The sequence below is a fragment of the Streptodolium elevatio genome (assembly GCF_040649515.1).
GTDB lineage: Bacteria > Actinomycetota > Actinomycetes > Streptomycetales > Streptomycetaceae > Yinghuangia > Yinghuangia elevatio.
Window position 1 is genome coordinate 1 of record NZ_JBEZFP010000040.1, and the last position, 55860, is coordinate 55860.

At 70.4% G+C, this 55860-nt stretch carries 52 protein-coding genes and 1 pseudogene (1 of these 53 only partly in view); 36 read left to right on the forward strand and 17 right to left on the reverse strand.

Annotation, left to right across the window (positions count from 1 at the left end; translation table 11 throughout):
* Window positions 1-86: 86 nt before the first annotated feature.
* Complete coding sequence (locus tag AB0C36_RS17325) at window positions 87-1166, reverse strand: inositol-3-phosphate synthase (RefSeq protein WP_358354864.1); 1080 nt, start codon at window positions 1164-1166, stop codon at window positions 87-89.
* A 48-nt stretch (window positions 1167-1214) separates the two neighbouring features.
* The gene (locus AB0C36_RS17330; RefSeq protein WP_358354867.1) at window positions 1215-1865 is read right to left on the reverse strand and encodes a PadR family transcriptional regulator; all 651 of its coding nucleotides are present in this window, start codon (window positions 1863-1865) and stop codon (window positions 1215-1217) included.
* A 768-nt stretch (window positions 1866-2633) separates the two neighbouring features.
* Here AB0C36_RS17330 and AB0C36_RS17335 point away from each other — a divergent pair.
* From AB0C36_RS17335 to AB0C36_RS17350, 4 genes are all read left to right on the forward strand, one after another.
* Window positions 2634-5063, forward strand: coding sequence for a transglycosylase domain-containing protein (locus AB0C36_RS17335; protein ID WP_358354870.1), 2430 nt, complete (start codon window positions 2634-2636; stop codon window positions 5061-5063).
* 114 nt (window positions 5064-5177) lie between these two features.
* Complete coding sequence (locus tag AB0C36_RS17340; protein WP_435839060.1) at window positions 5178-6722, forward strand: glycosyltransferase family 87 protein; 1545 nt, start codon at window positions 5178-5180, stop codon at window positions 6720-6722.
* Window positions 6723-6764: 42 nt separating this feature from the next.
* Complete coding sequence (locus AB0C36_RS17345; protein WP_358354873.1) at window positions 6765-7979, forward strand: glycosyltransferase family 39 protein; 1215 nt, start codon at window positions 6765-6767, stop codon at window positions 7977-7979.
* Window positions 7980-8050: 71 nt separating this feature from the next.
* On the forward strand, window positions 8051-8737 hold the full coding sequence (locus AB0C36_RS17350) for an LppU/SCO3897 family protein (RefSeq protein WP_358354876.1): 687 nt from the start codon (window positions 8051-8053) through the stop codon (window positions 8735-8737).
* Here AB0C36_RS17350 and AB0C36_RS17355 read toward each other — a convergent pair.
* From AB0C36_RS17355 to AB0C36_RS17365, 3 genes are all read right to left on the reverse strand, one after another.
* Window positions 8730-9248, reverse strand: coding sequence for a nitroreductase/quinone reductase family protein (locus AB0C36_RS17355; RefSeq protein ID WP_358354878.1), 519 nt, complete (start codon window positions 9246-9248; stop codon window positions 8730-8732). The genes AB0C36_RS17350 and AB0C36_RS17355 overlap by 8 nt on opposite strands.
* A gap of 37 nt (window positions 9249-9285) precedes the next feature.
* A complete protein-coding gene (locus tag AB0C36_RS17360) occupies window positions 9286-10317 on the reverse strand; it encodes an alanine racemase (RefSeq protein WP_358354881.1) in 1032 nt (343 codons plus the stop codon).
* 85 nt (window positions 10318-10402) lie between these two features.
* Window positions 10403-11521, reverse strand: a complete 1119-nt coding sequence (locus AB0C36_RS17365; RefSeq protein ID WP_358354883.1) for a lipid II:glycine glycyltransferase FemX — start codon at window positions 11519-11521, stop codon at window positions 10403-10405.
* 205 nt (window positions 11522-11726) lie between these two features.
* Between AB0C36_RS17365 and urtA the strand changes: the two genes are divergently transcribed.
* The 5 genes from urtA to urtE all read left to right on the forward strand — a co-directional run bounded on the left by urtA (window position 11727) and on the right by urtE (window position 16811).
* A complete protein-coding gene (urtA, locus tag AB0C36_RS17370) occupies window positions 11727-12971 on the forward strand; it encodes an urea ABC transporter substrate-binding protein (protein WP_358354886.1) in 1245 nt (414 codons plus the stop codon).
* A 135-nt stretch (window positions 12972-13106) separates the two neighbouring features.
* A complete protein-coding gene (gene urtB, locus AB0C36_RS17375) occupies window positions 13107-13985 on the forward strand; it encodes an urea ABC transporter permease subunit UrtB (protein ID WP_358354888.1) in 879 nt (292 codons plus the stop codon).
* The gene (urtC, locus tag AB0C36_RS17380) at window positions 13982-15295 is read left to right on the forward strand and encodes an urea ABC transporter permease subunit UrtC (protein WP_358354891.1); all 1314 of its coding nucleotides are present in this window, start codon (window positions 13982-13984) and stop codon (window positions 15293-15295) included. The genes urtB and urtC overlap by 4 nt, the downstream gene beginning before the upstream one ends.
* Window positions 15292-16116 (forward strand): urea ABC transporter ATP-binding protein UrtD, encoded by an 825-nt coding sequence (gene urtD, locus AB0C36_RS17385; protein WP_358354893.1) that lies wholly within the window; start codon window positions 15292-15294, stop codon window positions 16114-16116. The genes urtC and urtD overlap by 4 nt, the downstream gene beginning before the upstream one ends.
* Complete coding sequence (gene urtE, locus AB0C36_RS17390) at window positions 16116-16811, forward strand: urea ABC transporter ATP-binding subunit UrtE (RefSeq protein ID WP_358354896.1); 696 nt, start codon at window positions 16116-16118, stop codon at window positions 16809-16811. The genes urtD and urtE overlap by 1 nt, the downstream gene beginning before the upstream one ends.
* A gap of 86 nt (window positions 16812-16897) precedes the next feature.
* Here urtE and AB0C36_RS17395 read toward each other — a convergent pair whose 3' ends face one another.
* The gene (locus AB0C36_RS17395; protein WP_358354897.1) at window positions 16898-17215 is read right to left on the reverse strand and encodes a hypothetical protein; all 318 of its coding nucleotides are present in this window, start codon (window positions 17213-17215) and stop codon (window positions 16898-16900) included.
* Window positions 17216-17456: 241 nt separating this feature from the next.
* Between AB0C36_RS17395 and rpsF the strand changes: the two genes are divergently transcribed.
* The 6 genes from rpsF (at window position 17457) to AB0C36_RS17425 (ending at window position 22072) form a co-directional block, all read left to right on the forward strand.
* On the forward strand, window positions 17457-17747 hold the full coding sequence (rpsF, locus tag AB0C36_RS17400) for a 30S ribosomal protein S6 (RefSeq protein WP_235056889.1): 291 nt from the start codon (window positions 17457-17459) through the stop codon (window positions 17745-17747).
* 55 nt (window positions 17748-17802) lie between these two features.
* On the forward strand, window positions 17803-18381 hold the full coding sequence (locus tag AB0C36_RS17405) for a single-stranded DNA-binding protein (RefSeq protein ID WP_358354900.1): 579 nt from the start codon (window positions 17803-17805) through the stop codon (window positions 18379-18381).
* Between the two features lie 65 nt (window positions 18382-18446).
* A complete protein-coding gene (gene rpsR / locus AB0C36_RS17410) occupies window positions 18447-18683 on the forward strand; it encodes a 30S ribosomal protein S18 (protein ID WP_003978893.1) in 237 nt (78 codons plus the stop codon).
* A 17-nt stretch (window positions 18684-18700) separates the two neighbouring features.
* The gene (rplI, locus tag AB0C36_RS17415) at window positions 18701-19147 is read left to right on the forward strand and encodes a 50S ribosomal protein L9 (protein ID WP_358354906.1); all 447 of its coding nucleotides are present in this window, start codon (window positions 18701-18703) and stop codon (window positions 19145-19147) included.
* Between the two features lie 241 nt (window positions 19148-19388).
* Window positions 19389-19613, forward strand: coding sequence for a heavy-metal-associated domain-containing protein (locus AB0C36_RS17420; protein WP_358354909.1), 225 nt, complete (start codon window positions 19389-19391; stop codon window positions 19611-19613).
* 179 nt (window positions 19614-19792) lie between these two features.
* Window positions 19793-22072, forward strand: coding sequence for a heavy metal translocating P-type ATPase (locus tag AB0C36_RS17425; protein ID WP_358354988.1), 2280 nt, complete (start codon window positions 19793-19795; stop codon window positions 22070-22072).
* Between the two features lie 112 nt (window positions 22073-22184).
* Here the strand turns inward: AB0C36_RS17425 and AB0C36_RS17430 are convergent, their stop codons facing one another.
* A complete protein-coding gene (locus tag AB0C36_RS17430) occupies window positions 22185-23561 on the reverse strand; it encodes an MATE family efflux transporter (protein WP_435839061.1) in 1377 nt (458 codons plus the stop codon).
* Window positions 23562-23970: 409 nt separating this feature from the next.
* Here AB0C36_RS17430 and dnaB point away from each other — a divergent pair, with 409 nt between their 5' ends.
* The 3 genes from dnaB to AB0C36_RS17445 all read left to right on the forward strand — a co-directional run bounded on the left by dnaB (window position 23971) and on the right by AB0C36_RS17445 (window position 27307).
* Entirely contained in the window at window positions 23971-26601 is a 2631-nt protein-coding gene (gene dnaB / locus AB0C36_RS17435) for a replicative DNA helicase (RefSeq protein ID WP_435839062.1), read from the forward strand.
* A 62-nt stretch (window positions 26602-26663) separates the two neighbouring features.
* Entirely contained in the window at window positions 26664-26816 is a 153-nt protein-coding gene (locus tag AB0C36_RS17440; RefSeq protein ID WP_358354911.1) for a hypothetical protein, read from the forward strand.
* Window positions 26817-26881: 65 nt separating this feature from the next.
* Window positions 26882-27307 (forward strand): GNAT family N-acetyltransferase, encoded by a 426-nt coding sequence (locus AB0C36_RS17445; protein ID WP_435839063.1) that lies wholly within the window; start codon window positions 26882-26884, stop codon window positions 27305-27307.
* Between the two features lie 36 nt (window positions 27308-27343).
* Here AB0C36_RS17445 and trxA read toward each other — a convergent pair whose 3' ends face one another.
* From trxA to AB0C36_RS17460, 3 genes are all read right to left on the reverse strand, one after another.
* A complete protein-coding gene (gene trxA, locus AB0C36_RS17450) occupies window positions 27344-27664 on the reverse strand; it encodes a thioredoxin (RefSeq protein ID WP_358354914.1) in 321 nt (106 codons plus the stop codon).
* The gene (locus AB0C36_RS17455; protein WP_358354916.1) at window positions 27661-28107 is read right to left on the reverse strand and encodes a MerR family transcriptional regulator; all 447 of its coding nucleotides are present in this window, start codon (window positions 28105-28107) and stop codon (window positions 27661-27663) included. Before AB0C36_RS17455 ends, trxA begins: the two co-directional genes overlap by 4 nt.
* Window positions 28108-28245: 138 nt before the next feature.
* Window positions 28246-29007: an SDR family NAD(P)-dependent oxidoreductase gene (locus tag AB0C36_RS17460; RefSeq protein WP_358354918.1), complete on the reverse strand. Its 762-nt coding sequence runs from the start codon at window positions 29005-29007 to the stop codon at window positions 28246-28248.
* A gap of 405 nt (window positions 29008-29412) precedes the next feature.
* Between AB0C36_RS17460 and AB0C36_RS17465 the strand changes: the two genes are divergently transcribed.
* From AB0C36_RS17465 to AB0C36_RS17490, 6 genes are all read left to right on the forward strand, one after another.
* Window positions 29413-30702: a sensor histidine kinase gene (locus AB0C36_RS17465; protein WP_358354921.1), complete on the forward strand. Its 1290-nt coding sequence runs from the start codon at window positions 29413-29415 to the stop codon at window positions 30700-30702.
* Entirely contained in the window at window positions 30666-31310 is a 645-nt protein-coding gene (locus AB0C36_RS17470) for a response regulator transcription factor (RefSeq protein ID WP_358354924.1), read from the forward strand. Before AB0C36_RS17465 ends, AB0C36_RS17470 begins: the two co-directional genes overlap by 37 nt.
* Before the next feature lie 254 nt (window positions 31311-31564).
* Complete coding sequence (locus AB0C36_RS17475; protein WP_358354927.1) at window positions 31565-33781, forward strand: MMPL family transporter; 2217 nt, start codon at window positions 31565-31567, stop codon at window positions 33779-33781.
* A gap of 394 nt (window positions 33782-34175) precedes the next feature.
* On the forward strand, window positions 34176-35588 hold the full coding sequence (locus AB0C36_RS17480; RefSeq protein ID WP_358354930.1) for a sensor histidine kinase: 1413 nt from the start codon (window positions 34176-34178) through the stop codon (window positions 35586-35588).
* The gene (locus tag AB0C36_RS17485; RefSeq protein WP_358354932.1) at window positions 35573-36244 is read left to right on the forward strand and encodes a response regulator; all 672 of its coding nucleotides are present in this window, start codon (window positions 35573-35575) and stop codon (window positions 36242-36244) included. Before AB0C36_RS17480 ends, AB0C36_RS17485 begins: the two co-directional genes overlap by 16 nt.
* Before the next feature lie 296 nt (window positions 36245-36540).
* Entirely contained in the window at window positions 36541-37005 is a 465-nt protein-coding gene (locus tag AB0C36_RS17490; RefSeq protein ID WP_358354935.1) for an NUDIX domain-containing protein, read from the forward strand.
* A 61-nt stretch (window positions 37006-37066) separates the two neighbouring features.
* Here the strand turns inward: AB0C36_RS17490 and AB0C36_RS17495 are convergent, their stop codons facing one another.
* The 3 genes from AB0C36_RS17495 to AB0C36_RS17505 all read right to left on the reverse strand — a co-directional run bounded on the left by AB0C36_RS17495 (window position 37067) and on the right by AB0C36_RS17505 (window position 40307).
* A complete protein-coding gene (locus AB0C36_RS17495) occupies window positions 37067-37963 on the reverse strand; it encodes a LysR family transcriptional regulator (protein ID WP_358354938.1) in 897 nt (298 codons plus the stop codon).
* 765 nt (window positions 37964-38728) lie between these two features.
* Complete coding sequence (locus AB0C36_RS17500) at window positions 38729-39853, reverse strand: cystathionine gamma-lyase (protein ID WP_358354940.1); 1125 nt, start codon at window positions 39851-39853, stop codon at window positions 38729-38731.
* Window positions 39854-39932: 79 nt separating this feature from the next.
* The gene (locus AB0C36_RS17505; protein WP_358354943.1) at window positions 39933-40307 is read right to left on the reverse strand and encodes a phage holin family protein; all 375 of its coding nucleotides are present in this window, start codon (window positions 40305-40307) and stop codon (window positions 39933-39935) included.
* 123 nt (window positions 40308-40430) lie between these two features.
* Here AB0C36_RS17505 and AB0C36_RS17510 point away from each other — a divergent pair, with 123 nt between their 5' ends.
* The 4 genes from AB0C36_RS17510 (at window position 40431) to AB0C36_RS17525 (ending at window position 43656) form a co-directional block, all read left to right on the forward strand.
* Entirely contained in the window at window positions 40431-40748 is a 318-nt protein-coding gene (locus AB0C36_RS17510) for a cupin domain-containing protein (RefSeq protein ID WP_358354946.1), read from the forward strand.
* 232 nt (window positions 40749-40980) lie between these two features.
* The gene (gene tenA, locus AB0C36_RS17515) at window positions 40981-41643 is read left to right on the forward strand and encodes a thiaminase II (protein ID WP_358354949.1); all 663 of its coding nucleotides are present in this window, start codon (window positions 40981-40983) and stop codon (window positions 41641-41643) included.
* Between the two features lie 188 nt (window positions 41644-41831).
* On the forward strand, window positions 41832-42026 hold the full coding sequence (locus AB0C36_RS17520) for a hypothetical protein (protein WP_358354952.1): 195 nt from the start codon (window positions 41832-41834) through the stop codon (window positions 42024-42026).
* Between the two features lie 184 nt (window positions 42027-42210).
* Window positions 42211-43656 carry a chloride channel protein gene (locus AB0C36_RS17525; RefSeq protein ID WP_358354955.1) on the forward strand — a complete coding sequence of 482 codons (1446 nt, stop codon included), beginning with the start codon at window positions 42211-42213 and terminating at the stop codon, window positions 43654-43656.
* Between the two features lie 24 nt (window positions 43657-43680).
* Here the strand turns inward: AB0C36_RS17525 and AB0C36_RS17530 are convergent, their stop codons facing one another.
* Window positions 43681-45099, reverse strand: coding sequence for an SPFH domain-containing protein (locus AB0C36_RS17530; protein ID WP_358354995.1), 1419 nt, complete (start codon window positions 45097-45099; stop codon window positions 43681-43683).
* A gap of 286 nt (window positions 45100-45385) precedes the next feature.
* Between AB0C36_RS17530 and AB0C36_RS17535 the strand changes: the two genes are divergently transcribed.
* Together AB0C36_RS17535 and AB0C36_RS17540 are read left to right on the forward strand one after the other, a co-directional pair.
* Entirely contained in the window at window positions 45386-46297 is a 912-nt protein-coding gene (locus tag AB0C36_RS17535; protein ID WP_358354957.1) for an NAD-dependent epimerase/dehydratase family protein, read from the forward strand.
* Window positions 46298-46320: 23 nt separating this feature from the next.
* Window positions 46321-47178 carry an RNA polymerase sigma-70 factor gene (locus AB0C36_RS17540; RefSeq protein WP_358354959.1) on the forward strand — a complete coding sequence of 286 codons (858 nt, stop codon included), beginning with the start codon at window positions 46321-46323 and terminating at the stop codon, window positions 47176-47178.
* A gap of 68 nt (window positions 47179-47246) precedes the next feature.
* On the opposite strand, the gene AB0C36_RS17545 is transcribed toward AB0C36_RS17540, so the two are convergent.
* Window positions 47247-48488, reverse strand: a complete 1242-nt coding sequence (locus AB0C36_RS17545; RefSeq protein ID WP_358354961.1) for a serine/threonine-protein kinase — start codon at window positions 48486-48488, stop codon at window positions 47247-47249.
* A 45-nt stretch (window positions 48489-48533) separates the two neighbouring features.
* Here AB0C36_RS17545 and AB0C36_RS17550 point away from each other — a divergent pair, with 45 nt between their 5' ends.
* From AB0C36_RS17550 to AB0C36_RS17565, 4 genes are read left to right on the forward strand one after another with little or no spacing between them, the layout of a single operon-like run.
* The gene (locus AB0C36_RS17550) at window positions 48534-48827 is read left to right on the forward strand and encodes a Scr1 family TA system antitoxin-like transcriptional regulator (RefSeq protein WP_358354963.1); all 294 of its coding nucleotides are present in this window, start codon (window positions 48534-48536) and stop codon (window positions 48825-48827) included.
* Between the two features lie 50 nt (window positions 48828-48877).
* Window positions 48878-49024, forward strand: coding sequence for a DUF397 domain-containing protein (locus AB0C36_RS17555; RefSeq protein ID WP_358354997.1), 147 nt, complete (start codon window positions 48878-48880; stop codon window positions 49022-49024).
* Window positions 49003-49854: a 1-aminocyclopropane-1-carboxylate deaminase/D-cysteine desulfhydrase gene (locus AB0C36_RS17560; protein ID WP_358354965.1), complete on the forward strand. Its 852-nt coding sequence runs from the start codon at window positions 49003-49005 to the stop codon at window positions 49852-49854. The genes AB0C36_RS17555 and AB0C36_RS17560 overlap by 22 nt, the downstream gene beginning before the upstream one ends.
* Window positions 49855-49894: 40 nt before the next feature.
* Entirely contained in the window at window positions 49895-51103 is a 1209-nt protein-coding gene (locus AB0C36_RS17565; RefSeq protein ID WP_358354967.1) for a hypothetical protein, read from the forward strand.
* Window positions 51104-51122: 19 nt separating this feature from the next.
* Here the strand turns inward: AB0C36_RS17565 and AB0C36_RS17570 are convergent, their stop codons facing one another.
* Both AB0C36_RS17570 and AB0C36_RS17575 read right to left on the reverse strand, forming a co-directional pair.
* Window positions 51123-51932, reverse strand: coding sequence for a cyclase family protein (locus AB0C36_RS17570; protein ID WP_358354969.1), 810 nt, complete (start codon window positions 51930-51932; stop codon window positions 51123-51125).
* Window positions 51933-52016: 84 nt separating this feature from the next.
* Window positions 52017-53535: pseudogene (locus tag AB0C36_RS17575) on the reverse strand (class I adenylate-forming enzyme family protein).
* Window positions 53536-53683: 148 nt separating this feature from the next.
* Here AB0C36_RS17575 and AB0C36_RS17580 point away from each other — a divergent pair.
* Both AB0C36_RS17580 and AB0C36_RS17585 read left to right on the forward strand, forming a co-directional pair.
* Window positions 53684-54502, forward strand: coding sequence for a DUF1838 family protein (locus AB0C36_RS17580; RefSeq protein WP_358354970.1), 819 nt, complete (start codon window positions 53684-53686; stop codon window positions 54500-54502).
* Between the two features lie 52 nt (window positions 54503-54554).
* Window positions 54555-55860 carry the 5' portion of a DUF2079 domain-containing protein gene (locus AB0C36_RS17585; RefSeq protein ID WP_358354971.1) on the forward strand. 134 nt of this gene lie beyond the right edge of the window, so only the first 1306 of its 1440 coding nucleotides appear in the window; it begins with the start codon at window positions 54555-54557; its stop codon lies off the right edge, out of view.

Genomic DNA, 55860 nt, shown 5'->3' on the forward strand with positions numbered 1-55860 from the left:
GCCCCCCCAACAGGGGGTGCCCGGGCCTCTCCTTGGTCCGAACCGGGCCGCGTGGGTCGGCCCGGGAACCGGGGAAGGTCAGCGCGTCAGCGCTCGACCTCGCCCTTGATGAACTTCTCGACCGCGTCGCGGGCCTCGTCGTCGAAGTACTGCACGGGCGGCGACTTCATGAAGTAGCTGCTCGCGCTGAGGATGGGGCCGCCGATGCCGCGGTCCTTGGCGATCTTCGCGGCGCGCACGGCGTCGATGATGACGCCGGCCGAGTTCGGGGAGTCCCAGACCTCGAGCTTGTACTCCAGGTTCAGCGGGACGTCGCCGAACGCGCGGCCCTCGAGGCGCACGTACGCCCACTTGCGGTCGTCGAGCCACGCGACGTAGTCCGACGGGCCGATGTGCACGTTCTTCGCACCCAGGTCGCGGTCGACCTGCGAGGTGACGGCCTGCGTCTTCGACACCTTCTTGGACTCCAGGCGCTCGCGCTCGAGCATGTTCATGAAGTCCATGTTGCCGCCGACGTTCAGCTGCATGGTGCGCTCCAGGAGGACACCGCGGTCCTCGAAGAGCTTCGCCAGCACGCGGTGCGTGATGGTCGCGCCGACCTGCGACTTGATGTCGTCGCCGACGATCGGCACACCGGCCTCGGTGAACTTGTCCGCCCACTCCTTGGTGCCCGCGATGAACACCGGGAGCGCGTTGACGAAGGCCACGCCGGCGTCGATCGCGCACTGGGCGTAGAACTTCGCGGCCTCTTCCGACCCGACGGGCAGGTAGCAGACCAGCACGTCGGCCTCGGTGTCCTTGAGCGCCTTGACGATGTCGACCGCCGGCTCCGAGGACTCCTCGATCGTCTGCAGGTAGTACTTGCCCAGGCCGTCCAGGGTGTGACCGCGCTGCACGGTCACGCCGGTCGGAGGCACGTCGCAGATCTTGATGGTGTTGTTCTCGCTGGCGCCGATGGCGTCCGCCAGATCGAACCCGACCTTCTTCGCGTCCACGTCGAACGCGGCAACGAACTTGACGTCACGCACGTGGTAGTCGCCGAACTGCACGTGCATGAGGCCGGGTACGCGGCTGTTGGGGTCGGCGTCCTTGTAGTACTCGACGCCCTGCACCAGCGAAGCGGCGCAGTTGCCCACGCCGACGATGGCTACGCGAACCGAACCCATTCCGGTTGCTCCCTGTGTTCTCAATGAGGCTGGCCCGAAGGCCGGACCTCAACTGGTTGCTGCGGACGGGTCCGAGGCCGCGTCCTGCTTGGTCTGCCGGGTCTCCCCGGCCTCTGTGTCATCGGCGCCGTCGGTCTCCGGGGTCTCCCCGGCCACGCGTTCGGCGGTGATGAGCTCGTTCAGCCAGCGCACCTCACGCTCGACCGACTCCAGACCGTGTCGCTGGAGTTCGAGCGTGTATCCGTCGAGCCGCTCCCGCGTGCTCGACAGCGAGCTGCGCACCCGCTCGAGGCGCTCTTCGAGCTTGCTGCGACGGCCCTCGAGGATGCGCATCCGCACCTCGCGGTCCGTCCGGCCGAAGAAGGCGAAGTGCACCCCGAAGTTCTCGTCCTCCCAGGTCGTGGACCCGGATTCGGAGAGCAGCTCCTGGAAGTGCTCCTTGCCCTGCGCCGTGAGTTTGTACACGATGCGGGCCCGCTTGCCCCCGGCCAGTGCCGCGGCGACCTGCTCGGGCTCCTCCTCGGTGATCCATCCCCGTTCGAGCAGGGACTTCAGACACGGGTAGAGGGTGCCGTACGCGATGGCGCGGAAGGGGCCGAGCACGGTGTTGAGCCGCTTGCGCAGCTCGTACCCGTGCATGGGAGTGTCGTGCAAGAGGCCGAGAGTGGCGAACTCGAGGACGCCTCCGCGCCTGCTCATCCGCTTCCCTCCAACCTGAGCGGTTCCGGCTGTCGTATCGGCTCGATGTATCGAGTCGATACATCGGAACGATAGGTCCCTTGCTCCCGGCGTGCAAGGAGGGGCCCGGTGACAGAAGTCACAGGCGGGTCACGTGGCGGTCTCGCATCGGTTACCTGGCGGCCATTCGCCGGTCGTTCGGGGGACCCGGGCGGAGTACGGCCGGGACGCCGGTAGCTCCGGATGCGCGGCAACACGCCCGGGAATCGCCTTGTCCGGCCGTTCACTCGGGCGGGTATGCCCCGAGGAGTCCGTCTTTTGGGCGTTGCGTCCGCGCGTAGTCTGGTCCGCCGTGTGGTACCTCCGAGCGCTGCCGCTCCCGTGCAAGGCCGTTGATCCGGACACCGCCTCCACCGGCCGGTGCGATCACGCGCGCAACCTTCCGCGGCCGGGGCGCGTCCTGGGGAACGGACAGCCACGACCCGTACGGCCGACCCCCGTCGTGCGGCCGAGGAGCAGCGAATACGCATGAGCGAACACCGTCGCAGGTCGTCACAGCCGCGCCCCGAGGGGCGCGGCACTTCGCATGTTCGGGGGAGCATGCCGTCCACGGGTGCCGCGGACCCGGCCGGGCCGGGGCGTTCGGCACGTTCCTCGGCCGGCTCCTCTCCGGCCGGCCCTTCGCCGGCCCGGCCCTCACCGGGCTCTCCGGCCGACCCGAAGCCCGGCACGCCGACGGCTTCGCCCTCGGCCTCCGGAGGGTCGGCGTCGGAGGCCGGCGACCGGCCGATGACGCGGATGGAGGCCCGGCAGGCCGCCCGGTCCGGCGGCCGCGGCAAGGGCGGGCGCGGGGGCGGCGGCGGTCCGTCCGGCCCCGGGCGCGACGACGAGGGCGCGGGTACGTCGCCCGGCGGGCGCGGCAGGGGCAAGGGCCCGGTCGGCAAGGACGGCAAGAAGAAGCGCCGCTTCGTCGACTACCCGCGGTACGGCAAGAAGGGCGTGCGCCGCTGGCTGCCGTCCTTCAAGCAGATCCTCGCGATGTTCCTCTTCTTCATCGGCTCGCTGCTCGGCCTGGCCGGACTCGCCTACTCCCTGGTCGAGATCCCGGACGTCAACGCCGCGACCCAGATCCAGTCGAACATCTACTACTACTCGGACGGCGTCACCGAGATCGGGCAGTCCGGCAAGTACAACCGCCAGAACGTCAAGCTCGACCAGGTGCCCAAGGACGTGCAGCACGCCGTGCTCGCGGCGGAGAACCGCACCTTCTACTCCGACTCCGGCGTCTCGCCGAAGGGCCTCACGCGCGCCGCAGTCGCGATGGCCAAGGGCGGCCCGACGCAGGGCGGCTCGACGATCACCCAGCAGTACGTCAAGAACGCGTTCCTGTCGCAGGAGCAGTCCTTCGAACGCAAGTTCAAGGAGATGTTCATCGCGATAAAGGTCGACCGGCAGATGACCAAGGACGAGATCCTGGCCGGGTACCTGAACACCTCGTTCTACGGGCGCAACGCGTACGGCATCCAGGCGGCCGCGCAGGCCTACTACGGCAAGAACGTCAACGACCTCACGGTGGGCGAGGGCGCGTACATCTCGACGCTGCTCAACGCGCCGAGCATCAACGACGTGTGGGTGAACGGCGAGGTCAGCGAGAGCCGGCTGAACCGCGTGCAGGGCCGCTGGAAGTGGATCCTCAACGGCATGGTCGAGATGAAGTGGATCGACCAGGCCACCGCCGACGCCCAGCAGTTCCCGATGCCGATCAAGCCGCAGCCCGCGGCCGGCAAGAAGGGCCAGGCCGGCTACCTGATGCAGGTCGCCAACGACTACATGATCGACAACAACCTGGTCAGCGCGGAGGAACTGGCGCTGGGCGGCTACAAGATCGTCACGACGTTCGACAAGGCGAAGCAGGACGCCGCGGTCGCGGCCGTGGAGCAGCAGCTCACCGCGCGGCTCAAGCCCGACCAGCGCGAGGCGGACAAGTACCTGCGCACCGGCATCGCGTCGGTGGTGCCGGGGGACGGCGCGGTGGTCGCGCTGTACGGCGGGCCGGACTTCTTCAAGCAGGAGTTCAACGACGCCACGCGCGACGACATCCAGGTGGGCTCGACGTTCAAGCCCTTCGTGGTCGCCGCGGCGCTGAGAGACGGCAAGTACGACGGCAAGCCGATCACCATCGAGGACCTGTACAGCGCCGACAACAAGATCCCGGTGATCATGCCGGACGGCAAGAAGTGGTCCGACAAGCAAGGCGTCTACCTGGTGCCCAACGAGACGGGCAGGGACTACGGGAAGATGAGCATCCGGGAGTCCATGGAGAGATCCCTGAACCCGGTGTTCACGCAGCTCGCCGCCGACGTCGGCTTCGACAAGGTCAAGCAGGCGGCGATCGACGCGGGGCTGCCGGAGGACACTCCCGGCCTCGACAAGCTGACCCCGGCCATGGCCCTGGGCACGAGCGAGCCTTCGCCGCTCGACATGGCGAGCGCGTACGCGACGTTCGCGGCCCGCGGCAAGCACGCGAACCCGTACGTCATCCAGGAGCTCAAGAAGAACGACAAGAAGATCGACACCCCCAAGCCGGAGGTCAAGCAGGTCTTCGACGAGGAAGTCGCCGACACCATAAACGACATGCTGATCGGCGTGATCCAGGACAAGGACGGCACCGGCGACAAGGCAAAGGCGCTCGGACGCCCCGCGGCCGGCAAGACCGGCACCACGGACGGCAACTTCTCCGCGTGGTTCGTCGGCTACACGCCCAACCTGTCCACGTCGGTGGCCCTGTTCCGGGAGGACGAGTCCACCAAGCGCCGTGATCTGAAGGGCCTGCTGGGCAACGACGAGACACACGGTGGTGCCGTGCCCACGGAGATCTGGACGGCCTACATGAAGGCCGCGATGCAGGGGATGCCCGCGCCGGAGTTCATCAAGCCGGCCAACCCCGCGCCGAAGCAGTCGGCCACGCCGACCGCGACCGCGACGTCGGCACCGCCCTCGTCGTCCGCGCCGCCGTCCTCCTCGGCCCCGCCCGGGCCGCCTCCGCAGACCGGTCCGTCGTCCGAGCCGCCCACGACGACCTCGGCGCCGCCGACCTCGGACTCGCCGGACCCCGGGACCTCCAGCAGCAGGCCGCCCACCTCGTCGAAGCCGCCGCCCAGCACCGGATCGTCGTCGACCAGCACGAGAACGAGGCCGCCGATCTTCGGCGACGAGTGACCGCCGGGCGCGACGCCGCCCCGTACGATCGCTGTGCCCTGCCGCCCGCGCGGTGGGGCACACGCGTAAGCCGATGTGCCAGAGCACCCGTGCCCCTGCGAGAGGATTGGCGGCATGATGCCGAATCCGACCGAGCCCGTCCTGCCCTCGCACGACGACCCGGTCGTGCGTACCGGCAGTGAGGTCGTGGGCGGACCCGCCGGGAAGCGGATCCGGTTCGGACCGAACAGCAGCTGGTGGAACGCCACGCGGGTGCTGATCCTGCTCGCCGTGGTGACCTTCGCGCTGGGGCTCGTGCAGAAGAAGCCGTGCTACGACGGCGCGTGGTTCGGCGTCGGCTCGCAGTACTCGAAGGCCTGCTACAGCGACATGCCGCACCTCTACCAGGGCCGCGGCTTCGCGGACGGCACGGTGCCGTACTTCGAGAAGACGCCGGACGAGGGCATGGAGTACCTCGAGTACCCCGTCCTCACCGGCGGCGTCATGTACTTCGCCGGGGTGGTCGCGCGCGAGTTCGGCGGCGACCTGAACGACGAGAAGAAGCTGTTCGTCATGGTCAACGCGTTGATCATGATGGCCTGTGCGGTCGTGGTCGTGGTGGCGGTCGCCCGAACATCCGGGCGAAGGTTCTGGGATGCCGCGATTGTCGCGACCGCCCCGGTCCTGGCGCTCAACGGCATCATCAACTGGGACATGGTCGCGGTCGCCATCACGGCCGTCGCGATGATGGCGTGGGCACGCAGAAACGTCGTGCTGGCAGGCATTCTGATCGGACTGGCGACCGCCGCGAAGCTGTATCCGGTGCTGTTGCTGGGGCCGTTGTTCCTGTTGTGCCTGAGAGCGGGCAAACTCGTCGACTTCGCGAAGGTCACGGGCGCCGCGGTGGCCGCGTGGCTGGTCGTCAACCTGCCGATCATGCTGGAGCCGACCGACGGCGGCTTCAAGATCCGGGAGGGCTGGAAGCTCTTCTACACCTTCAGCCAGGAGCGCGGCGCCGACTTCGGGTCGCTGTGGCTGATCCTGCAGCAGCGCGGTGAGGCGATGCCCATCGACACGCTCAACGCGTGGGTGTCCGGCCTGCTGATCGCGATGGCGGTCGGCATCGGCGCGCTGGCGCTGTGCGCACCGCGCAGGCCGCGCTTCGCACAGCTCGCCTTCCTGATCGTCGCGGCGTTCCTGTTCACCAACAAGGTCTACTCGCCGCAGTACGTCCTGTGGCTGCTGCCGCTGGTGGTGCTGGCCCGGCCGCGCTGGCGCGACGTACTCATCTGGCAGGCGTGCGAGGTCATCTACTTCCTCGGCGTGTGGCTGTACATCGAGTCGTACGCGGGCGGCGACGGCTCGAAGGGCCTGTCGCAGAACGCCTACCACGTGGTGATCCTGATCCACCTGCTCGGCATCCTGTACATCTCGGCGCTCGTGGTCCGCGACATCCTGTGGCCGGACCGCGACCCGGTACGCCGCGACGGCAGCGACGACCCGTCGGGCGGCGTGCTCGACCGCGCGCCGGACGTCCTGGCGTTCGTCCCCGGTCGGCGCGCGGACTGGTACGGCCGCGGCTACGAGGACGACGAGGACAGCCTCGACAACGCGCGCCAGGCCGTTCCGGTGGGCCCGCGCGCCGCCACCGGCGACCTGCCCGGCAAGATCTCCACGTAGCCCACCGCAGGACAGCGAGCAACGACAGGGAGAACGGGCCGCGTGACCAGTACGGACGCCGAGCCGAGCACCGACACCGCGAAGCCGCCCGCGGCGCCCGGGGGCCGCCTCGGCGCGGCGCTGCTGCGGTGGCTCCGCATGCCGTCGCGTGACGACCGTGCCGCGCTCGCGGTGTGGCTGGTGACGCGGCCGGCGATGTTCCTGCTGGTCGGGGCGTCCGGTTGGATCTTCGCGGCCGAGGGCGCCAGTCAGCCCACCGGCTACCTCGACACCTGGGACCGCTGGGACTTCCGGCACTTCCGGACCATCGCGGAGTTCGGCTACGACGGGAACCCGAAGGCCGGACCGCCGGTCCCGCTGGAGGCGTTCTTCCCCGGATTCCCCTACCTCCTCAAGGCCGTGCACATGGTCGTGGGGAACTGGGTCGTCGCAGGACTGCTCATCTCGTTCGTGTGCGGCGGCGTCGCCATGGTGCTGCTGTCGCGCATCGCGGGACTGGAGAACCCGTCGGGGACCGGCGAACGCGCGGTGCTGCTCCTGCTGCTGTCGCCGTCCGCGGTCTTCCTGGCGGCGGGCTACACGGAAGCGCTGTTCCTCATGCTGGCGCTCGGCGCGTGGCTGTGCGCCAAGCGCGGCGTGTGGCACTGGGCGGGGATCCTGGCGGCGGCCTCGTTGTTCGTACGCGTCAGCGGGGCGTTCCTGCTCGCGGCGCTGGTGGTCGAGTTCCTGACCGCGAAGGACGGGCGCCGCCGGTGGAAGGACGCGCCTTGGCTGGTCGTCGGCGGGCTCCCGGTGCTCATCTACATGGGCTTCCTGTACCGGCGCACCGGCGACTGGACGGCCTGGAACAGCGCGCAAGCGACCGGCTGGGACCGGCATCTGGTCGGCCCGATCGACGCGTTCACCAACACCTGGGACCGGGCGTTCACCACGGGGCAGGGCACGATCCTCGGCTTCACGTGGATGTACCGCTGGGAGATGCTGGCGGTCGCGGTGGGTGTGGTGCTCACCGTGTACCTGCTGCGCAAGCGGCGGTGGGCGGAGGCGACGTACATCGGTCTGACGGTCGCGTCGCTGGGGATCTCGAGCGCCTACTTCTCGGTTCCGCGGGCGACGCTGCTGTGGTGGCCGCTGTGGATCGTGCTGGCGCAGGTGACGATGCGTCATAAGGCGGCATTCACCGCCTATTTGGCGCTCATTGCACCATTTGCTGTGGTTTTCGCGCTGCTGTTCGGTGCGGGACGTTGGGCCGGGTAGTTTTTCCGATCATCTAGTCTGGCCGCTCACACCGAAGTCCCACGGCGCATCCAGCACCCACGGAGCCACGCATGTCGAATCCCTTCGGCCCCGGTCAGTCCGGTCCCGGCGACCAGAACCCGTATGGGCAGCAGCCGCCGCCGCAGTATGGCGGCCAGCAGCCGCCGCAGTACGGAGGCCAGCAGCCCTATCCGCAGCAGCCGGGCGGGCCGCCTCCGCAGCAGCCGTACGGCGGTCAGCCGCCGTACCCGCAGCAGCCGGGCCAGCAGCCCTACCCGCCGCAGCAGCCGTACCCCCAGCAGTACCCGGGTGCGCCGATGGGCTACATGGAGCCGCGCCGCCGCAAGAAGTGGCCGTGGATCGTGGGCGGCATCGTGGGCCTTGTCGTGATCCTGGGCGTGATCGGGTACGTCGTCGGCAAGGACAGCGCGACCAACGCCAAGCCGGGCGACTGCATCACGGCGAAGGCCAAGGATCCCAAGATCACCGACTGCGGCGACGCCAATGCCGCGTTCCGCGTGATCGAGAACTTCGAGGACTCCAGCGACCGGAGCAAGTGCGACGCGCCGGAGATCACCGACAAGGGAGCGATTCTCTCGGTGCGTTGGAAGGGCGGCAACGACGGCGTCCTGTGCCTGACGATCACCAAGAACACCACCTCCGCCGACTTCAGCGCGTTCCAGGCGTCGATGCCCCAGGGCCAGTTGGACGACCTCCGCGAGGAGCTTGCCGCGGCCGGCATCGAAGGCGTCAAGTAGCCCGCGGGGCCGGTCCGTTCGCCGTCCCGTCGGCCGCCCCGTCTGCCGGTTCCAGCAGGAACAGCCGGATGGGGCGGCCCGCGCGGCGCGCGTAAGTGTCGTACGCGGGCCACACCCTCAGCATCGCGGCCCACAGGCGCTCCCGCTCGGGCCCGGCGTCGGGCACCAGCCGGGCCCGCACGGGTGTCTCCTGGCCGTCGACCGAGACGACCGCGGCCGGTTCGGCGAGCAGGTTCCCGGTCCACGCCGGGTGGTGCCGCTGTCCGAAGTTCGTTCCGGCGACCACGAATCCGCCGTCCGCCGCCGCGTAGATCAGCGGCGAGACGCGGGCCTGCCCGCTGCGCCGCCCCGTCGTGGTCAGCAGCAGTTGGGTGAAACCGCGGCCCATCACGGACATGCGTCCGCGGGTGCGCCGCTGCACCTTGCGATCCGCGGCGACCAGGCGCGGCCCCAAGGCCGCCAGCCACCGAGTGTGTCCCAGTCGCCTGAGGCCACGCGCGTACAAGCCCATCGGTCCGCCTCCCCGGGGACGTCCGCGAGCCCTGCCGCTATTGCAGGACGACGCGGTCGAAGTGCGTTGTGGTGTGGCGCAGTTCCGCGTCCAGTTCCTCGCCGGGACGCGGCGGTTGCACGTCGCCCGCCAGGAACAGCAGGCTCACCTGCATGTGCGGCGGCTCGGCGAACCACCGCTGCTTGCCCGCCCAACTGAACGGCGAGAGCGTGCGGTTCACGGTCGCCAGCCCGGCGCGGGCGACGCCCTTGGCGCGCGGCATCACACCGCGCACCGTCTTGGGCGCCTCCAGGCCGACGCCGTGCGCCGTACCGCCGCTGACCACCAGCAGGTGGCCGTCGGCGGGCGCCTTGCGCTGGCGGTAGCCGTAGCGTTCGCCGCGCGCGATTGGCACGACGTCCAGCACGGTGCCGCGGGCGACCAGCGCGTCGTGGTCGCCGAGCCACAGGTCGGTCCCGATGCGCGGTCGGAACACCGTGTCGGGGAACCGCTGTTGCAGCAACGCGAGGCCGGCCGCCGAGACGTGGCTGACGAACATCGTGTGCACCGGCAGCCGTGCCGCGCGCAGGCGCTCCACCCAGGCCACGACCTCGGTGGCCGGGTCGGTGCCGTCCGGGTGGTCGAGCGGCAGGTGGACCGAGAAGCCCTCCAGGCGCACTCCGTCCAGCGAACCGCGCAGCGCGACGAGGTCCTCCTCGGTGACCCCGTCGCGCTTCATGCTGGTCATGCAGCTGATGACGACGCGGCTGCCGACCAGGTCGCGGGTGCCCTGCACGGACGAGACCGTGCGGATCACCCGGTCCGGCAGCGGCACGGCGTCCTCGCCGCGCAGGTACGGCGTGAGCACCATGACGCGCCCGTCGAAGTGGTCCTTGAGGCGGGCCGCTTCGTACGTCGTGCCGACGGCGATGGTGTCCACCGCCATGCGCGACGCCTCGTCGGCGAGGCGGGCGTTGTCGAAGCCGTACCCGTTGCCCTTCATGACCGGGACTATGCCGGGGTGGGTGTCGCGCACTTGGTCGATGTGCTTGCGCCAGCGTGCGGAGTCGACGTACAGCGAAAGCGACATCGGCGGGCCTTTCTTGCTCGGACCGGTGCTCGTCCCGGTGCTTGTTCCCGTGCTCGTGCGGTGCCTTGCGGGGTGCCGGCCGCGGTCAGCGGCGCGACATGTAGAGGTCGAGCGCCTTGTGCAGCACCTTGTTGAGCGGGAAGTCCCACTCGCCGAGGTATTCGACCGCCTGGCCGCCGGTGCCCAGCTTGAACTGGATGAGGCCGAACAGGTGATCGTTCTCGTCGAGCGTGTCGCTGATGCCGCGCAGGTCGTAGACCGAGGCGCCGAGGGCGTACGCGTCCCGCAGCATGCGCCACTGGATCGCGTTCGACGGCCGCACCTCACGCTTGTGGTTGGCGGACGCACCGTACGAATACCAGACGTGGTCCCCCACCGTCACCATCGTGGTGGAGGCGAGCACCTCGCCCTCGTGCTTGGCGAGGTACAGGCGCATGCGCTCGGGGTCCTCGGCGTTGAGGACGTCCCACATGCGTTCGAAGTAGGGGAGCGGGCGCGGGGTGAAGTGGTCGCGCACCGCGGTGACCTTGTAGACCTCGTGGAAGGTCTTCAGGTCCTCGCGGCCGCCCTGGACCACCTCGACGCCGGCCTTGGCGGCCTTCTTGATGTTGCGGCGCCACAGCTGGTTGAAGCCGGAGTGCACGTCGTCGAGCGAGCGGCGCATCAGCGGCACCTGGAAGACGTAGCGCGGCTGGACGTCGCCGAAGCCGGCGCCCGCGGTCTGGTCCTGGAGCCAGCCGAGCCGCCGCAGCTGGCGGTTGACGTCGGCGGCCCGCTCGTCGGTCCAGTCCGGGGGGAGGTCGCGGAGGCGACGCGCGGACTTGGCCGCGATCGCCTTCTTGATGGTCTCCGACTCCCAGCGGTTGACGACGACCGGCGGGCCCATCTTCACCGAGAAGGCGCCCTGCGACTTCAGGTGCGCGAGCATCGGGTCGAGCCAGCGCCGCAGGTCCCCGTCGAACCAGTCGATCACCGGGCCCTCGGGCATGTACGCGAGGTACCGCTTGATCTTGGGCAGTTGGCGGTACAGCACCTCGGCGGCACCGACGACCGCACCGGTCTCGTCGATCCAGCCGATGCTCTCGCTCCGCCACTCGCTCTTCACATCACCCCACGAGGGGCATTGGAGGAAGCTCACGGAGGGCTTGCCCTTGATGAAGGTGAGGTGTTCATCCCGGGTGAGCGACCTCAGGCGCAGGGTCATCGACAGGCTCCTCGGATCGGTTCGGCCGAGTCAGAGGTTACTCGGCCGCGGGCCCTGCGGGTGCAGCGGCGAGCAGATCCGGGCAAACAGTCGGTAATCGGCCATGCGCGTTTGGCAATCAGCGATTAACAATCGCGAATCAGCAAAGAAACCGCGCGTCGCAACACTCATGGGCGTCATCCCCTGGAATAAGGAGCCCTGACGCGTGCGAAGAATATCCCTGGGCAGACGTGCCGCCAGACTCGCGGCCGTTTCCCTCGCCGTCGCTCTCGCGACCACGGCCTGTGCGTCCGATGAGAGTACGTCGAAGGGATCGGCCGGAGCGGACACCAGTGGCGACACCGTGAAGGTCGGCGTGCTGCATTCCCTCAGCGGCACGATGGCCATTTCCGAGGTCACCGTCAAGGACTCGGTCCTGCTGGCGATCGAGGAGATCAACGCCAAGGGCGGTGTCCTCGGCAAGAAGATCTCCGCGGTCACCGAGGACGGCGCCTCCGACTGGCCGACCTTCGCCGAGAAGGCGGAGAAGCTGATCTCGAAGGACAAGGTCGCCGTCACGTTCGGCGGATGGACCTCGGCGAGCCGCAAGGCGATGCTGCCGGTCTTCGAGAAGAACAAGCAGCTGCTGTTCTACCCGGTGCAGTACGAGGGCCTGGAATCCTCGCCCTACATCTTCTACACCGGCGCCACCACCAACCAGCAGATCGTGCCCGGCCTCGACTACCTGAAGGCCCAGGGCAAGAAGAAGATCTTCCTGGTGGGCAGCGACTACGTGTTCCCGCGTACCGCCAACAAGATCATCAAGGCGTACGCCGCGGCGAACGGCATGGAGGTCGTCGGCGAGGAGTACACGCCGCTCGGCCACACCGAGTACAGCACCGTCATCAACAAGGTCGCCCAGGCCAAGCCCGACGCCGTGTTCAACACCCTCAACGGCGACAGCAACGTGGCCTTCTTCAAGCAGCTCCGCAGCACGGGGATCGGCGCCGAGCAGATGCCGGTGCTCTCGGTCAGCGTCGCCGAGGAGGAGGTCCGCGGCATCGGCCCGGACTACCTCAAGGGCCAGCCGGTGGCCTGGAACTACTACCAGACCACCGAAGGCGCGCGGAACACCGAATTCGTCGCCGCCTACAAGGCGAAGTACGGCGCGGACAAGGTGACTTCCGACCCCATGGAAGCCGGCTACAACTCGGTCTACCTGTGGAAGGCCGCGGTCGAGAAGGCGGGGAGTTTCGACCCGGAAGCCGTCAAGAAAGCGTGCGACGGCGTGTCGATCGACGCACCCGAAGGCAAGGTCACGATCGACGGCGCGACCCAGCACGTCTACAAGACCGCGCGCATCGGAATCGTCCAGGACGACGGACTCATCAAGGAGGTGTGGAGTTCCGGGCAGCCCATCAAGCCGGACCCGTACCTCAAGGAATACCCGTGGGCCAAGGACCTGTCCTGACCGCCCGCTGATCCACCGCAGCGCCCGCCGGACTCCGCGGCCCGTTCCCGGGGCGGAGTCCGGCCGGGCGCCGGCGGATTCCACCGTCCCGGATCTCGGGGGATTCGGCGGGGTCCGGAGGAAAAGGGAGATCCGTTGAACGCCTTCATGAACCAATTGCCGATCGGACTCTCCATCGGCGCGGTGCTGCTCCTCATCGCCCTCGGCCTGACATTCACGTTCGGTCAGATGGGCGTCATCAACATGGCGCACGGCGAATTCATCATGGCCGGCGCGTACACCGCCTACATGCTCCAGGACTGGGCGGGCCGCCAGGCCGTCCTGGTCGCGCTGCCGGTCGCGTTCGCGGTCGCGGGGCTCATGGGCCTCGTCCTGGAACGTACGCTCATCCGGCGCTTCTACGGCCGTCCGCTCGACACGCTGCTGCTGACCTGGGGCGTGAGCCTGGTCCTCCAGCAGGTGGCGCGCGACCTCTTCGGCGCCCCGAACGTGCAGGTCAAGGCGCCCACTTGGCTCGTCGGCGGCGGCGAGTGGCTCGGCATCCGGCTGCCCTACGCCCGCGTCTTCATCTTCACCCTTGCCGTGGTGTGCGTCGTGGCCATCTGGTTCTACCTGGCCCGCACCAAGCAGGGCCGCCGCATGCAGGCCGTGATGCAGAACCGCCAGCTCGCCGCGTGCAGCGGCATCGCGACCTCGCGCGTCGACCAGCGCACGTTCTTCATCGGCTCCGGTCTCGCGGGTGTCGCCGGCGTGGCGCTCACCCTCATCGGCCCCGTCGGCCCGGCCCTGGGGACCTACTACATCGTCGACGCGTTCCTCGTGGTCGTCGCGGGCGGCCTCGGACGACTCCAGGGCGCGGTGATCGCCGCGTTCGTCCTCGGCCTCGTCAACAGCTACGTCGAGTTCTGGTCCGACGCTTCACTCGCCAAGGTGGTGGTCTTCGCCGTGATCATCGCGTTCCTCCAACTGCGACCGCAGGGTCTGTTCGTGCTGCGCTCCAGGAAGCTGACATGACGGGCGGCGCACGGTCCGCGAACGGCGGGCCCGAGAGCACCACGTCCACCACGTCCTCCGCGTCGACCACCTCGACCGCGTCGACCACCTCGACCGCGCCCAAGAACGGGTCGGGGAAGGGCGGTTCGGGGACGCGCGAGCCGCTCGTACGCCGGCTCAGGTCCGGCACCACGAAGTGGCACGGCCCGATCGGCTTCGTCGCCGTCGCCCTGCTGGTCTTCGCCGTCGCCCCCGCGACGCTGTCCCCGTTCCGGCTCGAACTCCTCGCGAAGTACCTGTGCTTCGCCATCGCCGCGCTCGGCATCGGCCTCGCGTGGGGCAAGGGCGGCATGCTCACCCTCGGCCAAGGGGTGTTCTTCGGCCTGGGCGGCTACGCGATGGCCATGCACCTCAAACTCGCCGAGGCGGGCCCGGGCGAACTGCCCGACTTCATGGTGTGGAGCGGCGTCGAGGAACTGCCCATGCTGTGGGAGCCGTTCCGTCAGCCGTGGTTCGCGATCCTCATGGTGGTGCTGCTGCCGGGGACGATCGCGGCGCTGCTGGGCCTGCTCGTGTTCGGGCGGCGGGTGCGCGGCGCGTACTTCGCCATCCTCACCCAGGCGCTCGCCGCGGCCTTCGTCATCTGGCTCGTCGGCGAGCAGGGCCTGACCGGCGGCACCAACGGACTGACCAACTTCAGCACGTTCTTCGGCCTGGACCTGGCCGACGACGCGGACAAGCGGGTGCTCTACTTCGCCGTCGCGACCGTGCTCGGGCTGCTCTACCTGGGATTCCGGCAGTTGGTCGCCAGCCGGTTCGGACGCCTGCTGATCGCGGTGCGCGACGGCGAGGACCGCGTGCGGTTCCTCGGCTACGACCCGGCGGTCTTCAAGACGGTCGCCTTCACGCTGTCCGCGATCTCGGCGGGCATCGCCGGCGCGCTGTTCGTCCCGGTGGTCGGCATCATCTCGCCGGCGCTGCTCGGCGTCGTACCGTCGCTCGAACTGGTCTTCGCGGTCGCGGTCGGCGGGCGCTACGCCCTGGCCGGGGCGGTCCTGGGCGCGGTGCTGCTCAACTACGCCAAGACCACGTTCTCGGAGAACTGGGCGGGAGGCTGGCTCTACCTCCAGGGCGCGCTGTTCATCGCGGTGATGGCGTACGCGCCCAAGGGCGTCATCGGAGTGGCGGGCCAGATACGCGACTTCGCCGCCGAGCAGGCCCGCCGCCTGGGCAACCGCCGGTCGGACGGCCCGCGGCAACCCGGCCCCGAACGCCGCGTCCCGCGGCCCGCACCGAGCGTGTCGGACGAGAAGACGGAGGTGGTCGCATGACCGGCACCGAGCCGCTGCTGAAGATCAGCGGGCTCTCCGTGGTCTTCGACGGTTTCCGCGCGATCGACGGCATCGACCTGACCGTCGCCGAGGGCGAACTGCGGTTCCTCATCGGCCCCAACGGCGCCGGGAAGACGACGCTGGTGGACGTCGTCACCGGCCTGACCCGGCCCACCGAGGGCAGCGTCGTGTTCGCCGGCAAGGAACTCGTCGGCAAGCGCGAGCACCAGGTGGTCCGGCTCGGCGTCGGCCGCACGTTCCAGACCGCCGTGGTGTTCGAGGAGTTGACCGTCGAGGAGAACGTCGACCTCGCGGCCAGCTTCCGCATGCGGCTTCCGGCGCTGCTGCGGCGGCGCAGGTCGCGCACCGACATCGTGGGCTCCGTCCTGGAGCGGGCCGGCCTGCTCGACCTCGCCGAACGCCCGGCCGCGGTGCTCTCCCACGGACAGCGCCAGTGGCTGGAGATCGCGATGCTGCTGGCCCAGGAGCCGCGTCTGCTGCTGCTCGACGAGCCGGTGGCCGGCATGTCGCGCGAGGAGCGCGAGCGGACCGGCGAACTGCTCGCCGAGATCGCGCGGGACCGCACGGTGGTGGTGATCGAACACGACATGGAGTTCGTGCGTACGTACGCCTCCGCGGTGACCGTGCTGCACGAAGGCCGCGTCCTCACCGAGGGCGACATGGCCCAGGTGCAGGCCGACCCCAAGGTGCAGGAGGTCTATCTGGGCCGCTCGCGCGACACCAGGGCGGCCGAGCCGGTGCTCGTGGGCGGCGAGGACGGCGCGGTGGACAGCGGCGCGGTACGGGAAGGGGTGGCCTGATGCTGAAGGTGACCGGCCTCGAAGTGGCGTACGGCCGCGCCCAGGTGCTGTTCGGCGTCGACCTCGCGGTGGCCGCCGGGTCGCTGACCTGCGTCATGGGCCGCAACGGCGTCGGCAAGACGACGCTGCTCAACGCCGTGATGGGCGTTCTGCCCACGCGCGGCGGCACGGTCGTGTTCGACGGCCACGACATCACCAAGCTGTCCACACACCAGCGGGTCCGCCTCGGGATGGGCTACGTGCCCCAGGGCCACGAGTCGTTCGCGCAACTCACGGTGGCGGAGAACCTCCGGGTGACCTGGGAGGCCAGCGGCGCCAAGGACCGCGGGATCATCGACGAGGCGCTCGACGTCTTCCCGCGGCTGCGGCCGCTGCTCAGGCGGCGTGCCGGATTCCTCTCCGGCGGCCAGCAGCAGCAGCTCGCGATCGCGCGGGCGCTGGTGACGCGCCCGCGCATGCTGATCCTCGACGAGCCGACCGAGGGAATCCAGCCGTCGATCGTCGCCGAGATCGAGGACGTGATCGAGCAACTGCACAAGGAGCGCGGACTCGCGGTGCTGCTCGTCGAGCAGTACCTCGACTTCGCGATGCGCCTGGCCGACCGCTTCACCGTGCTGGACGCGGGCGTCGTCGTGCACGAGGGGGCGGGGGCCGAACTGGCGGACGAGGGCGTCCAGCGGTTGCTTGCGGTGTAGGTGCCGCCCGCGCGCAGGCGGCCGCGTCCGTGCCAATGGCGGACGCGGCCACTGCGGGGCCGCTGCAGCGGACTGATTGCAGAGAGTTAGTACAAGCCGCCGTTGGCCATGTTGATGAACAGACCCACGGCCGCCCCGCCGAGCCCGATGACCAGCACGAACCGCTCCAGGGTCGTCGCCGAGATCATCTGGCCGCCGAGGCCCACGAGCACGCCGGCGAGACCGCTCCAGGCGCCGAGGATGTGCATGCTCGGGAAAAACGCGCACACGATGGCCACGATGCCGAACACCACGGTCGCCGCCGCGAGGGCGTTCTCCTTGGTGTGCGGCCTGTCGTCATGGACGCGGTTGATCGTTTCGAGGTTGAGCGCGGCCAACGGGCCGCGGCGCATGGTCTGAGCCATCTCGCACCTCCGATGGTGGACACGGGGGTACGGACGATTTGTCCGTGATCTCCCTACCACAGGGTGCATCCGCCGCACGGCGGATTTCAACAGATAGCGCCGCGCCGGGTACGCTGTACCGTCCGCAGCGCCATGGTTGCCACCCTCACGGGGTGGTGTGCCCGGCTGCCGCGGTCTACGCAAAGCCCTCCTGTCACGGAGATTCCGTGGCCGTATCAGTCCATAGGAGGTGGGTGTTTTCATGCGTAACTACGAGCTCATGGTCATCCTCGACCCGGACCTCGAAGAGCGTGCGGTCTCGCCGCTGCTCGAGCAGTTCCTGAACGTCGTCCGCAACGGCGGCGGCAAGGTCGAGAAGGTCGACACGTGGGGCCGTCGCCGGCTCTCGTACGAGATCAAGAAGAAGTCCGAGGGCATCTACGCCGTCGTGGACCTGGCCGCGGAGCCCGCGGTCATCAAGGAACTCGACCGCCAGATGAACCTCAACGAGTCGGTCATGCGCACGAAGGTGCTGCGTCCCGACCAGCGGTAACCACTCGCAGCGGATACCGACGACACCGTCATCAAGGCGCAGGGGAAGGTAAGGCATGGCAGGCGACACCGTCATCACCGTGGTCGGGAATCTGACCGCCGACCCTGAATTGCGCTTCACCCCCAGCGGCGCGGCCGTCGCGAACTTCACCGTGGCCTCCACGCCGCGGACGTTCGACCGGCAGACCAACGAGTGGAAGGACGGCGAAGCGCTGTTCCTCCGCTGCTCGGTCTGGCGGCAGGCGGCCGAGAACGTGGCCGAGTCCTTGCAGAAGGGCATGCAGGTCATCGTCCAGGGACGCCTCAAGCAGCGGTCGTACCAGACCAAGGAAGGCGAGAACCGGACGGCCTACGAGCTGGAGGTCGACGAGATCGGCCCCTCGCTCAAGTTCGCGACCGCGAAGGTCACGAAGGCCGGCCGGGGTGGCGGCGGCGGTGGTGGTCAGTACAACCGCGGCGGTGGTTACGGCGGTCCGCAGGGCGGCGGCCAGCAGGGTGGCTACGGCGGTCCTCCGTCGGGCAACCCCGCGCCGGCCGACGACCCGTGGTCGTCCCCCGCAGGTGGCAACACCGGTGGCGGAGGCGGCGGCTGGGGTCCCCAGCCCGGCGGCTACACGGACGAACCCCCGTTCTAGGACGCCCGCGCGGCCCCCGTGCCGCGCACGTCCGGACGAAGACTTCTTGATCTGGAGAGAAAGCAATGGCGAAGCCGCCTGCGCGCAAGCCGAAGAAGAAGGTTTGCGTGTTCTGCAAGGAGAAGATCTCCTACGTCGACTACAAGGACACGAACCTGCTGCGGAAGTTCATTTCCGACCGCGGCAAGATCCGTGCCCGTCGCGTGACCGGCAACTGCACGCAGCACCAGCGTGACGTCGCCACGGCCGTCAAGAACAGCCGTGAGATGGCGCTGCTGCCGTACACCAGCACGGCGCGCTGAGAGAGGGTGGACTTGACATGAAGCTCATCCTCACGCACGAGGTCACCGGGCTCGGCGAGCCCGGCGACATCATCGAGGTCAAGGACGGCTACGGCCGCAACTACCTCATCCCGCGCGGGTTCGCGATCCGCTGGTCCAAGGGCGGTGAGAAGGAGGTCGCCTCCATCCGCCGTGCCCGCAAGGTCCGCGAGATCAAGAACCTGGACCAGGCGAACGAGGTCAAGGCGCAGCTCACCGGTCTCAAGGTGAAGCTCGCGACCCGTGCCGGCGAAAGCGGGCGCCTGTTCGGATCCGTCACCGTCGCCGACGTCGCATCCGCGATCAAGGCCGCCGGTGGTCCGGACCTGGACAAGCGCCGTGTCGAGCTCGGTGCGCCGATCAAGACCCTCGGCACGCACCGGGTCACGGTCCGCCTCCACCCGGAGGTCTCCGCCGCTCTCGACCTCGACGTCGTTTCGGCCTGACCTGACCGCACCCCCTGAAGGCCCGAAGCTCCTACAGGAGCTCCGGGCCTTCGGCCTTTCCCGGGGTCCGCTCACCCGCTCCGGGGGCGTTTCGTGCCGGGGCCTTTCCCGGCCCGTCCCCGCTCGTTGGACAGGGCGGCGGGCCCCGGGCTTGCTTGATACCCCTAGGGGGTATAGTTTCAGTACGGCAGGGGATCGGGCGTACGCCGGATCCCGCACCATCTCCGGAAAGGGCACCGTCATGAGCACCGCGACCTTCACCGTAACCGGCATGACCTGCGGCCACTGCGTCTCGTCCGTGCAGGAGGAGGTCTCCGAGGTTCCCGGCGTCCGGGACGTGCGGGTGGAGCTGGCGAGCGGCCTGCTGACCGTGTCGTCGGACGGCGACGTCGACCGCGACGCGGTCCGGGCGGCGGTCGCGGAGGCGGGCTACTCCGCCGTGGACGGGGCCAAGGTCACCTCCTGACCCGGGGCCGCCAGGCCGCCGAGGGGTGCCCGGGATTCTGCTCCCCGGGTACCCCTACCCCGTAGGGATATGTAGCAGTGCAGAATGAGCGTCCTGAGCGTCACCGAGGAGGAACAGTGACCACCCCGCCGCAGGCAGACTCCGCAAACGCCGCGCGCATCGACCTCGCTCTCGGCGGGATGACCTGCTCCTCGTGCGCGAACCGCATCGAGCGCAAGCTCAACAAGCTGGACGGGGTCGAGGCCACCGTCAACTTCGCCCTGGAGAAGGCCACCGTCACCTACCCCGCCGCCCTCGACCCGGCCGACCTGGTCAAGGCGGTCGAGGCGGCCGGCTACAGCGCGACCCCCGTACGCGACGAGCCCGAACCGTCCGGCGGCGCGGCCGGGGACGGCGACCGCACCGACGACGGCAAGGACGCCGAACTGCGGACGCTGCGCGAGCGCCTGGTCTACAGCGCGCTGCTCACCGTGCCGGTGATCGCCCTTTCGATGATCCCGCCGCTGCAATTCCGGTTCTGGCAGTGGCTGGTGCTCGCGCTCGCGGCACCCGTGGTGGTGTGGGGCGGGTTCCCGTTCCACAAGGCCGCCGCGAAGAACCTGCGGCACGGCACCGCGACCATGGACACCCTCGTCTCGCTCGGCACGCTCGCGGCCTTCTTCTGGTCGCTGTACGCGCTGTTCATCGGCGGCATGGGCGAACCCGGCATGACCATGGCGTTCAGCTTCACCGCGGGGGGCGGACACGCCGAGATCTACCTCGAGGCCGCGTCCGGCGTCATCGCGTTCATCCTCGCCGGCCGCTACTTCGAGGCCCGTTCCAAGCGCAAGGCGGGCGCCGCACTCAAGGCGCTGCTCGAACTCGGCGCCCGCGAGGTGTCCGTGCTGCGCGCGGACGGCCGCGAGGAGCGCATCCCGGTCGACCGCCTCGCGGTCGGCGACCGGTTCGTGGTGCGTCCCGGCGAGAAGATCGCCACCGACGGCGTGGTGGCCGAGGGTTCGTCGGCGGTCGACGCGTCCATGCTGACCGGCGAGTCGGTGCCGGTCGAGGTGCGTCCGGGCGACAACGTCACCGGCGCCACCATCAATGCGGGCGGACGCCTCGTCGTACGCGCCACCAAGGTCGGCGCCGACACGCAACTTGCGCAGATGGCCCGGCTGATCACCGACGCGCAGACCGGCAAGGCCGCCGTCCAGCGGCTCGCCGACCGCATCTCCGGCGTCTTCGTGCCGATCGTGATCGCGCTGGCGGTCGCCACGCTCGGCTTCTGGCTCGGCAGCGGCGAAGGGGCCACCGCGGCCTTCACCGCGGCGGTCGCCGTGCTCGTCATCGCCTGCCCGTGCGCCCTCGGCCTGGCCACCCCGGTCGCCCTGCTGGTGGGCACCGGCCGCGGCGCGCAGCTCGGCGTCCTGATCAAGGGCCCCGAGGTCCTGGAGAACACCCGTCGCGTCGACACCGTCCTGCTCGACAAGACCGGCACCGTCACCACGGGACGCATGGCGCTGGTCGCCACGGTCCCGGTCGACGGCGGCGACGCGGACGAACTGCTGCGCCTGGCCGGCGCGGTGGAGCACGCCAGCGAGCACCCGATCGCCAAGGCCATCGCCGCCGCGGCGGCCGAGCGGCACGGGACGCTGCCGCAGGTCGAGGGCTTCACGAACCGTGAAGGCCTCGGCGTCGAGGGTGTCGTCGAGGGCCACGCGGTCGTCGCGGGACGCCCGGCGCTGCTTGCGGACTGGGGGCTGGCGCTGCCGGCGGAACTGGCGGCGGCGTTGGACGAGGCCGAGAGTGCGGGGCGTACCGCGATCGCGGTGGCCTGGGACGGCGGGGTGCGCGGCGTGCTCGTCACGTCGGACACCGTCAAGCCCACCTCCGCGGCGGCAATCGCCGGACTGCGCGAACTGGGGCTGACCCCGGTGCTGTTGACCGGCGACAACGAGCGGGCCGCGCGGTCCGTGGCGGCGCAGGTCGGCATCGACGAGGTCATCGCCGGGGTGCTGCCGGCCGGCAAGGTCGACGCGGTCAAGGCGCTCCAGGCCGAGGGACGCGTCGTCGCGATGGTCGGCGACGGCGTCAACGACGCCGCGGCGCTGGCCACCGCGGACCTCGGGCTCGCGATGGGCACGGGCACCGACGCGGCCATCGAAGCGGCCGACCTCACGCTGGTGCGCGGCGACCTGGGCGCCGCGGTCGACGCGATCCGGTTGTCCCGGTCGACGCTGCGGACGATCAAGACGAACCTGTTCTGGGCGTTCGCCTACAACGTCGCCGCGATCCCGCTGGCGGTGGCGGGGCTGCTCAACCCGATGATCGCGGGGGCCGCGATGGCCTTCTCGTCGGTGTTCGTGGTCGGCAACTCGCTGCGGCTGCGGGGGTTCAAGTCGACGGCGCCGGAGGCGGGCGTACGCGGCGACGTGGCCGCTGCGGAGCAGCGTGAGGCCGTCCCGGTCGCGGGCTGAGTGGCGCCCGATCCGGCGGCGGGCGAGCCGTCGCCGAGAAGATCAAGCCCGGTTGCCGGGGTCGTCGTCACCGACGGTCCCGGCGACCGGGCTTCGCGGTGCGTGCCGTGCGTCAGCCGGACTTCCGTACGCTCGCCCCCGTGACCAGCCACGCGTCGCCGCGCGCCCGCCAGCCGAGCAGGACCAGGCGCGTGACCATGAACGCCCCGACACCCCACCACCACAGCGCCACGAGGCCGCCGCCCAGCCCGAGGACGACCGCGACGGTGGCCAGGAACACGAGCAGCACGGCCGGCATCATCCAGGCCAGGAACCGGCCGTCGCCCGCGCCTATCAGGACGCCGTCGAGGACGAACACCGGCCCGGCGAGCGGCTGCAGCGCGGCGGCGGCGAGCAGGACCAGGCCGAGCAGGTCGCGTACCGCGGGGTCGCCGGTGAACAGCGGGATGTAGAGCGGCCGGGCGGCCACGATCAGGACGGCGAACACCACGCCCGTCCACACGCTCCACATGAGCATCCGCCGGGTCGCGGAGCGCGCGCCCGCAACGTCGCCCGCACCCAGCGCGCGCCCCACGATCGCCTGTGCCGCTATCGCCAGGGCGTCGAGCGCGAAGGCGAGGAACGTCCATATTTGCCAGGCCACCTGGTGTGACGCGATCTCGGTGTCGCCCATGCGGGTCGCCGCGACCGCGCCGACGACCAGGATGGCGCGCAGGCTGACGGTGCGTACGAACAAGGGCGTGCCCGCCGCGGCGGAGGCCTTTATGCCCGCGAAGTCGGGGGTGAGGCGGGCGTCGTGGCTGCGCGCGCCGCGCACCACGACCACGAGGTACGCCGCGGCCATCGCCCACTGGGCGATCACCGTGCCCCACGCGGATCCGGCGATGCCGAGGTCGGCGCCGTAGACGAGGGCGAGGTTGAGCACGAGGTTCGCACCGAACCCGGCGACGGCGACGACGAGCGGGGTGCGGGTGTCCTGGAGCCCGCGCAGCACGCCGGTGGCGGCGAGCACGATGAGCATCGCCGGGATGCCGAGGCTGCTGATCCGCAGGTAGGTCGTCGCGTGCGGGGCGGCGGTCGCGGACGCGTCGAACGCGTCCACGATCCACGGCGCGGCCACCGCCCCCACCACCAGCAGCGCGGCTCCGATCAGGGCCGCCAGCCAGACGCCGTCCACACCCTGGCGGATCGCGCCGCGCCGGTCGCCGGCACCGACCAGGCGCGCCACGCTCGCGGTCGTCGCGTACGCGAGGAACACGCACAGGTTGACCAGTGTGCTCAGGACCGTGCCCGCGATGCCGAGGCCGGCCAGCTCGGGGGTGCCCAGGTGCCCGACGATCGCGGCGTCCGCGAGGATGAACAGCGGCTCCGCGACCAGCGCGAAGAAGGCCGGTACGGCGAGCCGCAGGATCTCCCGGTCCTGCGCGCGGCCGACCTGTCGTCGCAGGTCGGGGCGGGGTCGCGGGTCGCTTTCGAGGGGGGTGTGCACTTGTCCACGGTAGTCATCCACAGGTAATGATCACAATCCATCCATGGTCATTACTTGTGGCTGCGGGCGGTGGTTGTCCACATACGCGGGGCGATTGCCGGTCCATCGGACCGGAAGTTTTTCACATGCACAGGCGGTGGACAGAGAAACCCCAGGTCAGGCCCGGTTTCCACAGCTGTGGACAATGCTTGTCCGGCGCTCTGCGCACAGGTTGTGCACAGCTGCGGCGGTGTCGGTCCACAGACTTTCCACAGTTATCCACACCCCCTGTGGACGACGGCGTTGGCCGAGGCCGGGTCCACCCTTACGGTGAGGGACTGCACAACGCGTGGTGCGGCCGTTTTGTCGGCCCGTTGCCGTATGAAAGAGCAGGACCACCAGGCGCCCCCGGAGGGTCCGGGCGCACGCCGTGTCCCGACGCCGAGGAAGGAAGCACGGCATGAGTGTCTCGGAGTACGAGGACGCTCCCCCCACCCGCGAGGGCTTCGAGCGCACACCGCCCCAGGACATCGCCGCCGAGCAGTCCGTCCTCGGCGGCATGATGCTCTCGAAGGACGCGATCGCCGACGTCGTCGAGAACCTCAAGCCGATCGACTTCTACCGCCCGGCGCACGAGATGGTCTACAACGCCGTCCTCGACCTCTACGCCCGCGGCGAGCCGGCCGACGCCGTCACCGTCGCGGCGGAGCTCACCAAGCGCGGCGAGATCGGCCGCGTCGGCGGGGCCCCGTACCTCCACACCCTCATCTCCTCGGTCCCCACCGCCGCCAACGCCGAGTACTACGCTCGCATCGTCCGCGAACAGGCCGTCCTGCGCCGCCTCGTCGAAGCCGGCACCCGCATCGTCCAGATGGGCTACGCCGCCGACGGCGACGTCGACGAGATCGTCAACGGCGCCCAGGCCGAGGTCTACGCCGTCACCGAGCAGCGCACCAGCGAGGACTACGCCCCCCTCGCCGACATCATGGAAGGCGCCCTCGACGAGATCGAGGCCATCGGCTCCCGCAACGGCCAGATGTCCGGTGTCCCCACCGGCTTCACCGACCTCGACGCCCTCACCAACGGCCTCCACCCCGGCCAAATGATCGTCATCGCCGCCCGCCCCGCCATGGGCAAGGCCTTGGCCCTGGAGACACCGCTGCCCACGCCCGGCGGCTGGACGACGATGGGCGAGGTCCGCGTCGGCGACTTCCTTGTCGGGGCCGACGGCCGGGCGACAAAGGTGGTCGCCGCCACGGATGTCATGGTCAACCGTCCCTGCTACGAGGTGGAGTTCTCGGACGGCACCGTCATCGTCGCCGACGCGGAGCACCAGTGGCTCACCGAAACCCGCGCCGCCCGGCGTTCGGCGCAGGCCGTCCTGACCGGCTCCGTCGGCCCGAAGCACCGGCCGGTCGCAGCAGCGGTGACCACCACGCGCCAGATCGCCGCAACTCTGCACTGCGACACCGGCGACCGACGACACAACCACGCGGTTCGGGTCGCATCCGCGCTCCAAATGCCCGAACGGGATCTGCCGCTGTCACCGTACGCCCTGGGGTGCTGGCTGGGCGACGGCCATACGAAGTCGGCCCGCATCACCACGACCGACGAGGAGATCGTCGCCGAACTCCGCGCCGAAGGCCTCCGCGTCGACAAGCAGACTGCGCTCAACTACTCGCTGCGGTTGCCCGAGCGCGCGCCACTGCCCGCCCGTACCTGTGTCATGTGCGGCCGCGCCTTCCAGCCGAGGACCGCCCAGGTGCGTACCTGCGGTCAAAGCTGTGGTGGCAAGGCTCGGTTCGTCTCGGCACCGGTCCCCGGGCCGCGTTGCCCCGACTGCGGACGCGCGTCCACGGGCCCGGCGCTGTGCGCCGAATGCCGCGATGGGTACGGCAGCGTCCAGACGATCCTGCGGACCCTCGGTGTTCTCGGCGACAAGCACATTCCGGCTGAGTATCTGCGCGCGTCCGAAGACCAACGCCGCGCGCTGCTCGCCGGGTTGCTGGACACCGACGGCTACACCTCTCCGTCCGGTACGGTCCAGTTCGCGGTCACCAACCGGCGTCTCGCGGAGGACGTGCTCGAACTCGTGCTCAGTCTGGGCCACCAGGCGTCCATGCGTACCAAGGCTGTTCGCGGCCGGAGCGAAGCGTCCTCGACCTGCTACCGCATCACGTTCACCCCGTGCGAACCGGTGTTCCGCCTTCCTCGCAAGCTTGCTCGGCAGACAACCCGCGCCTACCCCACGACGCGGATGCGCTTCATCACCGACGTACGCCCGATCGAGTCCGTGCCGGTCCGCTGCGTCCAGGTCGACAACGCCGACCACATGTACCTGGCGGGGAAGAGCTGGATCCCCACCCACAACTCGACACTCGCCCTGGACTTCGCGCGGGCATGCTCAATTCGGCACAATTTGCCGAGTGTGATCTTCTCGCTCGAAATGGGGCGCAACGAGATCGCGATGCGTCTGCTGTCCGCCGAGGCGCGGGTCGCGCTGCACCACATGCGCTCGGGCAACATGACCGACGAGGACTGGACTCGGCTCGCCCGGCGCATGCCGGACGTGAGCGCGGCACCGCTCTACATCGACGACTCGCCGAATCTCTCCATGATGGAGATCCGTGCGAAGTGCCGACGCCTCAAGCAGCGCAACGACCTTCGCCTCGTCGTCATCGACTACCTCCAGCTGATGACCGGCGGCGGCAGCCGCCGCGCGGAGAGCCGCCAGCAGGAGGTCTCCGAGATGTCGCGAAACCTGAAGCTCCTCGCCAAGGAACTCGAAGTCCCGGTCATCGCCCTGTCCCAGCTCAACCGAGGCCCCGAACAGCGAACCGACAAAAAGCCCATGGTGTCCGATTTGCGCGAAAGTGGATCAATTGAGCAGGATGCGGACATGGTGATCCTTTTGCACCGTGAGGATGCGTACGAGAAGGAGTCACCGCGTGCGGGGGAGGCGGACCTGATCGTGGCGAAGCACCGTAACGGTCCGACCGCGACCATCACCGTGGCGTTCCAGGGCCATTACTCCCGCTTCGTGGACATGCAGCAGGGCTGATCGCGGAACTGGGCCGGCGCATGGGTCGGCGGCTGTCGGTCGGGCGGGGGAGGATGGGGGGCATGGTTCAGACTGTGCCGCTGGGGTTGCCGTCGTCGGCGGAGACGTACGTCCTTGATCCGGCGGCGCCGGGTACGTCCGCCTGGTGTTGGGCGCACGAGGACGTGGGGACGTGTGTGTCGGCGGTGATGCCGCGGCGGAAGGACAGCCGGTGAGGTCCGTGGTGACGGTGCGCGTTCGCCGGGCGCGGCCCGACGAGGCCGGCGGGTTGACCCGGCTGATGCACGAACTGAGCGCCTACCAAGGGGAGTACGCCTCGATCATCGACGGCTACGAGGTAGCCCCGGACTATATCGCGCAGAACCCCGTCTACCTCGCCGAGGCGGAGGGCGACGGGGCGCTGCTCGGTTTTTACGGGCTGCTGCTGGAACCCCCGGAACTGGACCTGATGTTCGTCGCCGACCGGGCCCAGGGGCTGGGCGTCGGCAGGCGGCTCGTGGACCACATGCTGCATCGGGCGCACGACGCGGGGGCGGACCACGTCCGGGTCGTGTCGCACCCGCCCGCCGAGCAGTTCTACGTGCGCATGGGCGCCGTACGCGTCGCCGTGCTGCCCCCGCAGCCGCCCAAGGTGACCTGGGAGCGGCCCGAACTGCGGTTCACCGTCGGCGGGGCGGCAACGGCGCAGAGTACATCGACGGCTTAGCGAGCGCGTCGTCGGTATAGGGAGCGTTTCGTCGGTCTAGAGCACCTCGTCCAGTTCGGCCAGGAGGCGGCGCTTGGGGCGGGCTCCGACCAGGGACTTCACCGGCTCGCCCGCGCGGAAGAGCATGAGCGTGGGCATGGAGAGCACGCCGTAGGCGGCGGTCGTCTCCGGGTTGGCGTCCACGTCGAGGCTCACGATGCGGAAGCGGGACTCCTCGGCGGCGATGTCGCCGAGCACCGGGTCGATCATGCGGCACGGGCCGCACCACGCCGCGGTGAAGTCGACTAGGACGGGAGTGTCGGAGGCCAGCACCTCGTCGGCGAAGGTGGCGTCGGTGACGGGGGAGAGAGTGCTCACGGGACGGGGTCCTTTCGAGGGGAGAGCGCGGCGGAGTCGCACGGGGCCAGCTCGCACTTGGGGTCGGGGCCGCCCGGCGTACGCGCGGCGGCCTCCACTTCGGCGCGGGCCAGTTGGACGGCGACCTCGGCGCGCACCCGCATCATGCGGTCGATGCAGAGGTCGAGTTCGGCGAGCTTGGCGCGGTAGACGTCGAGGGAGGCCGGGCAGGAGTCGCCCGCGGGGTGGCCGGCCTGGAGGCATTCCACGAAAGGACGGGTGTCCTCCAGTTCGAAGCCGAAGTCCTGCAGCGTCCGGATCTGGTGCAGGAGCCGCAGGTCGTCCTCGTCGTACTCGCGGTAGCCGTTGACGGTGCGCCGCGCCGGGAGCAGTCCGCGCGCCTCGTAGTAGCGAAGCGTGCGGGTGGTGGTGCCCGCCCGTTCGGCCAGTTCTCCGATGCGCATGAGCGCTCCTCCCGCGTCCTCCCGCGTCGTCGGCTCCGACGCTAGACCTTGACGTCGACGTCAAGGCCAGCGCCGGAGCCGGCCGCGCGATTCCCCCGGGACCGGGAGCAGGGGAGTGGGCGCGGGAGTGGGTGCGGTTCAGCGCGCCGTGAAGCCGCCGTCGATGGCGAGGGCTGCGCCGGTGATGAAGGACGCTTCGTCGCTGAGCAGGTACGCCACGAACGAGGCGATCTCCGCGGGCTCCGCGATCCGGTTCACCGGGTGCAGGGACGCGATGTGCGCGTGCGCCTCGTCGCTGGTGAGCATGGTGGCGCGGGCCAGCGGGGTGTCGACGCCGCCGGTGGCGATCGCGTTGACGCGTACGCCCTGCTCCGCCACCTCCAGCGCGGTCGCCCGGGTCAGTCCGACGACGGCGTGCTTGGCCGCGACGTACGCCGCCACCTCCGGCATGCCGACCACGCCGAGGTTGGACGCGTTGTTGACGATCGAGCCGCCGCCCGACGCGATGACGGCGGGCAGCTGGTGCTTCATGGAGTGGAAGACGCTGGTCAGGTTCTGGGCGATGTCGGCGTCCCAGGCACCCCGGTCGACGGTCGGGACCGGGCCGAACGCGTTCATGCCGCCCGCGTTGTTGAACGCCCCGTCCAGCCGCCCGAATTCGGCGACCGCGGCGGCGGTCAGGGCGGCGGCGTCCTCCTCGACGGTGACGTCCGCGGCAACGAACAGCGCCCGGCCGCCGGCCGCCCGGACCTCCGCGGCGGCCTGCTCGCCGACGTCCTTGCGGCGGGCGCCGAGGACGACGGCGGCCCCCTCCGAGGCGAGGCGGTGGGCGACGGCGAGGCCCATACCCGAGGTGCCGCCGGTGACGATGAAGACCTTGGACGCAAGGCGCGAAGACATGGCTGTGCCTTTCGAAGAAGAAGCAGGCGAAACAGAAGGGGCGCGGCTGGTTCCACCGCCGGCCGACGCGGTGACCGGTCGGGGAGACGGGTCACGGCAATCGGTCGGTTGATCGGACGATCAGGCGACCGACCTGCGCCGGTGTCCGGCGGCCGGGCCCTGTGCCGCCGTCACCACCACAAGACTGCGCGTCCGCCTCAAAACCTGCTGGCGGTAATCGGACCTCGCGTGACCAGCGGAAATCGGACCCGGCACCATGGCACGCCGCCATGGCAGGGTGGGCCTGGGCCCACCCCGTTCCGGGGGCCCGGGCCAGTGCCCGCGAGGCCCGGGATCGGCAGACTCCTTGGTGTAGGAAGAAGAGCCCGCAGGTCGGGGCACGGCCGGAAGTACCGAGGAGGAGTCATGAGTGCAGAGGCCGGTTTCGGCTTCCGGCGCGGGGGGATCGCGGCGCTGCGGGGGTTGTGGCTGGTTCCGGCGATGATCCCGGGGCTGGTCCTGTTCTGCCTGACGGTGACGTTCCTGCCGCTGATGATCATCGGCATCGGCGTGCTCGTCGTTCCGGTGCTGGTCGTCGCCACCCGGTCGCTCGCCGACCTGGCCCGGCGCCGCTCGCTGGCCTGGACCGGGGTGGAGATCCCGCGCCCCTACCGCCCGGAGCCCGAGTACGACCGCGGCATCCCCGGTGTCGTGCAGCGCTGCCGCCACGTGCTCGCCGACCCGGCGACGTGGCGCGACCTGCTGTGGCTGATCGCGGACTGGGTGGTGGGCCTGTTCCTGTCGATCCTGGCGCTCGGGTTCATCGCGCAGGGCGTGTTCGGCCTGCTCCACCCCTTCCTGTGGGAGACGTTGGTCGACGCGGGGGACAGCGGCTGGTACACGTTCCTCAAGGTGGACAGCGACGGCCGGGCGATGCTCGCGGTGCTGCTCGGCATCGCGTACATCTTCATCGGCTTCGCCATCGCACCGGCCATGCTCAAGGCGCACGCGGTGTTCACCCGCTCGCTGCTGGCGCCGACCCAGAAGGCCGAGATGCGGCTGCGGGTGGCCCAGCTGACGGTCAGCCGTACCGACGCGGTCGACGCGTCCGCCGCCGAACTGCGCCGCATCGAGCGGGATCTGCACGACGGCGCCCAGGCCCGGCTGGTCGCGATGGGCATGAACCTCGGCGCCGCCGAAGCGCTGCTGGAGACGAACCCCGAGGCGGCCCGCGCGCTGCTCACCGAGACGCGTGAGGCGTCCGCCAAGGCCCTCCACGAACTGCGCGACCTGGTACGCGGGATCCACCCGCCGGTCCTCGCCGACCGCGGCCTCGGCGACGCGGTGCGCGCCCTCGCGCTGGAGAGCCCGCTGCACGTCGACGTGACGGTGGACGTACCCGGCCGCCTGGAGGCTCCGGTCGAGTCGGCCGGCTACTTCGCGGTCAACGAGGTGCTGACGAACGTCGCCAAGCACGCTGCCGCGCAGAACGTCTGGATCGACGTGCGGTACCGCGCGGGACGGCTGCGCATCGAGGTGACCGACGACGGGCGCGGCGGTGCGGCGCTGGAGAAGGGCACCGGACTGCGCGGGATCGAGCGCAGGCTCGGTACATTCGACGGGACCCTCGCCCTGGTGAGTCCCCAGGGCGGCCCGACCACGGTCACCATGGAGCTGCCGTGCGTGTTGTCCTCGCCGAAGACCTCGCCCTCCTGAGGGACGGGTTGGTGCGGCTGCTCGAAGCCCACGGGTTCGAGATCGTCGCGGCGGTGGACAACGGACCGGAGCTGCTGAAGGCCCTGGTCGAGAAGAACCCCGATGTTGCGGTGGTGGACGTACGGCTTCCGCCCACCTTCACCGACGAGGGCCTCCAGGCTGCGCTGGAGGCCCGTCGTCGTGTTCCGGGGCTGCCGGTGCTGGTGCTGTCGCAGTACGTCGAGCAGCTGTACGCCCGGGAATTGCTCGCCGACGGCTCCGGTGCGGTCGGCTACCTGCTCAAGGACCGGGTGTTCGACACGGACCAGTTCGTCGAGGCGGTACGCCGGGTCGCGGGCGGCGGCACCGCCATGGACCCCGAGGTGATCGCGAAGCTGCTGACCCGCAGCGCGGAGACCGCGCCGCTGGAGCAGTTGACGCAGCGCGAGCGCGAGGTGCTGGAGCTTATGGCGGGAGGCCGTTCGAACGCGGCGATCGCCAAGCAGCTGTTCGTGTCCGAGGGCGCTGTCAGCAAGCACACGACGAGCATCTTCGGGAAGCTCGGCATCATGGCGTCGGACGACGACAACCGGCGGGTGCTGGCGGTGCTCGCGTACCTCGGTGCGTGACCGGGCGCACGAGACGGCCCGGTATGACGCGATCCGCGAAGTGAAACGCTTTTTCGTTCCCCCGGACGAACTTGCACTACTCCCGTCGGAGTAGCGCCCGAAGTGCGCTTCTGCACGCGGCGTGCGGGCCTGTCATACAGCGGGCGGAACTTATCTGACCTGCGCCTTTTCAGATTGTGTAGGGCGCACATGCCTGCCTACGTTCAATGCTGCCCATCCGCGTGCCCGCGGGACAGCAGCATGAAGGAGACAGCATGTTCGGACGACTCGGAAGGCTCGTCGTCCACAATCCCTGGAAGGTCATCGGGGTCTGGCTCGTGGCGGCGGTCGCCCTCGTGGCGTTCGCCCCGAAGCTCTCCGACATCACCAATCAGGACACGGCGAGCTTCCTGCCCAGCAAGTACGAGTCGGTCCAGGCGGATGACCTCGCCGAGCAGCAGTTCCCGCAGTCCAAGGACCAGAGCGCGCTGATGGTCTTCAAGCGCGCCGACGGCGGAGCGTTCACCGCGGACGACCAGTCCGACGTGAAGGGCATCGTCGCGAAGCTGGCGGAGAGCCAGGTCAAGCCGTTGGCGCCGGGCGCCGAGGCGGAGGTCGGTGCGGTCACCTCGGTGGCGGCCGGGCAGCTCTCCGACAACCAGCAGATCATGCTCGCGAACGCGACGATCAAGGGCACCGCGCAGGACACCGAGGTCAACGACGCCGTCAAGCACCTGCGGGACGCGACCGAGCCGCTGATGAACGGCACCGACCTCAAGGTCGGCTACACCGGCGGTCCGGCGATGAACCTCGACAACGAGGACGCCTTCAAGAAGGCCGAGGCGATCGTCGGCATCGTGACGATCGTGCTGATCCTCGTGCTGCTGCTGGTGATCTACCGCAGCCCGGTCGCGGCACTCATGCCGATCGTGGTGGTCGGCCTGGTCGCGATGGTGGCCCCGGCGGTGATCGCGCTCGCGGGCAAGGCCTTCGGGTTCGAGGTCGAGCAGTCGTTGCAGACGATCCTCATCGTCGTGCTGTTCGGCATCGGCACCGACTACATCCTCTTCCTGCTGTTCCGCTATCGAGAACGCCTGCGGGCGGGGGACGACAAGAAGCAGGCCATGATCGTCGCCGTCGAGCGTGTCGGCGAGGCCATCGCGTCGGCGGCGGGTGCGGTCGTGATCGCGTTCGGCGCGATGCTGCTGGCCACCCTCGGCAGCTTCCGCTCGATGGGCCCCGGCCTGGCCATCGCGGTCATCGTCATGGCCATCGCGGGTCTGACCCTGGTCCCGGCCGTCGTCTCGCTGCTCGGCCCCCGCATCTTCTGGCCCAGCAAGACGTGGCAGAAGCAGCCCGAGGGCACGACGTTCCAGCGCATGGGCAAGCTGGTCGGCCGCCGGCCGCTCGGCGTGGCGGTGGTGTCCGGCGCGATCATGCTCGCGCTGGCGTCCGGAGTACTGGGCTTCAAGGCGGACTACGACCAGATCAGCCAGCTGCCGAGCGACACCGAGTCGGCCAAGGCGATGAAGGACATGCAGACCGGTTTCCCGGCCGGCACGCTGAACCCGACGCAGGTGTACGTCAAGTCCACCGGCGGCGCGACGCTGGACAAGCCGGCCGTCGAGCGCTTCGCGATGGACCTGCAGAACGCCCCGGGCGTCGGCGACGTCAACGAGGTCAACCCGGACGACCCGAACGCCGGCCACGTGAAGTACAGCGCGGACGGCAAGGCGGCGGAGATCAAGCTGGTCCTGGAGGAGAGCCCGTACACCAACAAGGCGCTGGACACGATCGATCCGCTGCGCGACGCGGCGGACCGGGCGGCGCCGCCGGGCACCGACGTCCTGGTGGGCGGCGCGACGGCCGCGTTCACGGACGTCCGTGAGGCGACCAACCACGACATGAAGGTCATCTTCCCGGTGGCCGGCCTGCTGATCGCGCTGATCCTGGGCCTGCTGCTGCGCAGTGTCGTGGCACCTTGGTACCTGATGCTGGCGGTGGTCCTCGGCTACGCGGCGACGCTGGGCGCGACGGTGTTCGTGTTCCAGATGCTGCTGGACCACGCGGGTGTGATGTTCATGCTGCCGATCATGATCTACATGTTCGTGGTCGCGATCGGCACGGACTACAACATCCTCATGGTCGCCCGATTGCGCGAGGAGGCGAAGGAGGGGAACGAGCCACGCCAGGCCGCGGCACTCGCGGTCGAGCACGCCGGTCCCTCGGTGGCCGCCGCAGGTGTCATCCTTGCGGGGACGTTCGCCTCCCTGATGTTTGCGGGAATCAGCATGATGACGGAGATGGGTTTCGCGGTCTCCGCCGGCATCTGCATCTCCGCGTTCGTGATGTCGATGTTCCTGGTGCCCGCGGTCACCGCACTGATCGGACACGCCGCCTGGTGGCCCGGTCACGGCGACCGGCCCGATCCCGGGCACGGGGGACGCGGCGAGGAGGACCGCGAGCCGGTCCTCGTCGGCGGGGGGCGTTGATCCCGTACACCGTGAAGGACCCTGAGGAGAAGTGATGCAGCAGCAGGACGGCCCCGTGCGCGACGCCGCGCGGGGCCGTCCTGCGCCTGCGTCCGCGCCTGCGCCTGTGCCCGCGCCCGGGACGAATGGTGATGCCGTCGGTGGGTCGGGTGCCGCGGGCGCGTCTGGTGCCGGGGCTTCACCTGGTTCCGCGGGTGCGTCCGGTGCTGCGGGCGCGTCTCGTCCCGTTGAGGTGCTTGGTGACTCCGGTACGGATAGTGCCGCGGGTACTGGCGGTGCTGTGCGTACGGGCGGCACCGCGGGTACGGGCAGTGCTCCGGGTACGGGTAGTGCCGCGGGTACGTCTGGGGCTGGCTCGGCCGCCTCGGCTGACTCGGGGTCGGACGCCGTCGGCGTGCCGGGTGCTGCTTCTCCCTCCGCGTCCGTTGCCGCGCACGCGCCCGGCCCGGTCATCACCCCGGTTCTGCCCGGCCGGGCCTCCGCCGCTGTCTCCGAGCACACGCCTACGTCCCTCCCGCGCCGCCCCGGCGGCCCGTGGGTGGAACGGCTGCGGGTGCTGCGCGAGCGGCCGTGGGCGTTCGACGCGCTGCTCACCGCGTTCACGATCTGCGCCGTGATCGGCGGGGCGCTCGCCCAGCCGAAGGAGCACGCCCAGGTCATCGGCCACCCGAACGCCTTCAACCTGGCGCTCGGTGTCGTGACGTGCCTGCCGCTGCTGATCCGCCGCCGCCATCCGCTGGTCGTGCTGGCGCTCACCGAACTCGGCCAACTCGCGTACCTCGCTGCGGACGGGCGCGAGGGCTCGATCCTGATCCCGACGCTCATCGCGATGTACACGGTGGCGTCGCGGGAGGGACTGCGCCGGTCGCTGTGGATCGCTTCCGCGGTCGCGGTCGGGCACACGGTGATCCGGCTGACCGTGCTGGGCACGGCGTTCCTGCGCCCGGAGAACTACCTGTCGGCGGTGTGGCTGTACCTGCCGGTCGCGGTCGGTGAGGCGGTACGCGCCAAGCGGGCGTACTGGGCCGAGGTGCAGGCCCGCCTCGCCCGTGCGGACCGTGAGCGCGAGGAGGAGGCCCGCCGCCGCGTCACGGCCGAGCGCATGCGCATCGCGCGCGAACTCCACGACGTGGTCGCGCACAGCATCGCGATGATCAACATCCAGGCCGGGGTCGCCGCGCACGTCATCGACCAGGACTCGGGGCAGGCGAAGCAGGCGCTGGTGCACATCAAGGAGGCGAGCCGCGACGCGCTCGCGGAGCTGCGTACGACGCTCGGCGTGCTGCGCCAGGACGGCGACAGCGACACTCCGACCGAGCCGACGCCGGGGGCGGAGGGCATCGGGGCGCTCGTCGCGTCGTTCCGTACCGCCGGGCTGCCGGTGTTGTTGCAGGTGACCGGCGAGCAGCGGGCACTGCCCGCGCCGGTCGGGCTCGCGCTCTACCGCATCGTGCAGGAGTCGCTGACCAACGCGGTCAAGCACGCGGGGCCGGGGGCGGAGGCGACGGTGCGGATCAGCTACCAGGCGTACTCGGTACGCCTGGAGGTCGCCGACAACGGATTCGGCGTCGCCGCCGAGCAGACCGGGGACGCCGCCGCGGACGCGACGGGCCACGGCACCGGGCACGGCGTGCTCGGCATGCGCGAGCGCGCCACCGCCGTGGGCGGGACCTTGGGCGTGGGTCCGCGCGGCGGTGAGCGCGGGTTCCTGGTCACCGCGGAGCTGCCCACCGAAAATCCGCCCATCGCGGCAAGCGGGCCGACGCGTCCGAAATCTACGGAGGGAAGCAAATGGTCCGGGTGCTGATCGCGGACGACCAGTCGTTGGTCCGTGCGGGGTTCAAGGTGCTGATCGGCTCGGATCCCGAGCTCGAGGTGGTCGGCGAGGCCGCGACCGGCGCCGAGGCGGTGAAGATGGCGCGCGAGACGCGGGCCGACGTCGTGCTCATGGACATCCGGATGCCGGAGATGGACGGTCTGGAGGCGACCCGGCGGATCGTCGGCGACGAGGACCTCGCCGGGGTGAAGGTGCTGGTCCTGACGACCTTCGAGGTCGACGACTACGTCTTCGAGGCGCTGCGGGCGGGGGCGAGCGGCTTCCTGGTGAAGGACACCGAGCCCGCCGACCTGCTGCGGGCCATCAAGACGGTCGCGTCGGGCGAGTCGCTGCTGTCGCCGGGGGCCACCCGAGCACTGGTCAGCCGGTTCCTCTCGCAGCCGGAGCCGAAGGTGGCCGCGCCGGATCGGCTGACCGCGCTCACCGATCGTGAGCGCGAGGTGCTGGCACTGGTCGCGTCCGGGATGAGCAACGACGAGATCGCCGAGCACTTGTTCGTGTCCCCGCTGACCGCCAAGACGCACGTGAGCCGCGCGATGGTGAAGCTGGGGGCGCGCGACCGCGCGCAACTGGTCGTCATCGCCTATGAGTCGGGGGTTGTACGGCCTGGTCCGCAGGCGGGCTGACATCGGGTGGGGGCGGGTGTGACCCTCCGGCTCGCGTGTCGGGCCTGGGTCCGGTCTGCGGTGGCGGGATTTGGTCGCGGGTTTCGGTGGCGGGTCCCGGCGTTGGGTTCGGCCATTGGGTTCCGACGTTGGACTGCGCTTCGACGTGGGCTCGGGCACCGGTTATCGGTGTCGGATTCCGGAGTCGGGGCGCGGGTGCGCGTCCGAACGGCGGGATGACGCGGTCGTCCAGGCATGAATCGGGCCGCTGATCGGAATGATCCGTTCAGGTACCCCGGAAAGCCTTGGAGCGCCCCATGCGGGAAGTGGTCAAACGGACGGCTCGCGCGATCCTGCTCGACGACGAGGACAGGCTGGTCCTGATCAAGCGCACCAAGCCGGGGCGCACGCCGTATTGGATCACCCCGGGCGGCGGTGTCGAGGCGGGGGACACCACGGTCGCCGAGGGCCTGCGGCGTGAGGTGTTGGAGGAGCTGGGTGCGAAACTCGCGTGCGGCGTCCCGGCGTTCGTCGACACCGTGCCTGAGCCCGGCGGCGGCGTGAAGGTCCAGCACTTTTTCGCGTGCCGGCTGGAGTCGATCGACCCGGGGCTGCGGCACGGGCCGGAGGTGGAGGAGCCGAACGGCGCGTACGAGGTGGTGCGCGTGCCGTTCACGCCCGAGGGGCTGGCCACGGTGGACGTGGTTCCCGCGACGCTCGCCGCATATCTGACCGCGAACATCGAGGGCATTCTGACGCTGCTGGAGCGCGACCTTCAGTAGGTGCCGGTGGGTGCGGGCGGCTGCCGTGCGGATGCGGGGAGGTGCGTGCCGCCCGCGCGCGTCACCACTCGGCGGCGCGCGCGACCAGCCGGGCGTGCAACTGGGCGAGGTGCGGGCGGCTGAGCTCGCCCGTGCGTACCGCCAGGAACAGCGTGCTGAGCGGTGGGACTTCGGGCTCCAGCAGCGCCACGACCGACGTGTCCGCCAGCGCGTCCGCACACAGGTAGCGCGGCAGCACGGCGATGCCCGCGCCCGCGCGCACGCAGTCGAGCACCGCACGCAGGTCGGGCACGACAAGTCCGGCCGGCGACGTGGGCTTGGTGTCGAACACGCTTGCCCAGTACCGCTCGACGAGCAGTTGTTCCTCGTTGTCGGAGATGAGCGGGGCGCCGTCCAGCGCGCTGGGCCCGCCGGCTTCTATTCGGCCGCGGGGCAGCAGTTCGGCCCAGCGCGGGGCGCCGACGAGGACGTACTCCTCGTCCGCGAGCGGGGTCGAGGAGATGCCGCGGCCGCGCGGCCGGACGTCGGAGACGACGATGTCGTGCCGGGCCGCGGCGAGTCCGGTGAGCAGGTCGTCGCCGGAGCCGAGGGTCACCCGCAGGCGCAGGCCCCGGCGTACCAGGTCGGCGAGCGCGGGCAGGACCCGGCGGCCGGTGACCTCCGGCGGACCGGCCAGGTGCACGGTGTGCTGGAGGGGATCGGTGCCGAGCACGTCGCGCGCGGTGATCTCCTCCAACGCGTCGAGGTGCGGGGCGAGTTTCGCGGCCAGTTCGTCGGCGACTGTCGTCGGCGTCACGCCGCGGGGGAGGCGCTGGAAGAGCTGCCGCCCGACCTGCTTCTCCAGGCTGCGGATCTGCGCGGTGATCGCGGGCTGCGAGAGGTCGAGCAGGTGCGCGGCGCGGGTGAAGGACCCCGCCCGGTGCACCGCAAGGAACGTGCGCAGCAACGTCAGATCCACTGACCCCCCTCGCCGTTCAACCCCACCCGCGCGTTCCCCGGTGCGGGATACGCGTGTTGCTCCCTCATGAAGTGTCGGCCCCGCACGGGGCCAGTGTCATCCTTGACGCGCCTGGGGGCGTGAACAAGTCGTTGTGCACCGGATCCTGGGGTAATGACCGGAAACCGTCGAGGGTTGACGTGATCTTGTGACGAAGGCGGGTCTTCGGTGGCCTGCGATGACCTCCGCCCTGCCCGCCCTTCCTTGCCTCGGGAACGTCCGCCGCCGCCCCAAGGTGCCGACCGCGACGCCCGACCACCCGAAACAACGAAGGCCCACCGCGTTCGACGCCGCGTTCGACGTCCAGGCTCAACCGCGCTCAGCCGCGCCAGGCTCGGTACCACGCTCAACCCCGCCAGGTTCAACAGTGCCACGTTCGACGCCAAGTACGACGCCAAGTACGACGCCAAGGCGGAGTCGGGTGGCGCGGAGTCAGGTGCGGAATCGACCGAGGAATCCGGCGCGGAATCACGCGCCACGTCACGAGCGGAGCCGCGAGTCAACTGGGGCCCGGCCTCGCGAGCGAAGCCCAACGCAGCGTCAAGCCCGGAGTCCCGCGGGGCGCCACGATTCGTGTCGACAAGCAGTCACCGCCGGTGTCGACCCCCGTATCGATCCCCGTATCGATCCCCGCATCGACCCCCGGGTCAACGTCCGTATCGACGTGCGTATCGAGGTCCGTCGTCCGTGTCGAGATCCGTACCGACGTCCGTACCCAGCTCCGCGTCAGGCACGATCCTCGAGCGCGGCATCAAGCGCCTGAGCCACGTCGGCGATCAGGTCCTCGGTGTCCTCGCACCCGACGGAGAAGCGGATGAAGCCCGCCGGAACATCGTCGCCCGGCCAGCGTCCGCGACGCTCGGCCATGCTGTGCGTCGCCCCGAAGCTGGTGGCGACCGCCGTCAGCCGCAGCGCGTCGAGGAAGCGCTCGGCGTGCTCGCGGCCCGGAAGTGTGAACGCCACCACGCAGCCGTACCTGCGCATTTGCCGGGACGCGACAGCGTGCGCCGGGTCGTCGGCGAGACCGGGATGGCGTACGTCGCCGACCTCGGCCCGACCGCGCAGCCACGTCGCCAGTGCGAGGGCGTTGGCCGCCTGTCGGTCGACGCGCAGGTGGAGGGTGGCCAGCGAGCGGTGCGCGAGCCATGCCTCCATGGGACCGGGAATGCCGCCGGTCATCGTGCGCCAGCCGCGCACCCGGTCGGCGACGGCCCGGTCCGCGCAGGCGACGTAACCGAGCAGGATGTCGCTGTGCCCGGTCAGGGCCTTGGTGCCGCTGGCCACGGACAGATCCGCACCCAGCGCCAGCGGGTTCTGCCCGAGCGGTGTCGCGAGGGTGTTGTCGACGGCGACCAAGGCGCCTTCGGCATGCGCCAGTTCGCACAGCCGGGCGATGTCGCACACGTCGAGGCCCGGGTTGGACGGCGTCTCCAGCCACACCAAGTCGGCCCCTCGCAGGGCCGTGGCCTGCGCGTCGGCGGCGGTCGGGGCCAGGCGTACGGTCACTCCGCGCGCGGCCAGGTGGTCGCCGACCGCGCGTGTGGCCGGGTACCCGTCGGACGGCAGGACGACCGTGGCCCCCGGCTCCGCGAGTGCGAGCAGCGCTCCCGAGACGGCCGCCATGCCCGAGGCGAAGGTCACCGTGGACGCGGCGTCGGCGCCTTCGAGTTCACCGACGGCCTCTTCGAGCGCGACCCACGTCGGATTCGCATACCGCCCGTACTGGAACGGACCCTCCGGATCGCCGCTCATATGGAACGTGCTGGCGAATACCGGGTTGTTCCCGAATGGACCTCCCGGGTGAACCGTGGGAAGTCCGGCATGTACGGCGCGCGTCCCGTCCGAGGTCATGTCGCTCCTTGACTGTGGTCCTTCGCCGGTTTCGTCACCCGTCCGCGCGAAGTTTCACGTGAAACATCCAACCGACTCGTCAGTCGCGGTCCAGAACCAGGTTGAGGAACCAGCTGACGAGCGAGATCACCAGGGCACCGAGCAGCGCCTGCCAGAACCCTTCGACGTGGAAGCTCAGATCGAGCTTGCCGGACACCCACGAGGTCAGCCACAACATCAGGGCGTTGATCACAAAGGTGATCAGCCCGAGCGTGAGGATGAACAACGGTAGCGAGAACAACTTCACGATCGGCTTGATCACGATGTTGATGACACCGAAGATCAGCGCGACGAACAGCACCGTGAGGGCTTTGTTGCCCCACGAGTCGCCCGTGATGTTCACACCGTCCACGACCACCGCGGTGATCCAGATGGCCGCCGCGTTGACGATCAGCTTGATGACGAGGCTCTTCATGTCCGCATCGTGTCAGGTCAGGCCATCTGTTGTGAGGAGAGGGGCGGCGAGCCGACCGGCTGTGTCGTATCTTCTGCACGCAGCGGTCCCGCGGGGACCACGGTCCGTGAGGAGACACCCGGAGTGAAGGCGTTCCGACTCGACGATCTCGACCTGGAGCGGGCCCAGGAGCGGGGTGCGTACCTGCGGTTCCTCAACGAGCGGCACTTCTCGATGGGCCTGTACGCGCTGGAGCCCGGCGAGGTCGACACCCAGAAGCCGCACGGCCAGGATGAGGTGTACGTCGTCATCAGCGGCCGCGCCGCCCTCACCGTCGGGACCGAGGTGACGGACGTCGCGCGCGGCAGCGTTGTCTTCGTCCCGGCCGGTGTCGAGCACCGCTTCCAGCGGATCACCGAGCCCTTGCGCGTGCTCGTCTTCTTCTCACCACCGGAGTCGTGAGCCGACCCCGTCCCGCGGCCCGTCCCGCGCGCCCAGCCCCGCGCGCCCCGTCCCGCAACCGGTCCCGCGCCGGGCACCGCAATCGGCCCCGGTTAGGGTGAACCGAACACCAGCACGCCTGACCGGCGAGCCGCACAACCCAACCGAAGTACCCAACCGAAGCACCCAACCGAACCACCCAACCGAACCACCCAACGCACTACAGCGAGCCGAACGAGAGAGGGGCAGAACCGTGGCGTTCCGCGACGAATTGTGGTCGGCGATCGACGACGTCTACGCGGAGATCCTGGCCCACCCCTTCCTCCAGGGCCTGACCGACGGCTCGCTGCCGCCCGAGGCGTTCCGGCACTACGTCGTCCAGGATTCGCACTACCTGCGCGACTACGCGCGCGCACTCGCGGTGTGCGCCGCGAAGGCGCCCGACGAGGACGCCGTACGCCAGTTCGCCTCGGACGCCGCCGGAGCGATCGCCGCCGAGCAGGCCATGCACGCGGAGTTCATGACCGCGTACGGCAGTTCCGCCGCGCAGGCGGCCGCCGAGCCGGTGCTGCCCACGACGCGCGCGTACACGAGCTACCTGCTGGCCACCGCCTACGGCGGTTCCTTCGCCGAGGGCCTGGGCGCGGTCCTCCCGTGCTACTGGATCTACGCGCGCGTGGGCGAGGCGCTGCTCGAGAAGTCGTCGCCGGACCCGCTGTTCGCGCGCTGGATCGCGACGTACGGCGACGAGGAGTTCCAGTCGACGGTACGCGCGGTGCTCGACCTCACCGACCGGGTCGGCGCCGACCTCTCGGCCACCGAGCGGGCCAAGGTGATCGCGCACTTCGTGACGACGTCGCGCTACGAGTGGATGTTCTGGGACGCGGCCTGGCGCCGCGAAGCCTGGCCGGTCTGAGGCGACCCGCCCGGAACGCGTGCTCCCCAACCGGCCGCGCGAACCGTCCGCGTCCGCCGGGGAAGGACGCTCCGCGCGGGAACCGCACACACTACGTGTGACGTCACCGGTCACGGGCAGATAGCGAGTGCCCGGCCGACGGACCACCGTCCTCGGCGTACCGTCCGCGACTTCGTGTGGGGGATGCCATGGGTGCCGTACCCGCGTGGCTGCGCATCGGCGTACCGGTTCTCGTACTGCTCATGATCGGCGCGCTGCTGATCTGGATCATCGGCGCGTTCCTGGGATTCATCGTCAAACTGCTCGTCGGCTCTGTGATCGTCATCGGCTTCGTCGCCCTCATAGGCGCCGGCAACACTCGCGACCGCCAGGTTTCACGCTGACGCCTCCCGAGCACGCCGCCCCGTACGGCTGGTGACTCACGCCGCAGGGCAGGGCTCCTTCCGCAGGATGCGGCTCATGCTGCCGAACCCAGCGGTTAATAGGCTGAAATAGGTCGAATGTCTGATTTACTGCCGCCACGGGCGCGCTGCGGCGGGCAGTGGATCGGACGGACGGACCCCACACATGAGCGAGCCGCAGCAGACGATGCCGCTCCAACGGCTCCTCACCGACCCCGCGGTCCTGCGGCTGCTGCTCATCGCGGCGCTCGTCGGCATCCCGGTCTCGCTGGTCGCGTTCGGGTTCGTCAGCCTTGTGCACGAACTCCAGCACTGGATCTGGGAATCCGCGCCGGACGCGCTCGGCTACTCGCGCGCTCCCTGGTGGTGGGGCCTGCCCACGCTCGCTCTCGCCGGACTGCTGGCCGCGCCCGTCATTACGCGACTGCCCGGGGCGGGCGGCCATGTGCCGGTGCACGGCCTCGGCGGCGCGCCGACTCCGCCGCGTGAGGCCCCCGGCGTCGCGCTCGCTGCTCTGGCGTGTCTGCCGCTGGGCGTGATGCTCGGTCCGGAGGCCCCGCTCATGGCACTGGGAAGTGCGGTCGCGCTGCTCGCACTTCCCGCCGCCCGGCGGGCCAGGCATCCGCAGGCCGCCACGGTGCTGGGTACGGCGGGATCCACCGCGGGAATCGCCACCATCTTCGGCAGTCCGCTGATCCCGGCGGTCATGATCCTGGAAAGCGTTGCCCTGGCCGGCTCGGCCCGCGTTGTCCTGCTTCTGCCCTGCCTGCTGGCGAGCGGGGTGGGCGCCCTGGTGTTCACCGGGTTCGGGCACTGGACGGGGCTGGAGATCGGCGCGCTGTCGCTGCCCACGAAGCCATCCGTGGGGCTGCCGGACGCGGGCGACTTCCTGTGGGGCATCCCGATGGCCGTCCTCGTCGGCCTTCTGGTTGCCGCGGGCCTCGCGATCGGCCGCCGCAGCGAGCGCTGGACCAGGTTGTCCGGCCCGCGCATCTTCGCGTGTGCCATCGCGGTCGGCGTCTGCATCACCCTGTACGCGCTGACCACCGACCGCTCGCCCGAAGAGGCCGCGTTGTCCGGCCAGGCGACCGTCGGCCTGCTGGCGGCTGATCCCGGCGGGTGGGCGGTCCTGGCCCTCGTCGCGCTGGTCGCCGCCAAGACCCTGGGGTGGGGCATCGCGTTGGGCAGCCTGCGCGGCGGACCGATCTTCCCGGCCATCATGATCGGTGCCGCCGTCGGCATCGCGTGCGGTGCGCTGCCGGGGTTCGGCATGGGCCCCGCGCTCGCGGCCGGCATCTGCGCATCCGGAGTCGCGGCGACCCGCCTGCCGGTCACCGGCATTGTGCTGGCCGCCGCGCTCCTCGGCGGCGAGGCGGTCGACCTCATGCCGATCCTGGTGATCTCGTCGGTCACCGCGCTGCTGACGGTGGTCGCCCTGGAACGCCTGACCGCCGGCACCGCCGACTCCCCGCAGGCCTCGCCTCAGGCCCCGCCGCAGGACGACCCCCCGCAGGCCTCGCCGCAGGACGACCCTCCGCAGGCCTCGCCGCGGAACCCACCACAGAACCGACAGCAGGACCCACCGCAGAGCTCCCCGAAAGACCTCTCGTAGATCTCCCCGCAAGCCCGCGCCCGCTCACGCCCCTTCGGTGTCCAGCCTCACCGGCGCGACCGGCGCGACCGGCGCGACCGGCGTGCCGTTCTTCTGTCCGGCGACGCCGTTCTCCTGGGCCGGGTTCATCGACGCAAGCAGCTGCCGCGCGAGCCCGAGCCCGGTGCCGCCCATGGTCAGCGCCTTGGCGAACATGTCCGACATCCCATCCGCGCCGTTCAGCAGCACCATGTGGTCGACGTTGCCGAACGCCTCGGCGCCCGCCCGTACGATCTCCGGCCAGTTCTCCGCCAACTGCTGGGCGATGACCGCGTCCTGGTTGTCACGCAGCGCTTCCGCGCGGGCCTTGATCGCGGCGGCCTCCGCGAGACCGAGGGCCTTCGCGGCCTCCGCGGCGGCCATGCCGCGCGCCTGGTCGGCGTCCGCCTCGGCGGTGCCGACGGCTCGGGTCGCCTCGGCCTGCGCGAGGCCGCGTACCTTGGCCGCGTCGGCCTCGGCCTCGGCGGCGGCGCGTACCCGGGTCGCCTCGGCGGCCGCCTGGAGCTCCGTCTCGCGTGCCTCCGCCTGCGCGGCTGAGATGCGCGCGTCGCGCTTGGCCTCGGCGACGGTACGGGTCTCGTACGCCTGCGCGTCGGCGGGCTTGCGTACGTCCACCTGCAACTGCTGCTCGCGCCGCTGCGCCTCCAACTCGGCGGCCCGGGTCTCCTGCACGATCACCTGCTGGCGCGCCGCGGCGTCCGCGAGCGGGCCGGCCTGCTTGGACTCGGCCGCGGCCTTGTCCATCTCGGCCTGGTAGCCCGTACGTTGCAGCCAACTGTCGCGCGTCGCCTCGGCCTTGCGGGCTTCCGCCTCCTGCTCGGCCTCCGTCGCCATGCGGTCCGCGAGCGCCTGCGCGATGCGGGCGTCCCGCTGCACGGCGGCGGCGTGCGGGCGGGCCAGATTCTCGATGTAGCCGGTGGGGTCCAGGATCTCCTGGATCTGGAGCGAGTCGATGATGAGCCCGAGCTTCTCCATCTCGGCACCCGACGACGCGCGCGTCTGCTCGGTGAGCTTCTCGCGCTCCCGGATCAGGTCCTCGACGGTCAGCCCGCCGACGATCGAACGCAGGTGTCCGGCAAAGACGTTGTGCACCCGGTCGACCATCTTCGTCTGCTGGTCGAGGAACCGGCGCGCGGCGTTGGCGATCGAGATGTAGTCGTCGCCCACCTTGAAGATCACCACGCCGCGCAGGTGCACCGGGATGCCCTGCTGCGTGACGCATTCGACGGCGAGGTCGGCGGCGTTGAGGTCGAGCGAGAGCTTGCGTACCGCCTGCACCCCGGGCAGGACGAGGGTGCCGCGTCCGGTGACGATGCGGAACCCGAGTCCTTCCCCGATGCCCTCCGTGCGGTGCCGCGAGCCGGAGATCAGCAGCGCCTCGTTCGGCTCGGCGACGCGCCACATCAGCTTGAACACGATGACGACCGCGAGCAGCAGCACAACTGCCGTCACGATGATCCCGATGGCCACGGACGTCCCCCCTTTCGCGCACCGCTGAGCGGCCGGCGGCACGCTCGCCGTGCGGTGCGTCGCTTCGGAGTGTGCTCCCCGCCCGATCTACCTCCAAGGGGGAAGTCCGTTACGAACACTGCCGATTGAAAGATCGATGGAGATCCCTCCGCGACCCCGGGAGGTGGTGTGACGCGGGTCACAGTCGAAAGTGTCACGTTCGGAGGGGAGTGTTTGTCCCATGGCCATGACTGACACCAAGAACGTGCTGCTGGCAGGGGCGAGCGGGGTCCTCGGCGGACACATCGCCGACGCGCTGAACCGGTCCGGGTACCACGTCATCGGGCTGGGCCGGGGCGCCGGCGCCGACGTGACCGCCGACCTGATGGACCGCGAGCAACTGCTGAGAGCTGTCGACGGCCTGGAGGTGGACGCGGTGGTGCACGCGGCCACCGCGCTGCGCGAGGCGCCCATGCGCCACAAGGACATGTTCGCGACCGACGACCTGCGCATCCTGGGCACACGCAACCTGATGGAGGCCGCGCAGGAACTCGGCGCCCGCCGGGTGATCGCCGAGTCCATGGTCTTCGGGTACGGCTACCGCGACTTCGGCGACCACGTCGTCACCGAGGACGACCCCTTCGGCGCGGCCGGCGACCGGGGCGTGGCCCGGCACATCGAGGCCATGCGCGTGAAGGAGAGCATGATGCTCGGCACCCAGGGCATCGAGGGAATCGCCCTCCGTTTCGGGCTCTTCTACGGGCCGGGCGGCACCGAGGGCATCGTGCGGCTGCTGCGCGACAAGAAGCTACCGGCCGTCAACGACCACGGGCGCGTGCTGCCGTGGGTGAACCTCGTGGACGCCGGCGAGGCCGTCGCGCTGGCGGTCGAGGGTGGTCGGGCGGGGGAGGCGTACAACATCGTGGACGACGTGCCGACGGGCTTCGGCGCCCACGTGCGCGAGGTCGCCGAGGCGTTCGGGACGCCGCGGCCGATGCGGGTCCCGGCGCTGATGATGCGGCCGATGTCGTACGCGTACCGGATGGTCACCGCCGGCATGCGGGTGGCCAACGCCAAGGCGAAGGAAGAACTGGGCTGGGAGCCGCGGTACCCGGATTCCGCGGAGGGCCTGCGCGCCCTTGCCGCGTCGTGATCACCGGTGCGACGGTGAGGCCCATGACCGACGTCTTCGAGGAGCACCGGCGCCTGCTGTTCGGCACCGCGTACCGCATGCTCGGCAGCGTGGCCGACGCCGAGGACATCGTGCAGGACGCGTGGCTCAAGTGGAACCAGGCCGACCGGTCCGCGGTCGACCACCCCAAGGCCTACCTCGTGCGCACGGTCACCAACCTCAGCCTCAACCGCCTCAAGTCGGCGCAGGTGGCGCGCGAGGCGTACGTCGGGCCGTGGCTCCCCGAGCCGATCCTCACCTCGCCCGACGTCGCCGAGGAGGCCGAGTTGGCGGACACCGTCTCCATGGCGGTGCTGGTCGTGCTGGAGACCCTGACCCCGACCGAGCGCGCGGTCTTCATGCTGCGCGAGGTCTTCGGCTACTCGCACGCCGAGATCGCCGAGGTCATCGGCAAGTCCGAGGCGACGGTCCGGCAGCAGGCGCACCGCGCCCGTGAGCACGTGCAGGCCCGCCGTCCGCGCTTCACCGCGGACGCCGCCGAGCAGCGGGAGATCGCCGAGAAGTTCCGCGAGGCGTGCGCGGGCGGCGATCTCAACGGCGTGCTCGCGCTGCTCGCCCCCGACGTGACCACGTGGTCCGACGGCGGCGGCGTCGTCACCGCCGCGCGCCGCCCGCTGCACGGCCCGGACCACGTCGCCCGCTGGCTGCTCGGCGTGCTCGCCAAGCCGGAAGTGCAGGGCGTCGAGATGCACATCGCCGACATCAACGGCGAGGCCGGCCTGCTCCTGACGCTCGGCGGCACGAACGTCGGCGCGATCAACTTCGACGCGTCCCCGGACGGCCGCATCGCCGCGATCCGCATGGCCCTCAACCCGAACAAGCTCCGCGGGCTCCAGCCGTAGGGCAGGGCTCCAGCCGTAGGGCAGGGCTTCTGTCCGGCAGGCCCGGCAGGTCCGGCAGGGCGACCCGGTCAGCGCTCGAGTTCTCGTGAGTGGTCCGTCCCCGGCGCCGGGGGTCGTACGCGGGACTCCCGGCGCGGGCGATCGACGCCGTACGCGGATTCCTGCGCGTGGCCCGGTCTCTGCGTCTGTCCCTGCGCCTGCCCCTGCCCCCGCTCGCGCGGCGCGGAGGTATCGGGGTGCGGACCCTGTACGAGGTTGCCGTCGACCCGGGTGAGACCGATGACGCCCGGAAAGTCCCGTGGTTCTTTCCCCGGCAGCGCATCGCTGCGCGCCTCCGGGCGGGGCGAGTCAGCGGACTCGCCCCGCTCATGGCGCGCCGCCTCGGGAGCGGAGGCATCAGCGCGCCTGCTCTCGGGCGCGGGTCCCGGCCCCCGCCCGAGCCCGGGGCCGCGCCCGAGCCCGGGCCCAGGCTCGGATTCGGGGCGATCGACGACCGCGGACAGCCGTTCCAGAACCTCGTCCGCGGACTGCGGCCGTCGGGCGTACTCCCGGGACAGGAGCTGCGCCACGACGTCGCTCAGCTCACGAGGAGTGTCAGGAACGACCTGGCTCAGCCTGGGCGGGACCTCGCGCTGCTGCCGTGCCAGCCGCCGCCTGGCGCGTCCGGGGAACACCGGACGCCCGGTGGCCATTTCGTGCATCACGACGCCGAGTGAGTAGAGGTCGGTGGCAGGTCCGCCGTGGGCCATCCCGCCGAGTTCGGACGGGACGCGTTCGGGTGCCGCGTACCCCGGCGTGTACTCCCTGGGGGAGAGGTCCGGCTCGCGCGTGTCGATGGGCGCGGCGACGCCGAAGTCGATCAGCTTCGGCCGGTCGCCGGGTTCGATCAGCACGTTGCCGGTGTCGATGTCCCGGTGGATCCAGCCCGCGTCGTGCACGGTCTTGAGCGCGGACGCCAGTTGCGCCCCGATGAAGGCCGTCCGCTCCGGCGTGAACGGCCCCTGGCTCTCCAGGAGTTCGGCCACCGTCGACCCCTGCACGGCCTCCATCGACAGGTACGCCTCGCCCGGTGCCGTCTCGAAGTCGAACGCGCGCACGATGTTCGGATGCCGCAGCCCGGACAGCAGCCGCCCCTCCTGGGCGAACCGCGCCATCTCCTCGTAGGACCTGCCGCCCGGCAGCTTGACCGCGACCACATGCCCGCGGACCTGGTCGTACGCCGCCCAGACGCCACCTGTCGCGCCGCGCCCGATCTCCCGTACCGGAATGAACCGGGCGGGCAGGGAAGGGCCTTTCCCTTTGCGTGCCATCAACCTTCCGTCGGCGCGGGCGACAAAGCGGCGAAAGTCGATCATATGCTTGCCGCGAACCGAACTGCCCTGCCAGGAAAGTCGTGTTCGTGCCTTGCCGACGAAGGGGTGTGGGCTCTATGTCCCCGCTCCACACGCTCAGGCGCCGCCGCAGTCCCGCCCGACTTCGAGGCGAATGCCACCAGCGTCGTCTATACCGAACACGCAGGCGGTATGAACGCCTACCACCTGCCCCACGATGTCCGGCGTCACAAGAGAGAGGCGGCGCGCCTGAAGGCGCTCGCATTGTCGCCGGAGGAGTCGCTCTCCACGATTCAAGCTAGGCTTCGAGAACTGTGATCGACAACGAATTTGCATGGCGGACGTCGTCCTACTCCGGCAACGCGGAGGTGTCCGAGTGCGTCGAGGTCGCGGCATGTGCCTCGGTGACCGGTGTCCGTGACACGAAGGACCGCGGTCGAGGCAACCTCACCGTTCCCAACCGCTCCTGGCCGGCCTTCCTCTCGGCGATCAAGTGTCCGCACTGCACGAGCTGAACGACGAACGGTTCGCGTCCCGCGGGCTCCGGTTGTGGATCATGCGGGACGACCTCGTCCATCCCGAGCTGCCCGGCAACAAGTTCCGCAAGCTCAAGTACAACCTCGTCGAGGCCCGCGAGTGCGGGCACCGCACCCTGCTCACCTTCGGCGGGGCGTACTCGAACCACATCCGCGCCACCGCCGCGGCCGGGGCGCTGCACGGGTTCGCGACGATCGGTGTCATCCGCGGCGACGAGTTGGCCGGCAAGCCGTTGAACCCGTCGCTGGCCTACGCCGCCGAGCGGGGGATGCGGCTCGTGTTCGTGGACCGGGCGGCGTACCGGCGGCGGGCGGAGTCGGCGTACCTCGACGAACTGCGCCAGGAGTACGGCGACTTCTTTGCGATCCCGGAAGGCGGCAGCAACCCGGCGGCGGTGCGCGGATGCGCCGAACTGCCGTCCGAGATCGACGTCCCGTACGACGTGGTCGCGGTCGCGTGCGGGACCGGCGGCACGCTGGCCGGGATCGCCGCCGGGCTGCCGTCCGACAAGGCCGCGGTCGGGTTCGCGGTCCTCAAAGGGGACTTCCTCGCGCGAGACGTCGCGGAGTTGCAGCGGCAGACGTACGGCGAGACGCGCGGTAGCTGGCGCGTCGACGGCTCCGCGCACTGCGGCGGATACGCCCGTACGACCCCCGAACTCACCGCCTTCCTCGCCGACTTCGCGCGGCGCCACGGCATCGCGCCGGACGAGATCTACGTCGGCAAGATGCTGTACGGCCTTTTCGCAGCCGCGCACCGCGGCGAGTTCGCCCCCGGCACCCGCATCGTCGCCGTCAAAACCGGCTGACCCGGTTGGGCGGCTGCTAGCCTCCGCGGTGAGGCTGATCATGACGGGGGTCATCGTGAAACTGCTGAGTCGCGGTATATCGGGCGCACTTGCCGCGGTGGCGATCATGCTCACCGGGTGCAGCGACGGCGGTGGCGCACTGCCGGGCGTCGGACCGGTCGCCCCGGCCGACCCGGGAGACCGGAGCGGGTCTGCCCCGTCGGTGCCCGGTGCCGGGCAGCTGTTCGGCCGCGGCACGGTGACACTCATCTGGTGCCGGACCGAGGTTGACGGGGCCGTGGCGTCGATCGCGTCGTACTCGCTCAGCACGGGCCGGGTCGTCGAGCAGCGGCAGCTTGCCTTCAGCCCGGCCGGCGGCCGACCCGAACACCTCTGCAAGTCCAGCTCGATACGCCGCTCGCAGCAGCAGGTTCGCCAGCTCTTCAACGCGGACTACACGCTGGTCGCCGGCACCGCACCCGGCTTCGGGGGAGGAAGCCAGGCCGACGCCTTCGACCTGCGTACCGGCAAAGCCGCCGGACCGCCGCCGGACCAGGACGCGTTCAGCGACGCGCCGAACGACATCGAGCCGCTGTTCAAGCCCGGCACCAACACCCTCTGGTACCAGCCCAAGGGAGGCGGGCGGATCGTCTCCCGGGAGGCGGGCACCGACCCGGGTACCGCGGTCGAGGCCGCCACGACCGAGCAGCGGTACCCCGGGTTCGTCTTCGCCGGCGACAAGCTGTGGACACCCCTGGGCGGCAACGGAGTGCAGGTGAGCGCCACTTCGGTCAACCCCTCGGCGACCGCGGCGGCCAACTGGGACGACGTCTCCGACCTCCGGGTGTCCCTGCCGGGCGAGGACCCCGAAGTCGCCGGCAAGGCCGGCCAACCCGGCTATCACAACGAAACCGTGCTGCCCGGGAGCGGCGACGTCCCCGACGGCTGCATGCCGCGCTTCTGGCGCAGCGACACCGTCCACGTCTGCGCCACCGACACCCGGCTGGTGCAGATCACGTTCTCGGACGACTTCGACGCCGTGACGGCCGTGGAGGACCTGCTGCCGGCCAACTCCCGTACCAACCAGGGCGCGATGCTCTCGCCGGACGGCAAGAGCGTGGTGTTCCTGTCCGGGAACGGCACTACGTCCTCCGTGCCGGCCCTCTACCGGCTGGACCTGGACACCCCCAACGCGGCGCCGGTGAAGATCTGCGACGTCAACGGGCCTTCCAACGAGGGCCGGGGAGCGACCGTGGTCGCGTACGAGTAGGGCGCGGGTCGGGCGCCGGCTACTGGGGCACGATGGCCAGCGGGCGTACCGGGGCTCCTGTTGCGCCGACGATGGGGAGTGGGGCGAGGATCAGGAGGCACTCGCCCAGGCCGGTGTCGAGGAGTTCGTGCAGGCGCATCGTCTCGACGATGTTGATGCCGGACTCGACCAGCAGGATGCGGTGCACGGGCAGGGTGCTGTGGCCCAGTCCCGGGCCGATGCGTTCGAAGGCCAGGGTCTCGCCGCCGACCACGCGTACGCGGCGGGACGCGAGCCAGCGGGCCGCGTCCGCGCCCGGGCCGGGTACGCCCTCGCGCATGCCGGTGAAGACGTCGTACTGGTCCCACAGCCGCGACCAGCCGGTGCCGATGAGGACGGCCTGCCCGGGGCGTACATCTGAGCCCGCCAGGCCTTCGGCGCGCGACAGGTCGTCGGCGGTGATCTCGTAGCCCGGCGGCAGGATCTGGACGCCGTACAGGCGCGGGATGTCGAGGACGACCGCGCGGCCGACGTAGGGCGGGAAGGTGTCGATGCCCAGCGCCGACAGCCCTTGGTGGTTCTGGACGTCGGCGGCGGCCAGTCCGCCGTGGACGAGGCCGTCCTGCGAGACGTGGCCCAGCGCGTCCACGTGCGTGCCGACGTGGCCGCCGGTGACGATGACCTCGTTCGCCGCCGAGCCTCCGTCCGTGCGGACGTAGTCGCCGTGCCTGCGCTCCAGCGCCATGCGGAAGGGCGGGTGGTTCGCCGACTGCGGCATGCCCTTCCGCATCGGCTGTGCGAGGTCCAGGACGCGTGACGCGGCCAAGCGGTACCCGTCGATGTACGCCATGCGCTCTCCCTCGACATGCCGTCCCCGACCTATTTCCCCCGAGAGCGAGACCGACCGTACCGGCAACAGGGCCCGCACGGGGGCTCAGCACGTGTGCAATGCGCGCTTGAGGACCTTGCCGGCCGCGTTGCGCGGTAGAGCGTCGATCAGGCGGATCTCGCGCGGCAGCTTGTGCCTTGCGATGCGCGGCCGCAGGAACGCGTCGAGTTCCGCCGCGTCCAGCGTGGTGCCCGGGCGCAGGACGATGTACGACGACCCGCTCACCCCACGTCTCGTCGGGCGCGCCGGTCACCGCCGCCTCCAGGACCGAGGCGTGGCAGGCGACCGCCTCCTCGATCTCCCGGGGGTAGATGTTGACGCCGCCCGAGATGATCACGTCCTTCTTGCGGTCGACGATGGACAGGAAGCCCTCCTCGTCGGCCACCGCCACGTCGCCGCAGGTCAGGAACCCGTCCTCGGTCGTGCACGCGGCGGTGGCCGCGGCGTCGCCCAGGTAGCCCTTCATCAGGAACGGCGAGCGGCTGAACAGCTCGCCCGGCTCACCCGGTCCGACCGGGCGGCCCGCGTCGTCGACGAGCCGAACCTCGGTCATGTACCAGGGGTGGCCGACGGACCCCCACTTGTCGGCCGCGTGCCGCGGGCGGAGGTTGGTGACGATGCCGGCCTCGGTGGAGCCGTACAGCTCGTGCACGCCGCAGCGCGGGAAGGCCGCCATCACCCACCGCTTGAGCGCGACGGGCAGCGCAGCCGCGTTGAAGTAGAGCGTGTCCAGCGTGCCGAGGTCGTGTCGGGCGAGCGCGTCCTCGCCGAGCGCACGGATGGTCTGCGCGTGGGTGGGCACCAGGAACACCGATTGCGCGCCGACCTGTTCGACGGTTGCGAGCAGCTGCTCGGGGTCCCAGCGCGGCAGCATGGCCACCGTGCCGCCGGTCAGGACGGGGGCGTAGCCGAACAAGAACCCCGCGCCGTGGTACATCGGTGCCACCGCGACGCTGGTACGCCCCGAGCCGAGCCCCCATTCGAGCGCGGCCAGGTACGCCTGGAGCACCCGGCTCCGGTGGGTGATCAGAACTCCCTTGGAGTTCCCGGTCGTTCCCGAGGTGTACTGGATCCCGAACACGTCCAGGTCGCCGACCGGCACGTGCGGGTCGACCGCGCGGGCGGTGCGCAGCGCGCTCTCGTAGTCCGGTCCCGTCGACGTGCCGCGCATCGACAGGACGAACTCGACCGGCACCCCGGCCACGACGTCGGCCAGCGCGTCGTCCAGGATCAGCGCCCGCGCCCCGGAGTGGCGGACGATCCAGTCGCTCTCCGGCGCGGTCTGCCGGGGGTTGAGCGGCACCATCGGCAGACCCGCCCGCGCGAGGCCGGTCGCCACCTCGGGGAACTCCAGGCAGTTCGGCAGCAGTACGGCGACGGGGTCGCCGGGTGCGAGGCCGCAGTCGAGCAGCGCGCATGCGAGGCGGTTCGCGCGGTCGTCCAGGGCGCGGTACGTCAGGGTCCGGTCTCCGTCGAGCACCGCGGGGCGGTCCGGTCCGGAACGGGCGAACTCGCGTACGCCGTTCGCCATGTTGAGCGCGGCCCCACCGCCGTACAGCGTCATTGCGGTCGCCTCCCGAGGCGTTCGCCATGCCCTGTTCGTGCTCCCGAGATGAATGGAAACACCGTTCCGCAAAGCCGCGCAATGGCGCACAGCGGCGCACAACGGCCGACTACGCTTCGCGGGTACGCCGATCGCACGGAGGTGCCCTGTGCCGCACGACCGCGAAGAACCCGAAGCGACCCGGCCCGACCTCGCCGAACCGGCCGAGAACCTGCGCGCGTTCGTGCGCGCCAGAGCGAGCCTCGGGCCCGAGGACACCGTCGTGTGGTGGACGGGCAATGTGCACGCCCAGGCTCCCGGCGAGAACTTCCGGCACCTGTTCCGCTTCGAGGGCTTCAACGTCGGGCGGACCGTGGCGGTCGAGGGCGGCCACCGCTTCCTGGCCCGCGAGGCGGCGTTCTACCAGGACCCGCGCACCGGCGAGATCCTGGAGGGCTGGGCCAACCCGGTCACCGGCGACGACTGCGAAGTGCTGCACATCTGGAACGACCCGGTGAACATGGACTTCCTCCTCGACGGACCGCGCGGGCCGTGGCGGGCCCTGGTGACCGAGCTCGGCGACGACGTCATGTGGGGCCAGGACATCCTGCTGGCGTACCCGTCGCCGCTGCCCGTCGCGCAGTACCCGGAGAACTCCGCGGACGACGTCTACCGCGCGGCCGAGCTGTTCCAGTTCTTCGCGCGCAGGACCGACCTGGACCGCCCCGACCTGCCCTCGGTCCCGTGCCACTTCTCCTGGACGCGGTTGTCGCCGTGGCTGCCGTGGATGCGCATGGGCGACCGGCCCGGCGGGCTCGTCTTCCACTGCCACGGCACCAAACTGGGCGGCTACGACCACCTGCCCGAGCACCTGCGCAAGTACGTCGCGGCGCAGAACCCGGCCTTCGCCCGGTCCCCTGAGGAGTGGTCCGCGCCCAACGAGACGAGCTGGACCTATTTCCGCAGGCGAAACGCGTCCGGCGGGTAACAGTCATCCGGGCCAAGTGGACAAGTGCCGCCCTCGTAAGAGACAAACGTGTGTGCAGCAGTTGCGGATCGGAACCCTGACCATCCCGAGGCAGCGCGAGACCGACGCGTCCCGCCCGCCTCGGGACATCATCGTCCAGCCGGTGCCGTACCTCTTGGCGACCATGTTCTTCGGCGCTTACACGCTGATATCGCTGCTCCGCTTCCGCAAGGTCGAGAACCCGTCGTGGGACCTTGCGATCTTCGAGCAGGCGGTCAAGGGGTACGCGCATTTCGGCGCCCCGATCGTGGACGTGCGGCAGCCGGGCATGAACCAGCTCGGCGACCACTTCAGCCCGATCCTCGCGACGCTCGCACCGCTGTACCGGGTCTTCCCGTCGCCGGTGACGCTGCTGCTCGCCCAGGCCCTGCTGTTCGCGGTCTCGGTCGTCCCCGTGACGCGTATCGCCATCCGGGTCCTCGGCGAGGCGCGCGGTGTCGCGGTCGGTGTGGCGTACGGCCTGTCCTGGGGGATCCAGCGGGCCGTCGAGTTCGACTTCCACGAGATCGCCTTCGCGGTCCCGCTCATCGCCTTCACGCTGGAGAAGCTGCTGCTGCGGCGCTGGCTCGCCGCGATCCTGTGGTGCCTGCCGCTGCTGCTGGTCAAGGAGGACCTCGCGCTGACGGTCGGGGCGGTCGGCATCTACCTGCTGACCCAGCGGCAGTGGCGCCTGGGCGCGGTGATGATGGTCGCGGGTGCCGCGGCGATGGCGCTGACCGTGTACATCCTCATTCCGGCGTTGAATCCGGACGGCGTCTACGACCAGGGCAAGAGCGCGGGCGGCGGTTCGCTCTTCGGGATCTTCGGGGGCTTCCCCAAGGACCTGGTGTGGCCGTTCGTCAAGGTCAAGACACTGCTGTGGGTGTTCGGCGCGGCCGGCTTCCTCGCGCTGCGCTCGCCGGTCGCGGTCATCGCGGCCCCGACGCTCGCGTGGCGGCTGCTCTCCGACACCCCGAACCACTGGGGCCAGGACTGGCACTACAACGCGGTGCTGATGCCGATCGTCTTCGTCGCGCTGGTGGACGGCATCAAACGGGCGGGGGACTCGCCGCGGCCGTGGCTGCGGACGTACGCGCGCAACCTGCCCGCCGCCGTCGTGGGCGCGTCGCTCGCACTGTGCGCCTTCCTGCCGGCGTCGCGGCTCATCGAGCCCGAGGAGTACAAGACACCGCCTCGGCTGCCCGCCGCCAACGCGGCCGTCGCCAAGGTCGCCGAGGGGTCCACGGTCGAGACCGACCTCGGGCTCATCTCGCAGCTTCCGTCGCGCGCCCAGGTGTTCTGGATCGGCGCGACCGGCGGCGTGGTGCCGGACTACATCG

What these genes read in the sequence shown, in the direction of transcription:
- AB0C36_RS17325 (WP_358354864.1), bottom strand. Translation starts at nt 1,166, where the DNA reads ATGGGTTCGGTTCGCGTAGCCATCGTCGGCGTGGGCAACTGCGCCGCT.
- AB0C36_RS17330 (WP_358354867.1), bottom strand. Translation starts at nt 1,865, where the DNA reads ATGAGCAGGCGCGGAGGCGTCCTCGAGTTCGCCACTCTCGGCCTCTTG.
- AB0C36_RS17335 (WP_358354870.1), top strand. Translation starts at nt 2,634, where the DNA reads ATGACGCGGATGGAGGCCCGGCAGGCCGCCCGGTCCGGCGGCCGCGGC.
- AB0C36_RS17340 (WP_435839060.1), top strand. Translation starts at nt 5,178, where the DNA reads ATGATGCCGAATCCGACCGAGCCCGTCCTGCCCTCGCACGACGACCCG.
- AB0C36_RS17350 (WP_358354876.1), top strand. Translation starts at nt 8,051, where the DNA reads ATGTCGAATCCCTTCGGCCCCGGTCAGTCCGGTCCCGGCGACCAGAAC.
- AB0C36_RS17355 (WP_358354878.1), bottom strand. Translation starts at nt 9,248, where the DNA reads ATGGGCTTGTACGCGCGTGGCCTCAGGCGACTGGGACACACTCGGTGG.
- AB0C36_RS17360 (WP_358354881.1), bottom strand. Translation starts at nt 10,317, where the DNA reads ATGTCGCTTTCGCTGTACGTCGACTCCGCACGCTGGCGCAAGCACATC.
- AB0C36_RS17365 (WP_358354883.1), bottom strand. Translation starts at nt 11,521, where the DNA reads ATGACCCTGCGCCTGAGGTCGCTCACCCGGGATGAACACCTCACCTTC.
- urtC (WP_358354891.1), top strand. Translation starts at nt 13,982, where the DNA reads ATGACGGGCGGCGCACGGTCCGCGAACGGCGGGCCCGAGAGCACCACG.
- urtD (WP_358354893.1), top strand. Translation starts at nt 15,292, where the DNA reads ATGACCGGCACCGAGCCGCTGCTGAAGATCAGCGGGCTCTCCGTGGTC.
- urtE (WP_358354896.1), top strand. Translation starts at nt 16,116, where the DNA reads ATGCTGAAGGTGACCGGCCTCGAAGTGGCGTACGGCCGCGCCCAGGTG.
- AB0C36_RS17395 (WP_358354897.1), bottom strand. Translation starts at nt 17,215, where the DNA reads ATGGCTCAGACCATGCGCCGCGGCCCGTTGGCCGCGCTCAACCTCGAA.
- rpsF (WP_235056889.1), top strand. Translation starts at nt 17,457, where the DNA reads ATGCGTAACTACGAGCTCATGGTCATCCTCGACCCGGACCTCGAAGAG.
- AB0C36_RS17405 (WP_358354900.1), top strand. Translation starts at nt 17,803, where the DNA reads ATGGCAGGCGACACCGTCATCACCGTGGTCGGGAATCTGACCGCCGAC.
- rpsR (WP_003978893.1), top strand. Translation starts at nt 18,447, where the DNA reads ATGGCGAAGCCGCCTGCGCGCAAGCCGAAGAAGAAGGTTTGCGTGTTC.
- rplI (WP_358354906.1), top strand. Translation starts at nt 18,701, where the DNA reads ATGAAGCTCATCCTCACGCACGAGGTCACCGGGCTCGGCGAGCCCGGC.
- AB0C36_RS17420 (WP_358354909.1), top strand. Translation starts at nt 19,389, where the DNA reads ATGAGCACCGCGACCTTCACCGTAACCGGCATGACCTGCGGCCACTGC.
- AB0C36_RS17425 (WP_358354988.1), top strand. Translation starts at nt 19,793, where the DNA reads ATGACCTGCTCCTCGTGCGCGAACCGCATCGAGCGCAAGCTCAACAAG.
- AB0C36_RS17440 (WP_358354911.1), top strand. Translation starts at nt 26,664, where the DNA reads ATGGTTCAGACTGTGCCGCTGGGGTTGCCGTCGTCGGCGGAGACGTAC.
- AB0C36_RS17445 (WP_435839063.1), top strand. Translation starts at nt 26,882, where the DNA reads ATGCACGAACTGAGCGCCTACCAAGGGGAGTACGCCTCGATCATCGAC.
- AB0C36_RS17455 (WP_358354916.1), bottom strand. Translation starts at nt 28,107, where the DNA reads ATGCGCATCGGAGAACTGGCCGAACGGGCGGGCACCACCACCCGCACG.
- AB0C36_RS17460 (WP_358354918.1), bottom strand. Translation starts at nt 29,007, where the DNA reads ATGTCTTCGCGCCTTGCGTCCAAGGTCTTCATCGTCACCGGCGGCACC.
- AB0C36_RS17465 (WP_358354921.1), top strand. Translation starts at nt 29,413, where the DNA reads ATGAGTGCAGAGGCCGGTTTCGGCTTCCGGCGCGGGGGGATCGCGGCG.
- AB0C36_RS17475 (WP_358354927.1), top strand. Translation starts at nt 31,565, where the DNA reads ATGTTCGGACGACTCGGAAGGCTCGTCGTCCACAATCCCTGGAAGGTC.
- AB0C36_RS17485 (WP_358354932.1), top strand. Translation starts at nt 35,573, where the DNA reads ATGGTCCGGGTGCTGATCGCGGACGACCAGTCGTTGGTCCGTGCGGGG.
- AB0C36_RS17490 (WP_358354935.1), top strand. Translation starts at nt 36,541, where the DNA reads ATGCGGGAAGTGGTCAAACGGACGGCTCGCGCGATCCTGCTCGACGAC.
- AB0C36_RS17500 (WP_358354940.1), bottom strand. Translation starts at nt 39,853, where the DNA reads ATGACCTCGGACGGGACGCGCGCCGTACATGCCGGACTTCCCACGGTT.
- AB0C36_RS17505 (WP_358354943.1), bottom strand. Translation starts at nt 40,307, where the DNA reads ATGAAGAGCCTCGTCATCAAGCTGATCGTCAACGCGGCGGCCATCTGG.
- AB0C36_RS17520 (WP_358354952.1), top strand. Translation starts at nt 41,832, where the DNA reads ATGGGTGCCGTACCCGCGTGGCTGCGCATCGGCGTACCGGTTCTCGTA.
- AB0C36_RS17525 (WP_358354955.1), top strand. Translation starts at nt 42,211, where the DNA reads ATGAGCGAGCCGCAGCAGACGATGCCGCTCCAACGGCTCCTCACCGAC.
- AB0C36_RS17530 (WP_358354995.1), bottom strand. Translation starts at nt 45,099, where the DNA reads ATGTGGCGCGTCGCCGAGCCGAACGAGGCGCTGCTGATCTCCGGCTCG.
- AB0C36_RS17535 (WP_358354957.1), top strand. Translation starts at nt 45,386, where the DNA reads ATGGCCATGACTGACACCAAGAACGTGCTGCTGGCAGGGGCGAGCGGG.
- AB0C36_RS17540 (WP_358354959.1), top strand. Translation starts at nt 46,321, where the DNA reads ATGACCGACGTCTTCGAGGAGCACCGGCGCCTGCTGTTCGGCACCGCG.
- AB0C36_RS17545 (WP_358354961.1), bottom strand. Translation starts at nt 48,488, where the DNA reads ATGGCACGCAAAGGGAAAGGCCCTTCCCTGCCCGCCCGGTTCATTCCG.
- AB0C36_RS17550 (WP_358354963.1), top strand. Translation starts at nt 48,534, where the DNA reads ATGCTTGCCGCGAACCGAACTGCCCTGCCAGGAAAGTCGTGTTCGTGC.
- AB0C36_RS17565 (WP_358354967.1), top strand. Translation starts at nt 49,895, where the DNA reads ATGACGGGGGTCATCGTGAAACTGCTGAGTCGCGGTATATCGGGCGCA.
- AB0C36_RS17570 (WP_358354969.1), bottom strand. Translation starts at nt 51,932, where the DNA reads ATGGCGTACATCGACGGGTACCGCTTGGCCGCGTCACGCGTCCTGGAC.